Here is a 57,671-nt window from a genome sequence, read left to right on the forward strand (position 1 = left end):
ACAAAAAAATGTTAGAAAAAATTATTGCTTTTAGTTTAAAAAATAAACTCATCGTATTATTGTTTACTTTAGGTGTTTTAGGCTTTGGATTGTTTTCGGTTTTCCAAATTTCAATCGGAGCAGTTCCTGATATTACGAATAATCAGGTACAAGTTATTACTACTTCTCGTAATCTTTCAACTCAAGATATTGAACAATTTATAACTTATCCAGTTGAAATTGAAATGGCTAATTTACCTAGTGTAAAAGAAATTCGTTCGATTTCAAAATTTGGATTATCGGTTGTAACTATTGTGTTTGAAGATGAAATTGGGACTTATTTACCAAGACAATTAATCGCTGAAAAAATCAAAGCCGCTTCAGAGAAAATTCCAGAAGGATTTGGAACTCCAGAAATGGGACCAATTACAACAGGTTTAGGTGAAATTTACCAATATACTTTGGAGGTTAAACCAGAATACAAAAACCAATATTCGGTTACTGATTTACGTACGATTCAAGATTGGGTAGTAAAAAGACAGCTTTCAGGAATTAAAGGTGTCGTAGAAATCAATACTTGGGGTGGTTTCCTGAAACAATATGAAATTGCTATCAATTCAGCTAGTTTGAAAGCAATGAACATTAGCGCTTCTGATGTTTTTACGGCATTAGAAAAAAATAATAGCATTGCAGGTGGCGCTTATATCGAGAAAGTAAATCAAAGTTATTTCATTCGTGGAGAAGGAAAAGTAAGTTCTATTCAAGATATTGAAAATATTGTGGTTAAAAATGAATCAGGCTTACCTGTTTATGTGAAAAATGTGGCAGAGGTTCGCTTTGGTCATGCAAATCGTTTTGGAGCAATTACTGGAAATGGAGAAGGTGAAAAAGTATTGGGACAAGTAATGATGCTTAAAGGGGGAAACTCTAAACAAGTAATTGATGATGTTAAACATAGAGTAGTAGAAATTCAAAAAACATTACCAAAGGGCGTGTATATTAATGGGTTCTTGGAACGAAGCGAATTAGTTGGTAAAACAACATTCACGGTTGCCGAAAACTTAATTTTAGGATGCTTAATTGTAATTTTCGTAGTGGTTTTATTACTTGGAAATTGGCGATCTGGATTAGTTGTAGCTTCAGTAATTCCGCTATGTTTATTGTTTGCTATATCGTTTATGAATATTTTTGATATTGACGCAAACTTAATGAGTTTAGGCGCCATTGACTTTGGAATTATAATTGACGGAGCTGTAATTATTGTTGAGTTTATAGCTTTTCAAATTGCACACAAATCAAGGCATCTTGTAGGGTTATCAAAAGAACAACAACAAATAGAAATAGATCAAATTACGTATAAAAGCGCTTCTAAAATGATGAATTCGGCCATCTTTGGTCAGTTGATTATTTTAATTGTATTTATTCCTATTCTATCATTATCAGGAGTGGAAGGAAAAATGTTTAAACCAATGGCAATGACATTTAGTTTCGCACTTTTAGGAGCTATGTTGTTTTGTTTTACTTATGTTCCAGTAGTTTCTTCAATGTTTTTAAAACCAAAAGCAGAAAATCCTAACTCACTCTCTAACCGATTGATTAACAAGTTAAATGCTTTGTATTTGCCTGTAATTCAATGGGCTTTAAATAATACAAAGAAAGTACTTTATGGAGCGTTAGGTTTGTTAGTAATAGCGGGGACAATTTTTTCAACTATGGGTGGTGAATTTATCCCAACATTAGATGAAGGCGATTTTGTTATTCAACCCGTATTAAAAACAGGAACATCATTAAGTAAAACCATTGAAACGACTACAAAAATTGAAAAAATTATTTTAGATAATTTTCCAGAAGTATCACAAGTAGTTAGTAGAATTGGAGCGGCAGAAGTACCTACAGACCCAATGAGTATGGAAGAAAGCGATATCATTGTGAAATTAAAACCCAAATCAGAGTGGGTGTCGGCAGCAAGCAAAGATGAATTAGCCGATAAAATTAAAACGGCTATCGAGCAGAAAATTCCAAACATGGAAATTGAATTTACACAACCTATCGAAATGCGATTCAATGAATTAATTTCGGGTTCACGCTCTGATGTTGCTGTAAAAATATTTGGTGAAGATTTAGATGTATTAGCAAGAAAAGCCTCTGAAATAGAAAAAGCAATTAAAAATGTGGAAGGCGCTTCAGATATCATCATAGAAAAAACTGAAGGATTGCCTCAAATGTTTGTACAATATGACCGCAGTAAAATTGCACGTTATGGTTTGAATATTTCAGATTTGAATGAAGTGATTGCATTAGGTTTCGCAGGAAAAACTGTTGGTAATGTATTTGAAGGTGAGAAACGTTTTGACATGGTTATTCGCTTAAATAAAAATAACCGACAAGATATTGAAGATTTGCGAAATTTATATGTAGCCACACCTTCAGGTGAACAAATACCTTTAAGAGAATTGGCAACTATTGAATATACAGTTGGCCCCGCAAAAATATCAAGAGACAATACCAATCGAAGAATTGTGGTAGGAATCAATGTAAGAAATCGAGATTTACAAAGTGTTGTTGATGATGTAAGAACTAATATTGAATCAAAAGTTAAATTACCAAGTGGTTATAGAGTTACTTATGGCGGTCAATTTGAAAATTTAGAAAGTGCTAAAGCTCGTTTGTTAATTGCAGTACCCATAGCATTATTTTTAATATTTATTATGTTACATTTTGCTTTTGGTTCAATTAAAGAAGCTATTATGGTTTATTCAGCCATTCCATTGTCTGCCGTGGGTGGAATTTTATTCCTTTGGATGAGAGATTTACCTTTTAGTATTTCGGCGGGCGTTGGGTTTATTGCTCTTTTTGGTATTGCCGTTTTAAATGGAATTGTTCTCATTGAACATTTTAAAGAACTAAAACATCAAGGCATGAAAGATATGAACGAACTTATTTTAAAAGGAACAACAGACAGACTTCGTCCTGTTTTATTAACCGCAGCCGCAGCCGCACTGGGATTTTTACCTATGGCAATTTCTTCATCAGCGGGAGCAGAGGTGCAACGACCATTAGCTACTGTAGTAATTGGTGGTTTGTTTACCGCAACTCTTTTAACTATGATTGTATTGCCTATTTTATTCAAAGTGCTTGATAGCAAAGAATTTAAAAAACCAAAATTCAAAAAACACGTGAGTGGTACTTATATTATTTTATTCTTCATCGGCACCAGCTTTGGTTTTGCTCAAGATAGAAATGTTGAATTGGATACTATATTAGCAAATGCGATGCAGAATAATAAATCCTTAAAAGCTGGACAATTGCAAGTAGATAAAATGAAAGCAAATATTAAAACAGCTTATGATTTTGAAAAAACGAACGTGTATTATAGTTATGACCAAAATAATTTGGCATTAAATAATCAGCCTTTGAAAGTGTTTGGTGTGCAACAATCGTTTTTGTTTCCTACGGTTTATGGTGTGCAACGAAAAGTTAATCAAGCTGCTTATGAGCAAGAACAAGCACGTTTTGAATTGCAAAAAAATAAACTTTCATTAGAGATTTCTAAAACATATCACCACATTGTTTATTTACAACAGCAAGAAACAACTTATAAGTATTTAGATAGTTTATATCAAAACTTCTCTAAAGCAAGCGATAGACGTTTTGAATTGGGAGAAACAAATTATTTAGAAAAAATTACTGCCCAAGCCAAATATAGACAAATCCAAACTAAATTAAATCAACTGGATAAAGAGAAAAAAGGGCAATATGAATTGTTACAAGCATTGGTGCAATCGGAAGATAAAGTAAGGGTTAAATCGGTGATTATGGAGCCAATAAATAATTTAACTATTACTACAAATAAAGAATTGTATTTAACATATTTTGAGAGTGTTACAAAATCTTATGAAAACAATATAAAACTTCAAAATCAAAATTGGTTGCCTAATTTAAATTTGGAATATTTTCAAGGTAAAAACAATGGCATTTCAGAATCATTATATGGATTTCAAGTTGGAGTAGCTGTACCCTTGTTTTTTTCAGGAAATGTGGCCAAATCTAAAGTTGCGAAGCTAGCCTTGCAATCTTGGGAACAGGAGAAACAAAATGAAGAGCAAAGAATTGAGGCGTATATTTTACAGTCTAAAAACACTTTAGATCAGCATCAACAAGCTATTACTTATTATACTGAACATGGCAAAAAGTTAGCTGCTGAAATAATAAAAGTAGCTGATATGAGCTATAAACACGGTGAGATTGACTTTTTTCAATACATACAAAGTTTAGAAAATGCAACAATTATTCAAATGGAATATTTAGATGCTTTGCTACAATACAACAAAACACAACTTGATTTACAATACCTTAATTATTAATATTATGTTTAAAAAAAATATAATTTTAGCCGCACTTATCATTTCATTTTTCTCTTGTAAAGAAACCAAAACAGAGGAAGTTGCTGTTGTTGATGAAACCACAATAACAGTAACAAAAGAGCAATTTGAAGCTTCAAAAATGACAATTGGAAATCCAGTTGAACAAAGTTTTGATGTAACTATAAAAGCATCAGGAAAAGTAGATGTACCGCCACAATATAGAGCTAAAGTAACTACTTTTTTAGGTGGTTATGTCAAAGCCACTAAGCTATTGGTAGGTGATAAAGTTGCAAAAGGACAAGCTTTAATTACTTTAGAAAATACAGAATATTTAGACTTGCAAAAAGACTATTTAGAACTGGCCGAACAATTAACCTATTTGAAATCGGAATTTGAACGTCAAAAAACGTTATACCAAGAAAAAATAGCTTCACAAAAAAACTATCTGAAAGCAGAAAGTGATTATAAAAGTACAAAAGGAATGTACCAAGGTTTGCGCGAAAAATTGCTATTACTTAATATCAATCCAGCAAATGTTGAGCGTGGTAAATTTACTTCTCAAATTACATTAACGGCACCTATTTCTGGAGATGTAACAGTAATGAATGCTAATGTAGGGATGTTTATGTCGCCATCAGATGTAATTTTAGAAATTGTAGATACCAATTATTTGCATTTGAATTTAAGCATTTTTGAAAAAGATATTTTGAGTGTAAAAGAAGGACAAAAAATAAATTTTTCAATTCCTGAAGCAAGTAAAGAATTGTTTGTGTCACAAGTGCAAAAAGTGGGTAAATCTATTGAGAGTAAAGACCGAACTATCGCTGTTTTTGGTGTATTAAGCCCGCAAAATAAGACCAAATTATTGTCAGGTATGTTTGTTGAAGCTGGAATTGTTATCAATTCTAAAAAAGGGTTTGGAGTTCCAACAGAAGCTATTGTTACTGAGGATAATAAAACTTTTGTCTTGGTTTTAAATAATGATACAAAAGACTATATTTTCAAAAAAGTTCCCGTATCTTTAGGAGAGAAATCTGAAAATTTTGTAGAAATATTGCCAACTGCAACAGTTAATCAAACAACCAAGATATTGACTAAAGGAGTGTTTGATGTGGCTAACTAAAAATAGAATCACATGGATTTGAATAAACTAAAAGCGCAATTGCAAACAGAAGTCGACACGGCTTTTTTATACGACAGCATTGCAGCTATTCAAACAGACATCAACTTAAAAAGAGTTTTAGAGAGTTTGGCAAACATTGAAAAAAATCATGCACATCACATGCTTTTAAAAGTGCAAGAATTAGAGCCAACTACACAAATGCCTTTGCCATCAGCAAGAGCTAAGTTGCAACTCAAATTAGGAAAAGTGTTTGGTTATAATACAATCATTAGTAATTTATCTAATATCGAAAAGCAGTTTGCCGTAAATACAATAAAAAATAAATTAGAAAACGGCGAAAAAATTTCAGGCTTTGAGCACAATCATTTAAAAATAATTGAAGCTGTTAATCAAAATCAAGCCTTGAATATTTCGGGTGGTTTCTTATCAAAATTTGAAAGCCGTCATAAATCAGTAGGAGGGAATGCTTTGCGAGCTGCAGTATTAGGAGCAAACGACGGATTAGTTTCTAATATGAGTTTGGTCATGGGTGTGGCTGGAGCCGCCGTTTCAAACAGTACAATTTTACTAACAGGTTCGGCTGGATTATTAGCAGGTGCTATTTCAATGGCATTAGGCGAATGGCTTTCCGTACAAAGTTCAAAAGAACTTTACGAAAATCAAATAGCATTAGAAACCGAAGAATTAGAAGCTTCTCCAGAAGAAGAAAAAAAAGAATTAGCATTGTTGTATCAAGCCAAAGGAATGTCTGTTGCAGAAGCGCAAAAACTAGCCGACAAAGCTTTTGAAACACCAGAATCAGCAATAGAAACTTTGATTACAGAAGAGTTAAATATCAACAAGGAAGAATTAGAAGGTTCGGCCTGGGAAGCGGCAATAACTTCTTTCGTATTATTTGCCTTAGGCGCTATTATTCCATTGTATCCATTTATATTTTTAGAAGGTGTAACGGCCATCTATTTGAGTATTGGTAGTAGTGTTGTTGGGCTTTTTACTATTGGTTCGGCTATCACTTTGTTCACCGGAAAATCGATTCTTTTTTCAGGATGTAGACAAGTAATTTTTGGACTAGCAGCCGCGGCAGTGACTTATGGAATTGGAGCATTAATAGGTGTTTCCATAGCAGGATAAATTAGTATTAACTTAAATATAATAAAATTATGAACGATGCGCATTTACACATGGTGGTAAACCACTTTCCAATCATTGGAACCATTTTTGGATTAGGAATTTTGCTTGCAGGCATCTTTATGAAGCAAACGGTTGTTAAAAACGTAGCATACATTCTGTTTGTAGTAGCTGCAATATTTGGAGCGGTTAGTATGGCAACGGGTGAAGGAGCAGAAGAAATTGCAGAAAAATTACCTTCAGTTACGGATCAAATCATTCATGAGCATGAAGAAATGGCCGAAAAATTAGCTTTGGTATTATATGCTTTAGGCGTAATTTCCTTACTAGGATTGTATCTCAATTTTAAGAACCATGCTAAAGCTGCTGTGGTATCGTATATTGCTTTGGTAGTGGCTATTATTGGCGTGTTTTTTGGAAAACAGACAGGTACAACCGGAGGAGAAGTTCGCCACACTGAAATAAGAGCCAATGCTACTGCAACAACAGCCGTTGACTCTGATGGAGCAGAAGAAGGTGACGATGATTAATAGAAACCAAGATTAAAATAAAAACCACTTTAAAACAATAAAGTGGTTTTTTATTTTAAGATTATTCTTCATTTCCAAATTCATCTTGATGATAGGCTCCAATTTCTTTTTGTATCTGCTTATCATTTGGATGTTCTATTTATTTTAAATAAAGCTCCTGAATTTCTTTATCTTTAAAAGTGAATTTTATTATTGTTTTTTAAGAAATTAATAAACTGATTAGAGAAAAAATACCTAGAATAGAAGCTCTTAGCAATAGTTTTTTATAGTAGTTTTTTAATTCTTCAGATGCTTTTTCATACATCTTATATGCTATTATTGTTAATATTCCTGCCGTTAAACTTCCAATGATTAACATAGCATTAGCACCAGGCCAATGCATTAGTTTAAATTCAATACCAATTATTGCAATTGATAGAAACCAACCAAAAATTATCGAAACACCAATATTTTGGTTTTTAAAGTTTTTGTCGCTAAAAAAATAAAAACCAAATGGGAAATAACATAGCGCTAATAATGTCAATGATAATACCATTAATGCACTAGAGCCAGGCCAGCTTAATAACTTAAAAATTAGCGAAATAATGAATAAAATAGATAAAACTTTTTCTGTTTTCATGTTTGTAATAAATTTATGTTTTGGTTAATAACCAAATTCCTTGAATTGTATTTTCAAAAGTACCAAATTCATCTGTTATTGTTTCAATAATATACCAATTTCCGTAGATTGAATTATTTTGTTCATCAACAATGCCTTCATGTTCAATTTCTAAAAAACCTTCTTCATAATTAATAGTAGTTGAATGTTCTACGATGACGGGCTTTTTTGGATATTTTTTTACAAAAGAAATAAAACCATCTTCAATAAAACCTTTAATAATTGCCTCTAATTTTACAGAAAAAACAGAACCATCTTCTTTAATTTCTCCTGTAAAAGAACCATTTGAATCTATTATAGAAGCTTTAATTTGTACACGTTGCCCAAAGTAGGGTAGGTTATAACCGCTACCATATTCATAAAATCCTTGCCAGTTGCCAGTTAGATTCATTATACTAATGATTTTATTTAATTGATTCTTAAGTGATATTTTAAAATTTTTAATCTTTTTATTATGTAATGTAAAACTTATTTAGAACAATAAATAGGAATTACCAGATTATATTATATTAGAAATAAAATAGCAATCACAACAAAGGTTTTTTCGAAAGAAAAACCAAGTCCAAGCCATTGCTACAAGTGAGTGTTAGTATCAGTTTTTATTCTATTAAGATCTACTCTAAAATTACTGCTTATCATTTGAAAGCGGTTTAGTTTTGATATCAGAAAGATTTGATACAATTGTCTCAATATCGGGATGCCTACACCAAGCAGTTAATTCAATATTTAATCTATTAATAAGAATATTTTTTTCATAAAATTCGAATACTCTTTGCTTACCGAAAAGATTGTCTTGTTTGTTTTTCAACGAGATTTGAAGGTTATTGGTTTCGATTTCTTTGTATTTATGTGAACCATTAATTGTATTAAGTAACCCTAATTTTAGTTTGGTTTCATTAAATTCTATTGATGTGATTAGTCCCATACGATACTTCTTAAATGATCTTTGTCCAAAGAAGTATATTACTGCTAAAGAAATTGCAATACTTGTATATTCTGTGTTGTTAAAAAGTAAATCAGTAAGCTCTGATCTTTTTCCTCTTGATACAAACATTAAGAATATCCAACCTCCAATCCAACCAATTATGAAAAGTGTAATATATTTTAGTGCTAAAGTAAAGTAACCTTCTGTTAACTCTGATTCAGGTTTGTTAATTTCGTATTTCATTTTTTTTCTGTCAAAATTCGTTGGATAAGTCCGTCTTAAAATTTCCGCTAGCTTTCTACGACTTGCTCTCAGCAGCATTGCACCAACACCAAGCCATTACAAATATAACAAAACATTCCACTCAGCAGCAGATTTTCCGAAGTAAAATCCGGAAGTAGCCATTGAAGCAAAACGCGGTTAGCAAACGTTTATTTTACTTTGACCATTTTCGATTCCATTTTCAAGTTTTCATCTTTCGCTTCATAAGTAATTGTATCATTACTAATACCAATTATTTTAATCTCAACTTTTTTTCCAATCATTTTCTGCAATTTTGGGTGATTTGTTTTCACGTACGCAACCTCAAACTCACAATCAGATTTCCAAGTAATTTTTCCAGAAACTTCAAGTCCATTGGCAATATTAGTTTCTGTTTGAATTGAGTCATTCCTGGTTACTTTCCAATCTGAGAAATTTGGATTAACATATATAAAATTGCCAGTTTTAAAATCCGAGCATTTCTTTTCATTTGCGCAACTTAGCAGTAGAATGAATAATAGAAAACTATATATTTTTTTTGTCATGTTTTTCACGTGAAGTTGTGTAAATGTTTGCTAACGTTCTACGACTTGCTCTGAGCATTATTACACCAACATCAAGCCATTACAAATATAATAAAACATTCCATTCAGCAGCGGATTTTCCGTAGGAAAATCTGGAAGTAGCCATTGAAGTAAAGCGCTGTTATAAGCCGTTTTTATTCTTTAGATACTCTTCTGACTTGTCATAAAGTATTTTTCCATATTCACTCAACACTTTACAGTTTTCTATTAAAATATTTTTCTCTAATCCGGCTTTGATTTCTTTTTCAATGAATACTTCTAAAATATCAAGATTTAGAAAAATAGCTAAATCCATCATTTGAGGTTTTGATTTTTGCCAATCTAAATTTAGTTTGAAGTTTTCACCTGATTTAGTAAGATTGTTAGAAAGAATATCTTGCCAATTACCGTGAATAGAGTGACTACTTATTCCATAATAAACATTATAAAACATTTCTCCAGCAACAATATTTGCTCTGCTTTTTATTGATTTCCAATTTGAACTTTTATTAACATCTTCTAATTCAAAATCCGAATCGTCAAAACTATTCATAATAGATTTCTGCATTCTTTTTTCAATATTGAGTAAGTCTTCATTTCTCAAACTAGCGTTTTCTTTAATTATTCCCCAAAGTTCTTTTTCTGTTATGAGTGAATATTTAATGTAGTTTCGCTTTACTCTTTCCTCACTTTCAATTAGAAGATATTTTAAATTGATTGCAGTTTCAGCTATACAGCGATTTATGATTAAACAAATTTCTGACTTGTTTTCACAAACATTTTGAAGAAAAGAAGTGTTGAGTTTAATCAATCGTATTAGATTTCCACCAATAACAGCATCATCTTTACTTATTTCGACAGGTATCCCTTCTTCATCACAATACTTTAAGTGAACCAAGTACCAAAGACATTCAATAGAATTTTTTAAAAACTCAACATATGCATCCATAAAACTATCGATACTCTGAAATTCTGATATTTCTTTTTCTGTGTATTTAGGAAGTATTTTAGAAATTAATTTCATAGTTTATCTTTAAAGAAAATGGTCTCGTTTCGGCGAAAATGGCTTATAACGTTCTGCGGCTTGCTCTCAGTGGCATTGCACCAACACCAAGCTTTTACAAATATAATAAAACTCAATTCAGAGTAATGCTTTCCCAACTAAATAGCAAGAAGCTTACATTGGAGCATATTGTTTTTAGCTTTAGTGTTATAGACTTTCAAGATTGTCCCATTCATATTCAATTTTACTAATTTTCATATAATAGGGTATGAGAAACAATATTTCTAATCTAATTGAAAATATAGAATCTTCTATTATAAATGGCATCAAAAACATTGAGATAATACAAATAAATATTCCTGCTAGAGAATCAATTTTACTCAAAATGATTGCATTATCCTTTTCAAACCATAAAGAGTAGGCAGTAAATGCCTTAAATACCATTATTGCAACAATACAAATCCCAATTACAGAGATTGGTCTTGTTGTTTGTAAACCATAAAAAGACAAATCTGCCTGATTTCCAAATGCTCCATAAAGTAGGCTTAGAATTGCCATTACCCCCATAAACATAAAAATCCAACAAAAAATTTTCATCCAAATAGGTAATAATTTCCTTCTAATAATTTTTTTTTCAAATTGATCAAATTGACTTTCGTTATTTATTTCCATAAACTTTAATTGTTGATTACTTGTGTTAAAAACATTTCTTGAAAAAGCAGTTAACAAAAGTTATTTTTATCAAATACTTTGTTAATCTTTTTACTGTTTTATTGGTTCTCCATTTTTTATTTTAAATTCTCCAATAACTTTGTCTTTCCAATATATTTTGAAATGACCAGAGTCCTTTCTGGTTTTAAAAACAGGGAAATGAAAAGTAAAATTTAACCCTTTTTTACTTTTAAAACTTTCAGGTACAATACCATTCTTTATCTCCATAATAAAAACGATAAAGTGATACTCCAGTAGGTCTGTAACGTACTTTATTTTCTACATCAACTATAGAGATATTATTAAAATCAATTGTTTTTTTACTTGAAAAGTCTTCAAATATTGCTGAGAAATAGACTAAAAATTTTGTTTCATCCGGATCATTAATATTTTTTGAGCATTCGAATTTAGCTCCTCCAAACATATTTGGTTCTACGCCATAACTTTTCAATTTAATCTCTACATCTTCAATCAATGGATGCTTATATTGTGAGAAGCAAGAATTAATTAATAACAGATTGATTGTTAAAAAATAAAACAGATTTTTCATAATATTATTTTGGATTATTTAATGTTAGCTAGTATTTTGTGGTATTGCACCAACACCAAGCCATTACAAATATAACAAAACATTCCATTGAGCAGTGGATTTTCAACGAAATATCAAGAGGTAAGCATTGAGGTAAACTGTTGTTATGGGATGTTTTTAAAATAATTCTGTTAATATTTCTTTTACTTTTTTTGATTCATAATTAAATCCACTTATCATAAATAAATATCCAAATATAATAGGGACTGAACTCCAGAAGATTGATTCATAATTAATTTTTGGACTTTCTATTTGGTCATTTAAAACAATAAATAAAATAACACCAGTAATTAAAAACCATAAAATCATGAAAACATTTGTAAACATTGTCATACGGAGAGTTAATTTGATGACTATTGTATTTTTATCACCTTGCTCAATTTGTCCTAAAACAATTGGATAGAATGAATTTCTATAATTTAAAATTCGATTTATTTCAAAACTGTCATATTTTACAATTCCTTCCAATTTTTTATCAGTAGTTTTTGTTCTAAAATAAATGCGATTTTCAGTTTCATTAGACAATTTTTCAATAATAGTTTCTTTAGGTAAAAAACTGATGATATTAATTTTGTCAAAAGGAATTAGTCTCATTCGCAAAGTTTCTACAAGGTTATTTTAACGTTCTACGACTTGCTCTCAGTGGCGTTGAACCAACACCAAGCCATTACAAATATAACAAAACATTCCATTCAGCAGTGGATTTTCCGTAGGAAAATCCGGAAGTAGCCATTGAAGTAAAGTGCCATTAACAGTAGGCTTTATATTAAAATAAAAGGTTTATCCCTGATGATTATCTTTTTTCTGAGATATACATATTTTGGTTTAATACCATCAATTTCTAATAATGATTTGGATAAAACTCTTTCTTTTGAATCTTTTATTTGAATAAAATAATTCCCTTTGTGAAGTTCTAAATTTAGTGATTTAGTTTTGTAATGTTCATTGCTGTAATCCAAATTTTTTATTGCTTCAGAGTCAATTATTAAGGAATCATTAATTAAAATTTTATAATAAGAGCTTGATATATATTGAAATTCTAAAAACACATTTGGATTGCTTCTTGAATAATTTCGTTGAACAAAATAAAACAATAATATAATAGCAATAGATAAAACTGCTACTATAATTGTCATGTGATATGTCAGTTTACTATTTTTTTTCATACGAAATGTTTTGAAAGCTTATTCTCATTAGCATTGTACCAACACCAAGCCATTACAAATATAACAAAACATTCCATTCAGTTGTGGATTTTCTTACGGAAAATCTGGAAGTAGTCATTGAAGTAAAGCGCTGTTATAAACAGTTATTTTTTAATCATTGTTTTTCTAACATGGTCAATGTTGAAATAAAAATTCACCTGTTTGTCTTCAACGGTTGCTTCTAAGATATCAATAAAATATCCGTTTTCGTCATATCCTGAACCCATACTGCCAAGTTTGAATTTACAAAAATATTTAAGAAAATATTGCCCGTCTTTCGGACCTAAAGAAAAGAAAGGTTCTTTTATATTTACTCCAGTTTTTGAAGAACTTGAAAACATAGCATTGTAGATTTTACTAGTTCTTTCCATCAACTTATTGTCCATTTCGTGATTTCCAATTTTGCCATAAGCATATGCTAATTCTCTCAATACCTTAATCATAAATGGATTTTTTAAAAGCGCTTTATTTCCATAATCAATTGCTTCTTGGAATTTACCTTCTTCATTTAAATCATATATTTCTTTATCAGTGATAAGAATATCCATATAAGGATTAAAATTTTCATTATCAGAAAAACCAATTAATAATGTTAAGACCTCGAAATTAGTTTGGGTTTCATCATTAGTGAATTTTTTTAATTGTTTTGAATATGAATATTCACTTTTCTCATTTTTTGTTTCTTTAAGTATCAATTCATAATGTTTTTTATAATTGAACTGTTTGATTGTATCCAAAGGTGATTGTGAATACAAAAATGAACTAACTACTAAAAGTAAAACAGTGATTTTTAATTTCATTTTGTCATTTTTTATAATTGTTTATAACGTTCTGCGCCTTGCCCTCAGCAACATTGCACCAACACCAAGCCATTACAAATATAACAAAACATTCCATTCAGCAGCGGATTTTCCTACGGGAAATCCGGAAGTAGCCATTGAAGCAAACCGCTGTTGTAGCATGTTTTTTAAAATAATTTGAAATAGAAATTTAAACGAATTGAAGGTTTCCATTCTGAAGATTTCTTGTTTTCAATATTTTCAATTAAATTTTCATTAACATAAAGCAAATAATTCTCATTTTTAAATCTTCTCGAAATACCAATATTAAAATCAATTCCAATTTTATCATTATTTGGATTAAATGAAAAATGATAACCTAAGGCAGTACCAATATCGTCAAATTTATAGTTTCCTGAAATTCTTGTATTGTCGGAATATTCTAAATCAGCATCGTTTTTCAATTTTCGAGAAGTATGCTTATAATACAATGAAAGGTAAAATCTATCAAATTCCGATTTACTTTTGAAAGGTTGAAAATAAAACCTATAATCACCCAAATAAGTTAATGATTGTTCTGTACCATAAATGCCTGTGTTTTGATCATCTGGCGTGTCATATTCTTTCCATTCTTGAAAATATATATAATCTATTCCGAAAGAGTGATTTTTAATAAATTCATATTCAATACCTAAAGTTCCGTTAAGAATCCAATTATCTTCTATTATAGGGGCGCCTAAAACTTTTCCCCTCAAGAATAAATTTTTCTTCTGTTGACAAAAGGCAAAAGATGATAATGTTAAGGCGAAAATTAAAAGAAATAATTTAATGTTTGTCATTTTTTTAAAATATGCTACAACGTTCTATGACTTGCTCTAAGCAACATTGCACCAACGCCAAGCCATTACAAATATAACAAAACATCCATTCAGTAGAGGATTTTTCACAGGAAAATCTGGTAGTGGCCATTGAAGTAAAGCGCTGTTAGCTACCGTTTTTCTATTCAACATAGTTTTTAGGTTCATAAGTTACTCTTGCAAAATTCTTTTTAAGCAATTCTGTTTTTATTATATTTCCTGTTTTCTTATCTATACAATTTCTCCAAATTTCATTTTGGCGAAAAAATTGATTTTCTATTTTAATAAATTTATGATTTTCCTCAAAAATATGGTACGATAATTCTAAATCTTTATTTACCCTAAGTTCTCCTTCAAGATATTTATCAGTTGTCCATAATTTAATTTGAAACGTATCTTTTGTATTGTTAGTGAATTGAAAATCAATATAATTGTAAAAGATTGCAGCTCCACTTCCAAAAGGTAATACTCTTCCTTCATCAGGAAATGGGTCAAAAGAGTGATTTGATTTTTGTATTATTGTTAATGGGCTATGCATTACCAACCAATGTATCATATTCGAAATTTGACAAATACCTCCACCAATTCCTGCTCTCGCTTCTCCAAATGATAGTTCCATTCCAAGTAAATATCCTTTTCTTTTTGTTGGAAGTCCAACAAGTTTACAAAATGAAAAAGTTTCGCCTGGTTTAATTAAAATTCCATCTAATTGATTTACTGCGATTTTAAGATTTGTTACTTTGTTGAGTTGCAGTTGCTCATTACTTTCTCCAAGTTTTCTTAATAAAACGGACTGATGTTTTTTAACTCTAAACGATAATTTTTCAGATGTACGTTTGTCAGCATATTTTTTATTGTCAAAATACCAGTCGCAATAACGTCTTATTCGTCTTGTCCAAACGGCTAAAAAATATAAAATGGGATGTTGTTGACTTAATAATTTTCTTTGTTTCATGGTGTCGTTCTGAAATGGTAGCTAACGTTAGAAGGCTTCACGTCTGTTGCTGCTGCAAGCACGAACCAAACAAACCTACGAAATTTCTTTTGAAAACTAAAATTGTTGACGCCAGATTACTCTCCACGAAGACGAAAATAGCAAGCGCAAGCCCTGCAATAGCGTTAAACCATTGTTAGTGGCTGGCATTCATTCATAATCCTCAATGAATTTTATCAACTGTTGATAATCTGTAATCCTTATTAAATCAGTTCGGTGACTGTTAAATAGTAACTTGTCATACATAATTGCTTTTATTCCTAATTCTTTAGCTGCTTGTATTTCTGAATTTTGGTCATCACCAACTACTATCAAATCATTGGGTTGATATTGATGACTTTCCATTATATCAGCAAAAACTTCCTTTTTCGTTTTATTGTTTTTCTGTGGGTCTATGATGTAAATTTCATTGAAATCATCTTTTATTCCCAAATTTTTGATTTTACCTTCTTGCATTTTTGTAAATCCAACTGTCACCAAAAATTTATCACAGTCTATTTTTTTTGTAGAAATATAATCTTCAAATGTGGTCATTCTCATATCAACAGTCAATTCTTTAAGTATTTCTAATCCTTTTTTAATCAATGTTTCTGAAAGTTGATATTCAGCAGCAACCTTCTGAAATGGTTTTCTCATAATATCCTTTTTTATACTTTCAAGCTTATCAACTAAGTCAGGCTCGTTCTGTAAAAGATTAAATAAAGGTTCAAACAATTTATCACCAATTGAATAAACTGAATAAATCGTGTTGTCTAAATCAAAGATTATTGCTTTAAATTTCATTTGTTAATTTTTATATATTTGCCATGCTTGCCACTAACGTTCTGCGGCTTGCTCTCAGTGGCGTTGCACCAACACCAATCCATTACAAATATAAAAAAACATTCCATTCAGCAGCGGATTTTCCGTAGGAAAATCCGGAAGTAGCCATTGAAGTAAAGCGCTGTTGCCAGTAGTATTTATTTCAGCGTTAATATTCTATTCAGTTCCTTTTTTATTCCGTTTTCTTGATATTGGACAATTTTAATTTTAGAATTCTTAATTTCAATTTTGTCAATGATATCATAGATTTGACCAATTCCACGATTCCAGTCTTTTGGCAAATTTACTTTGTCTTTTTTTTGGCTGTCAGTTTCTATAATTATTAAGTTTAAAGAATTATAATTGTTTTGCTCAACTGAAATATATAAATTCCGATTGTCTGTTTTATAATCTGCATGTTTTATTTCAGGATAATATTCGATTGGCATTACGATTGGTTTTTCCGATTCCGTATTAAAAATCAACACATACCTACAATTAGTTCCGCAACCGTTTATTAAAGCAAAACTTTTTTCTGTTATCCACTCAATTTGATTTGTGAACGGAATTCCGAGCATTTGATATTCCTCTGTTCTTAAATCAATTTTATGTTTTTTGTTTTCGTTTCCATATTCAGCTGTCAGATTTTGCCAATCATTTTCGGGTTTTGAATAGATTTTTAAGAATTTACCATTTGAAATTGTATCAATCCAAAAAATTGTTTCACTTTTCTCCGTCAGTTGAGTTTTAGTTTCCGTTTTTGCTAAATTCAGATTTTTCTCTTTTTGATTACAACCAAAAAAAGTCAGAATTATCAATATTAACGGTATTTTTTTCATATTACTGGCAACTAGTAAATACCATCAAATATATACAACTTTTTTAAGAATTAATAAATTCTCTTAAACTTTAGTTGTTTCAGGTTTTTTTTGAGTGTTTTTGAAGGTTTGTAGTTTATTTTTGCTCCTGTTATGTTGCTTTTGCCAATGGTTTCAGCGTTTGTGGCGCCTTTACCGGTTAAGGCAACAGAAAAGGTGCCTAAACTCTCTATTTTAACAAGCTTCCCATTTGACAACGCTTCACCAATCACTTCACTCATGGCAATCATAACGCCATAACAATCCGCTTTGCTTATCGTACTTCGGCTTGCTATTGTTTTTGCCAAATCATCTAAATCAATTTCTCCTTGACTCACGGCACAAGGATAATATTTTACTTCAGGTGGGGTTGCAATATTGTTTTGTTTAGCAACCATTTTAAATGCTACAGCCATATTTTTTTGCTTTATACTGACAAATATACAAAATCCCCTAGGGAAATTATATAAATCCCCTAGGGAAAATGGTCAATTCCCCTAGGGGATTTATTCAAAAGCTGTACAGCAATTGATTTTTGTATACGGACTAAAAGAAAAATTAGCCTTTTTTTTAATTAAAAACGTACAGGTATTTAAATTTCTCAAATAATTCTTACCTTTAAAATAAAAATTCAAGATGCGATTTCATACCAGAAAATGGGTAAAACCCGAAGATTTGAATGCCAACGGAACGTTATTCGGTGGTAAATTATTGGCTTGGATAGATGAAGAAGCCGCTTTGTATTCGATTGTGCAATTGGAAAACCCTAAAGTAGTAACCAAATACATGAGTGAAATTAACTTTATGAGCGCCGCAAAACAAGGCGATATAGTGGAAATTGGTTTAGATGTAGTCCATTTTGGGAAATCATCATTAGTACTTAAATCTGAAGTTCGGAACATGATGACCCGTGAAAAAATTATTACTATTGATAATATTACCATGGTAAATTTAGGCGAAGACGGAAAACCAAAACCACATGGCAAAACCCAAATCGAATTTATTGAAGACCGTTTAAAAAAATAATATCTTTTGCTACAGATTAAAGGATTAAATGGATTTTTAAAGTATATAATCCGTGCTAATCTGTGGCTAAATAAATAAAAGAATATGCTACAAAAATCAACCTTAGAATTTCTAAAAAAACTAAAAGAAAACAACAACCGCGATTGGTTTGCCACGAATAAAAAAGCTTTTGAAACCGAACAAAAGTTAGCCAAATTATTTTTTACATCAGTAGGTGAGCAGTTGGGAAAAATAGATAGTATTGAGCGCATTCAAATTTTTAGAATATACCGCGATGTGCGTTTTTCTAAAGACAAAGCGCCTTATAAAAATCATTTTAGTGTTGGATTTACCCGAACCAAACCCATGCTTCGTGGGGGATATTATTTGCATATTGAACCCGGAGGAAGTTTTGTAGGTGGTGGTTTTTGGGAACCCAATGCCGCTGATTTGCATCGCATTCGTAAAGAATTTGAAATGGATGATGCAGAAATTAGAACGATTGTTGCTAATGCTACTTTCAAGAAATTCTTTGGCGAACTAAAAGGGGAGGAGTTAAAAACAGCTCCAAAAGGTTTCGATAAAACACATCCAGCGATTGATTTGATTCGTAAAAAGCAATATTTATTAACGCGTAGTTTTTCTGATAAAGAAGTATTAGCACCTAATTTTCAAGAGGAAGTTATAGCTACTTTTCAGGCAATGCGTCCGTTTTTTGACTACATGAGTGAGGTATTGAGTACCGATCTAAACGGAGAATCGATTTATTAAACCAATAGTAAAATCAATAATTGAGCAACAAATATCCTAAATATGGTTACTAATGGGTAAACCGTAGCATAGGCTTGTGTAGGAATATCAGAATCTAAATATTTGGTACTAAATGCTAAAGCAGCAGGGTCGGTATAAGTACCACTCATCAAACCAACCAACTGATAAAAGTTCAGTTTTAGTACCAATCGTCCAATTAGTACCATAGCAATAAGCGGAATAAAAGTAATGTAACAGCCATAATAAATCCATAACCACCCGTTGTAGTGTATGAAATTATCATAAAAACCTTCACCGGCATGTACACCCACAGCAGCAAAGAATAAACAAATTCCCAAATCTTTCATGAAATAAACAGCACCATTATTGATATAGGAGTGAATAACGCCCACACCACCATATCTACTGATAAATAATGCGGTTAACAGTGGTCCGGCAGCAAAGCCTAGTTTAATAGGTACAGGTAAAGAAGGAATAAAGAAAGGAATTGAACCAATAATCATCCCGATGATTAAACCACCAAATAGAGATAAAAAATCGGGTTCTAATAGTTTTTTTTCAGAGTTTCCTATAATTTTTTCTGCTTCAACAATGGCTTCTTTATTTCCTACAATTCTGATTTTATCACCATAAAATAATTCTAATGTAGGTTGGGCTAATAATTCCATTCCCGAACGAAATACACGGGTTACTTTCAGATCAAATTTGTTGTATAAATCTAGTTCAGCCAAAGTTTTATGAGTAGCCGCCGATTTGGTCACAAACAGATTTTTAGTCACTATATCTTGTTCTGATTCTATAAATAAATCACTAGAAACTTTTCCAACTGCCTCAATAAATTGTGATACAGCTGCTGGACTTCCTACAACCATTAGGACATCTTTATTGTGGATTTTAGTATCTAAAGAAGGCGCATAAACCACTTGAGAACCGCTATTTTTTAAACGAGAAATAATGATGTCTTGAATGTTGACTTCTTTTAAAACTTGATAAATGCTTTTTCCAAAAAAGGCTTCGTTAGTAACTCTACATTTTTGATGGATTATTAGCGTAGTAGCTGGAGTAGTTGTAGCATCACAAGTAAAACTTTCTTTGCCTAAATTAATTTTGAGTAAGGTTTTAGCCAAAATGATAGTAATAATTATTCCAAAAACACCTAACGGATAGGTAATCGCATAGGCAATAGTAGGATCGCTAAATGATTTAGAAGGAAATTGTTTCTGAATCTCGGTAAGCGTTTCTTTAGCCGCGCCCAGTCCAGGAGTATTAGTAACCGATCCTGACATTAATCCAACGGCATTTTCAATAGAAATAGTAGAAAATTTGAATAGGAGGAAAGTGATGAATCCTCCAAACAAAACGGTAGCAACCGCTAAAATATTAAAACGAATTCCTTCCTTTTTAAAAGAGGAAAAGAAAGATGGTCCAACTTGAATTCCAATTCCATATACAAAAAGGATTAAACCAAAGTTGCGCACAAATTCTAAAATAGCAGCATTGATTCGATAACCATAATGGCCTAAACCTAATCCCACAAACATAACTGCCGAAACGCCCAGTGTAATTCCTTTAACTTTTATTCTGCCTACAAAAAATCCGATACTTATTGCTAATAACAATACCACTAACGATTGTGTAACATCTGGTGTTTCGCTGGGGAAAATTAGTCTATACATCCAATCTAACATGACCTTTTTCTTTAAGAAATTTTACAGTATAAAGGTAATCATAAAAAATGATAAAATCTTTGTTAAGCCTTATAAATAAAGAAAACGTTTGCGTAACTTTTTATTTTTTATGATAAATATCAGTTTATTTGGTTTTGCTATTTCGGAACTTTGATAAGCATTAAAAGAGTAATAAATCAGTAAACGAAAATCAGATGAAAAATATTAAAATTATTCAGGAGTTGCATGATTTAGGAATCACAGGATATCATGAGGTTTCTTATAATCCAAGTTATGAAGAATTGTATCAAGCAGAAGTTTCTCACCAACGCAAAGGATATGAGAAAGGTGCGCTAACTGATACAGGTGCCGTGGCAGTAAAAACAGGAATTTTTACGGGGCGTTCTCCAAAAGACAGATATATTGTTAAAGATGATGTTACTAAAGATACCATTTATTGGGATGATAAAGTAAATTTTGCCACTACACAAGAAGTATATCAAGATTTGAAACAATTGGTTTTAAAACAATTATCTGTATCTAAAAAATTATATGTTGTAGATGCGTTTTGTGGTACAAATCCAGATACACGTTTAAAAGTACGTTTTGTAATGGAAGTCGCTTGGCAAGCTCATTTTGTAACCAATATGTTTATCCGTCCATCAATTTATGAATTAGAAAACTTTGGAACACCAGATTTTATCGTAATGAATGGTTCAAAAACAACTAATCCTAATTGGGCTGAACAAGGTTTAAATTCTGAAAATTTTGTGGTTTTTAATTTAACAGAGCGCATTCAGTTGATTGGAGGTACTTGGTATGGTGGTGAAATGAAAAAAGGGATGTTTGCTATGATGAATTATTACCTACCATTAAAAGGAATGGCTTCAATGCACTGCTCAGCTAATGTAGGAGAGAAAGGTGATGTGGCTGTCTTTTTTGGACTTTCTGGAACTGGAAAAACAACACTTTCTGCTGATCCAAAACGTTTTTTAATTGGCGATGATGAGCATGGCTGGGATGATAATGGAGTATTTAATTATGAAGGTGGTTGCTATGCAAAAGTTATTGATTTATCAGAAGAAAATGAACCCGATATTTGGCGAGCTATTAAACGAGATGCGCTTTTAGAAAATGTAGTGGTTAATGAATACGGAGAGGTTGATTATTATGATCATACCATTACGGAAAATTCTAGAGTTTCTTATCCAATTTATCATATTAATAAAATTGTATTACCTTCTAAAGCAGGACATGCTAAGAAAATTATCTACTTATCTGCTGATGCCTTTGGCGTATTGCCTCCGGTTTCTATTTTAGATGATGAACAAGCACAATACCACTTTTTATGTGGATATACTTCTAAATTAGCCGGAACAGAAAGAGGAATTACTGAACCACAACCCTCATTTTCACCAGCATTTGGAGAAGCATTCTTAACATTGCACCCAACTATGTATTCTAAAACATTAATTGGAAAAATGAAAGAACACGGAGCCAAAGCATATTTAGTCAATACGGGATGGAATGGAACAGGAAAACGCATTTCATTAAAAGATACCCGTGCCATTATAGATGCAATTATCAATAGTGATATTGATGCAATGCCAACCCAACATATTCCTTATTTGAATCTAACAATTCCAACCACATTACCTAATGTGACTGAAGGCATATTAGATCCAAGAAATACTTATAAAACTGAGGAAGAATGGGCTGTAAAAGCAAAAGATTTAACTGCAAGATATATCAAATATTTTGAACAATATACCACTACAGAAGAAGGAAAACGCTTAGTGTCAGCAGGCCCTACACTAGAACAGGTTTTAGTTTAAATTTGTATAAGTTTGTTATGAAAAACCATCTATTCAACAAGGAATAGATGGTTTTTTTATGCTATTTCTAGTAATTGCACTTGACTTTTTAAACGTTCAATTAATAAATTCATCATTCGTTTGTTGATATTAGATGAATTTTGAATGTATTCTTTGTACTCTGTGATGGTAAAAAGGCCAATAATGATGCCTTTCAATGAGTTTCTAAATTTAATATCGCGTTGAATGGCGGTTTCAATATAGCTCATTTTCTTTTCAGGAGTATAGGTAAAGAAGATTCCCTTTTGTTTGACGGCATAGTTTTTAAAAACTTCTAAAAACAAATCATTTTGAAATTTTAAAATAGGGCGAAGGGTTTGATTTTGAAACCTTTCTTCAAAACTAGATTGTTCGGTTATAATACCAATAGATTCCCCTCTGATTTCTAAAATTGCTTCTTCTTTAGTTTTCATGGTTCTTTTTTTATAGTTATTTAAAATTAAGTAAAAAATGTACGTCGTGTAATTGTTTAATATATAAGTTATTAAGAATCAGTTGTTAATTACTTGCCGTTAAAACGCTTTACTTGTTGGCTTGCAATTGTTTTAAAAAAGCTATTTTTGAATGGAATAACCACTATATTGTTATGGCATATATATCAAAAATATTTGTTACAGTTGATGTTTTAATTGTAAGACCATTTGAAATGGAACAACAAATTCTGTTGATAAAACGGAAAAATGACCCGTTTAAAGATTGTTGGGCTTTGCCTGGAGGATTTGTAGATGAAAACGAAGATTTAGAACAAGCTGCTATTAGAGAATTAGTTGAGGAAACGCAAGTTAAAGTATCTCATTTAGAACAAATTGGCGCTTTTGGAAAACCATATAGAGATCCGAGAGGCCATATGGTTTCGATTGCTTATTTGGGAAAAGTGGCTACAAATACAATTGCAATTGCCGCTGATGATGCTAAAGAAATTGGTTGGTTTTCTGTAACAAATTTACCATCACTAGCCTTTGATCATTCAGCTATTATCGAAGCGGGATTACAAAAGTTATTATAAATTTTCTGTATCAATTTTAGCGGGTGTACTTACTATTTCAAATACTTCAAGACCAAAATAAGGTACAGATGCAATCACATGGTCAAAAATATCAGCCATAATATGCTCATAATTTAGCCATTCTTTGTCTTTTGAAAAGCAGTAAATTTCTAATGGAATTCCTTTATCTGTAACTTGCAGATAACGCACCATTATTAGCATATCTTTATTAATACCAGGGTGACTAATAATGTATTGATTGATGTATTTTCTAAACAATCCTAAATTTGTAAGATTTCTGCCGTTTACGATAGTGCTTTTATCTACAGCATTTGCTAGATTGTATTTATCAATGTCAGACTGTCTGTGAGCAATATAGGATGAAATGTGTTGTATTTTTTTATATTTTTCAATTTCTTCCGGTTGAATAAATTTAACCGAATTAGATTTAATTAATATGTGTCTTTTAATCCTTCTTCCATCAGAATTTAGCATACCTCTCCAGTTTCTAAAACTGTCAGAAATTAGGCTATAAGTAGGAATAGTTGTAGTTGTATTGTCAAAATTTCGAACTTTTACTGTAGCTAAATTAATTTCAATAACATCACCATCAGCTCCAAATTTATCCATAGTTATCCAATCGCCAATGCGCACCATATCATTCACCGAAACCGAAATACTGGCTACAAAACCAAGAATAGTGTCTCTAAAAACTAAAATGATTAAAGCAGAAATAGACCCAAAAGTGGTTAATAATGTGGTTTTGCTAGTATCAAATATGATTAAGATAAATGAAGTAATTCCAAAAATCCACAAAAAAAGCATAATTACCTGAATGTAGCTGTCGATAGGTTTATCGCTAAATCTAGGTTGTTGTTTTAAAAAATCTTTTAATGCATTAAAAATACTTCTAGTTATCCATAACGAAAGTAGAATGATATAAATTTTTACTCCTTTTTCAAAAAAATCTTCCCAATAAGTAAACTTACTCAAAATAACGGGAACCGTTTTATAAATAAAGAGTAGGGGCACAAGGTGCGCTATATATTTAGCGGTTTTGTTTGCAACTAAAAAATCATCAAATGACGATTTAGTTTTAGCGGCTACAATGGCTAAGAAAATTATAAATACTTTCTTGAAAATATAATCTAAAATATAAGCAACAACAATTAGAACAATAATGTTCACGAATAAGTTTAAATATAATGCCAGTTCGTCATTAAAATCTAAACTTTTAAATAAAGTATAGGCCCAATTAAATATTTTCACTAGTTATTTGATAAGTATTTTTTTTCTATATAGAATGTTCCAAATGGCAATACCGAAGCGATTAAAATTACAAAAAATGTTTTAATATTCCATTTTTGTGACTCTTTTAATAAAAAGGCTAAACAAATGTAGCCAATGAATAAAACACCATGCGCCATGCCTAAAGGAAATAATATTTGCTTATACAGGTCGATAAAATTAGGTTTAATTAATAACATGTTGGCAAATAATAAGATATAGGAAATTCCTTCTAAAATAGCTGTAATTTTAAATATTCGTAGCATAAAATGTCAATTTTGAGCCAAAAGTAATAGTTTTTGGTAAGATTATTCGTTAATAATTTTATAAAAAAAAGCTACTTGTAAATAAGTAGCTTTTAATATTATGTAAAATAGAATAGTTTAAAATGCTAAAAACGCTTTATTATATTCTTTTAAATCTAACACATTGTTTTTCTTACTTAAGTCTGTAAATAACGATAAGAAGTAGTTGAAGCTTTCTAAGTTATTTTCTTCAGAAATATTTGCTTCAATTTCAGTTTCTTTGCTGTCTACAGGTTCGTCATCAGGAATTCCAATTAAAAACGCTTTATTAGCTTCTAAATGTTCGTAAGCTAAACGTAGCGCTTTTGTAACAACTGGGTTATTTAATTCTAAAGTAATTTCTCTTATTTTTTTTAAATCGGCAACACTGTCTGCTACAGAAAATTTATTTTGTAATAATTCTTTCTGTATTTTTTCGATTAATTTTAAGGCTTGTTTGTTTTCCATGACTAAGTTTAATAAGGTTTGCAAAACTAAACTTTATAATAGTATTACACAAACGTTTTTCTTCATTTTTACATTTAATTGTTTTGATATATAATATACATTATGTAAAATAGAATATTTAGAGTAATGTTGATATATCATAAAAATTACTAAATTTGTTAAGTAAATAAACACTCTCACTCCATGCAGAATTCTATAGCCGAAAATATTGCCACATTTCTCAAACAATATGAGCCATTCAATTACATTGAGTATGCTGATTTAAAAGCTATTGCAACTAATTGTAGTATTTTAACATTGCAGAAATCAAAATCGCTTTTTAAAATTAATGATGAATTACATGAGTCATTTTATATTGTATATTCTGGTGTGGTTCATTTAACTAAAGTGCTTGATGCTGAAGAAGTTTTACATTCTAAATGTTATACTGGTAATTTATTTGGATTACGTCCGTTTTTTGCCAAAAATAATTATGTTTTAAATGCTGTAGCAAATGAAGATGCGGTTTTATACGCTATTCCAATTGCAATATTCAAACCTTATTTGACAAAATATAGTTCTGTTTTGGATTATTTTCTTGAAAATTTTGCTACCCAAGCAAAGCCTAAAATGGAAAATTACCAACAATTCAAATCTATTTCTGAAATAGATACAAGTTCATCGGATACTAATCTATCTTATTTTCAAGATTTGCAATACACAACAAATCCTACATTAGTTGAAATAAATACTTCGATTAAAAATGTAGCTTTAAAAATGATTGCAAATAAATCTAATCATGCCATAATTACTTATAATAATAAAATTGCCGGCTTGGTTACAGATGCCGATTTTACTAAAAAAATTGGTGCTGGCCTATTCCAAATTGAAAATGATGTCAATAAGATTATGAGTACTAATTTTATTGTAGTTGATAAAAGTATTTCGGTAGCTGAAGCTCAATTGTTGTTGTTAAAAAATGACACAACACATTTATGCGTAACTGAAGATGGTACAGAAAATTCTACAATTTTAGGGATTATTTCTGAACGTGATGTCATTAATTCGCAATCAAATAACCCTGGAATTTTAATCAAAGAAATTAAATCTGCTCATACATTTGATGAAATTAAATACATTCATACCAAGTATTTAGACATTATTCAAAATTCATTTACTAAAAACATACCTATTTTTCATATCAATGCAGTTGCAAGTGAAATTTTGTTCTCTATTATCCACAAAAATATAGAGATGGCAATTGATCATTTAGGCTCTCCTCCTGCTCGTTTTGTATGGTTAGCAATTGGAAGTCAAGGTAGAAAAGAGCAACTTTTTTTGAGCGACCAAGACAGTATGTTAGTATTTGAGGATGTTGCCCCAGAAAAACACCGTGATGTAAAATATTATTTTGTACAATTAGCAAAGTTAGTTGTAGGAAATATGGAAAAACTAGGTTATAAATTATGTCCATATGATAACATGGCGAGCTCAATTAAATGGTGTAAATCTTTGACAGATTATATTAATTTGTTTCAAAATTGGATGGTTACACCAGGAGAAAATAGTACTGATTTTAGCACTATTCTATTTGATTTTGAGTTTATTTATGGCGAAATAAAAATTAAAGATGCTTTAGAATCAGCAATTTATCAGAAAAGTAAAAACAATACTTTATTCTATGATTTTCTTGGAAATAAAGTATTAAAACTTCCAGAAGGATTAACTTTTTTCAAAAAAATAGCAATTGAAGAAAGCGGTGATAAAAAAGATTTTTTTGATTTGAAACAAAAAGGATTACAAGTATATATTGATGCTGCTCGATTATTTGCTTTAAGTCATAATTTAAAAGGAGTTAATAATACTTATTTACGTTATAAGCAGTTGGCAATAACAGACGCTAAAAATGCAGAGAAATATTTAGATTTCGCAGAGAATTATTTACAATTACAGCATTTTAGAGTTGAAGAAAGTATCGTAAATGATACTGATGGCGCTTATATAAATGTAAATGCATTAAATAAAGTTGATAAAGAAAAATTAAAAAAATGCTTATCACAAACGGATGATGTTATCGAATTGATTAAAGACAAATACCAACTAACACAATTTTCATAAAGAATGCTACAGTGGCTAAACAATAAATATCCAGAGTTTTGGAAAAAATATATTTCAAGCTTTAAAGAAAAATCAGATCGATATGTTGTTTTAAGTATTGAATCTACTGGGCTTAATACTTCAAAAGATGTTATTTTAGCAATATCGGCTGTTACTATTATGAATAATAGAATGATAGTTAAAGACGCTTTAGAACTATATATATCCCACACAAAATCTGAAATAGAAATCAATCAAAATGAGTTTTTACTAGTTAGTAAAGTAGCCAAAAAAGCTGAAAGTGAAGCTATTGAATTGTTAATAAACTTCATTGGAAATGCAACAATTATTGGGCACAGAGTATATCAAGATATCGAATTATTAAATGCTAGTTTATCAAAATTAGGCTGTGGAAAGCTTAAAAATGAAGCACTTGATATTGAAATCATGTTCAATAAAGTAAAAGATACAATTGATAAAAAATATGCTTTAGAAGAAATGAGTACTTATTTTTCAGTTCCAGTTAATGATAGAATTTCGGTTGCAGATGATACCTTTTCGATTGCCATTCTTTTTTTAAAATTGAAAACTATTCTAAAAATAAAATAGTCTAGAACAACATATATAATGAATCGGTTATTAAATATAGGTTTATTAATTGCTTTTCAGTTTTGTTATTTGGAATGGCCTAACCATTCTATGTTTGTATATCAGGTTGAATATGAAATATTTGCAAAAGCAGAAAATCTATTAACTAACATAACACATCCCATTATTTTACTGGGTTTAATTAACCAAATTTTACTTTTATTGGGTGCTTTTTTAAGTAATTTCAGTAAAAAAATAAACAATATGGCCGTTTTATTATTATCAATATTGGTCTTATTTTTCTTTTTTATTGGAATACTAGGTTTGAATTATAAAATAATGGCTTCCACTACACCATTTTTAATTTTAGCAGGGATTTATTTTACTAAATTCAGAAAATAAAAAACTGCTCCATTGCTGAAGCAGTTTTTAACCAATAAAACTAAAAAACTAGAGTTTGCCTTCTTTGATTTCGTCCACTATTTCAGGATTTAATAAAGTTGAGATGTCTCCAAAGTTAGAGAAGTCTCCTTCAGCAATCTTTCTTAATATTCTACGCATGATTTTACCAGAACGTGTTTTTGGTAAACCACTCACAAATTGAATTTTATCTAATTTAGCAATAGGACCTATTTGGTCAGAAATCAATTGATTAATCTCTTTTGCTAAGTTATTTCTATCACGGCTTTCACCTGTTTCTTTCAAGATAATAAATCCGTATAACGCATTTCCTTTGATATCGTGAGGGAAACCTACAATTGCACTTTCTGCAACTGCTGGGTGTTCGTTGATAGCATCCTCTATAGGTGCTGTTCCTAAATTATGTCCAGAAACAATAATAACGTCATCTACTCTACCAGTAATTCTGTAGTATCCAACTTCATCACGTAAAGCACCATCTCCTGTGAAATATTTTCCGGGGAAAGCAGTAAAATAAGTTTCTTTATAACGCTGATGATCTCCCCAAATAGTTCTTGCCATTGACGGCCAAGGGAATTTAATACACAATGCTCCAGTAACTTGATTTCCTTCAATTTCATTACGCAATTCATCCATTAATACGGGTTGAATTCCAGGTAATGGTAATGAAGCATAGGTTGGTTTTGTTGGTGTTACAAACGGAATAGGTGAAATCATAATTCCTCCAGTTTCAGTTTGCCACCATGTATCTACTAATGGACAACGCTTCCCTCCTACATGGTCGTTATACCAGTGCCAAGCTTCTTCATTGATTGGCTCTCCTACAGAACCAATAACTTTTAATGTACTTAATGGAAATTTTTGTACATAATCTAAACTCTCTTTAGCTAATGCACGAATAGCTGTTGGTGCTGTATAGAATTGGGTAACTTTATGTTTTTCAATCACTTCCCAGAAACGACTAAAATCTGGATATGATGGAACTCCTTCAAAAATCACAGTTGTTGCACCATTTAAAAGTGGTCCATATAATATATAAGAATGTCCAGTAATCCAACCTATATCTGCAGTACACCAATATACATCATTCTCTTCGTAATTGAAAACGTTTTTGAAAGTGTATGCTGTGTAAACCATATAACCAGCTGTTGTATGCACCATTCCTTTTGGTTTTCCTGTAGAGCCCGAAGTATATAAAATAAACAAAGGATCTTCAGCATCCATAATTTCGGCAACATTGTTTCCAACTGCTGCGTCCATTAAGGGTTGTAACCAAATATCTCTACCTTCTTTCATGTTTACTTCTGTATTCGTTCTTTTAACAACTAATACGGTTTCAACACAAGGTGATTTTTCTAATGCTTCATCTACAATTCCTTTTAAATCAATAGCTTTGTTTCCACGATAACTACCATCAGATGTGATTACCATTTTACATTCACTATCATTAATACGAGCAGAAACAGCTGAAGATGAAAAACCAGCAAAAACAACAGAATGTATAGCGCCAATTCTTGCACAAGCTAAAATAGCAACAGCTAATTCAGGAATCATTGGTAAATAAATGCAAACTCTATCTCCTTTTTTTATTCCTTGGTCACGCAGAACATTTGCCATTTTTGATACTCTAATGTATAAATCATTATATGTAATGTGCTGAGCTGCTTCACTCGGATCATTAGGTTCAAAAATAATAGCTGTTTTATCTCCTCTTTTTGCTAAATGTCTGTCAATACAGTTTTTGGTAATATTAACTTTTGCATTTAAAAACCATTTAAAGTTGGCTTCTTGCATATCTACTTCAAATACTTTGTCCCATTTTTGGTACCAAGTAAAATTTTCATCAGCTACACGGTCCCAAAATTTTCTAGGTTCGCGTACCGATTTTTTATACATTTTAAAGTAGTTTTCTAAATCGTGTATTTTGTAATAACTCATTGTTAGTTTTTTGTTATCAGTTTGTTAATGTAAATATAGCTATTAAATAGAATCTAAAAAGATTTTTATTGCTAAATAGATATAGTTAATAATTCAAGTTCTAGTTCAAAAATCAACTTCAAACTTAAAATATAAAGCTTTAGTGTACTTCGTGTTTCTTAGTTTTTTCGTAGTTAAAACCTAAATGTAAAAATACCCTATTTAAAACAACCAATCTTATCATGTTGCAAAACAGTTCTTATTTCATCAATGATTGCTTCATCATCTATCGTAGAAGGAACTTGAAAACTTTCTCCATCAGCAATGCTACGCATCATTTTGCGTAATATTTTTCCTGAACGTGTCTTAGGTAAACGCTGTACTAAAACAACGTCTCTTAAAGATGCAACCGCACCAATTTGTTCTCTTACTAATTGTACAACTTCATGTTGTAATTGAAAATGTTCGATATCTTCACCAGATTTTGCAACAACTAAAGCTAATGGAATTTGTCCTTTCAATTCATCATTAATACCAATGACAGCACACTCAGCCACAGAATGATGTGAAGCGACAATTTCTTCCATTTCGGCAGTTGAAAGACGGTGTCCAGCAACATTGATTACATCATCTACTCTACCCGTAATATATATATAATCCTCACTATCTTTAAATCCTCCATCACCTGAAAAATAATAACCTGGGAATTTATTCAGATAACCAGCTTTGAATCGTTCGTTATCTTTCCATAAGTCTAATAAAGTTCCAGGAGGCAATGGTAATTTGATAACAACATAACCTTCTTCATTTGGACCTAACTCTTGTCCATTTTCACCAAATATTCTGATATCATACCCTGTAACAGCTTTCCCTGCTGACCCAGGTTTTATTGGCAAATACTCCACTCCCATCATGTTAGCAATCATTGGCCACCCCGATTCTGTTTGCCACCAATGGTCAATGGCTGGAATTGGAATATGCTCACGATACCATTCTAATGTAGCGACATCACAGCGTTCTCCTGCTAAAAATTGGATACGCAATGATGATAAATCATACTGCTTAATAAAATCTCCATTTGGATCCTCTTTTTTGATAGCACGAATGGCTGTTGGCGCTGTAAACATAACATTTACTTTATGCTCATTAATTACACGCCAAAAAGTACTCGCATCTGGTGTGCGAATTGGTTTTCCTTCGAATAAAACAGTAGTATTTCGATTAATTAATGGACCATATACTATGTAACTATGTCCTACAACCCAACCCACATCAGAAGCAGCCCAAAATACCTCTCCTTCTTTAGTATCATAAATATGTTGCATTGAAAATTTAAGTGCGGTTGTATAACCTCCTGTATCTCTGACAATTCCTTTTGGTTTTCCTGTTGTTCCAGAAGTATATAAAATGTATAATGGGTGTGTGGAATTTACAGGAATACAATTCGCTTCTTCCGAGCCATAAACAAGGGCGTCATAATCTACATCATATTTTTTAAATGGAACTCTTGCTCCTAATTTTCGATTGAAAACAACAACTTTTTCAGGTTTGTGATTGGCTAATTCAATAGCTTCATCAACTAAAGGTTTGTAGGCTATTAATCTATCGATTTCAATTCCTGATGACGCTGTAATGATAGCTTTTGGTTCGCAATCGTCAATTCGTATAGCTAATTCATGAGGCGCAAATCCTCCAAAAACTACGGAATGAGTGACACCAATTCTAGCGCAAGCCAGCATTGCAAATGCAGCTTGAGGAATCATAGGCATATAGATCACAGCAGTATCTCCTTTTTCTAACCCTAAAGAAAGTAATCCTCCTGCTAATTTAGCCACTTCCGTTTTAACTTCACTAAATGTATATTTTTTTACAGTTTGTGTAACAGGTGAATCATAAATGATTGCTACTTGATCACCAAAACCATCTTGAATATGCTTGTCCAATGCCAAGTAACAAGCGTTTAGTTCACCATCTGCAAACCATAAAGGATAATCGTTTTTATCTTTGGATAAGATAGTTGAAGGTTGATTATACCATTCTAATTTTTTAGCTTGCTCTGCCCAGAATTCTTCAGAAGAATTTATACTTTTATTATAAATATCGCAATAATTCATTTGTATTATTCAATTTATGTGATTTATTTTCTAGAGTAAATGTAGAAAATAAAATAATGCTAAATGAATTAATTTTGCTAAATAGATATAGTTTAAAAAAGAAACCTAAATACAGCTCCTTTTTTACATTTATTTAAGTTTATCTGTTACGAAAGCAATTCTTCAACCTGTTCTACAACTTTTTTTATAGAAAATGGTTTTGTCATATAAACATCTGCTCCAAGAGACATCCCTTTTTCAATATCACTTTCTTTATTTTTTGCAGATAAAAACATGACTTTAGTATGTTGCAAATTAGGATCTTTTCTAATTTGCTCTAATGTAGCATAACCATCAACCATAGGCATCATAACATCTAAAATGATGACATCTGGGTAATTTGTTTTTAAAATATCTAATGCTTCTTGTCCATCTCGAGCTATAAACACTTCATAATTATTCTTCTTAAATGTATATTCAAGCGACATTACTATGTTTGGTTCATCGTCTACTATTAAAATCTTTTTCATAATTAACTATTTTCTGTATTCTTGTTTTTAGGTAGCGTAAAAACGATACAAGCTCCTTTTATACTTGGTTCTACCCAAATTTTACCTTTGTGATGTTCAATAATTTGCTTACAAATGGCTAATCCTAATCCACTTCCAACAGGTTTTTTAATATTTTGATTCGTTGATTGATAAAATTTGTCAAATATAGCTTCAAAATCATTTGAATTTATACCTTTTCCGTTGTCTATTACACTTGTTTGTATAAAGTTTTCTTTATCAACTATTTGAATTGTAATTAAACCTTCATTCTCTGGGCAAAATTTAATTGCGTTTGAAACTAAATTTGTAATTACTTGAAAAATTCTATCTTCATCATAATAGGCATTTACTTTACTCTTACTTTCTATGTAGATGCTAATATTTTTATTTTTAATCAATTGCTGTAACGGTTCTATTGATTTTTCTATGGTTTCTACTAAATTATTTTTTGCGGGATGAATAGTTTGCTTTCCAGTTTCAAATTTTTCTAAATCTAATATTTTATCAATTAATCGATTTAATCGATCTGATTCTGAAATAATATTTTGTAAAAATTGTTTTTTTAGTTCGTCTGGAATTTCGTCATCATCATGCAAAATCTCACTAGCAGCACGAATTGCTGTGATTGGAGTTCTAAGTTCGTGAGTTACCGTATCTAAAAATTCGTCTTTTTGTTTGTCTTTGGCCATCAACGAAATATTTGCATTTTGCAATTTTGCAGTAATCTCTTTTAATTCGTTTGATGTTTCGGTTAATTTTTTATTGATAATAATGTTTTCTTTGGACTCTTCTAATATTTTTAAAACTTCTGGTAATGTGATTTTTTCTTCTTTTACAACGCTTGAAATTAATATTCGAGCTGAAGCAGTTCCAATGTGTCCTGTAAGAAGATTTTCAGAAAATTTAATCAATCGGGCATCGGCTAATTCCTGATTAATATCTACATTATATTTCACGTTAAATATATTCATGGCACGTTTTGTACGCTCAATACCTAAAAAACGAATCAGTACTTTTTCAATATCATTTCGATAAGCGGTTCCTTTCCAAATAAAAGCATTTTCGTGATTTGTGATGTATTTATTGATATCAACAAACATTTCAGCATAATTACGTTCGCGATAATTCCCTTTAAAGCTTACAGAAACAGCAAAATAAGTTACACAATTAAATAGCATACTCCAAAATAAGGCATGTGGAACTGGTTGTAAATAATCTAATCCAAATAATTGAAAAGGTTTTAACAGCTCGTACCCCATGAAACCATCCGAAATAAAAGTGCTTTCGCTATTAGTAATTCCAATAGCATAAGGAACTAATAATGTATATATACAAACAATAAAACCAACAATGATACTATAAATTGCTCCTAATCTTGACCCTCTTCTCCAAAATAGCGCTCCAAAAAATGCAGGTGCAAGTTGTGAAATGATAACAAACGCAACCATTCCGATAGAAACCAAATTGTAATCTAATCCAAAAAATCTATAAATAAAATAGGAAAGGATAATTAATGAAAAGATACCTATTTTTCTGCTATTTAAGATAGATTTACTGCTAATTGATTCATCACTTTTTAATTTTCCTAATAAATTATAAGGAATTAAAATATTATTTGTTACCATGGTCGATAAACCAATAGATGAAACAACAATCATAGATATAGCGGCTGAAAATCCGCCAAGAAATACTAATACGGTTAAAGTTTTATTATTGAATAATTGTGGAATTAATAATGAATAGGCATCAGAATTTACTTCTTGTCCTTCAAATAAAATATTTCCACCCCAAGCAATTGGATAGACAAAAATATTAAACAATAAAAGGTATAGAGGAAATAACCAAACCGCTGTATTGATATGATTTTCACGATTATTTTCAATTACTCCCACTTGAAATTGTCTAGGTAATAAAAATATAGCAAACATGGATAATACACAAAGTAAGAACCAATTGATTGCTTGCGGTAAGCCACCTATTGAATTTTTTTCTTTAAAATGTTCTAAAAGAGAAGCTTTTTGATAAATATCATCAAATCCATCAAAGACAAAGAAAGTTACATAAACACCAATGATGACAAAAAATACTAATTTCAAAACGCTTTCCAAAGCAACAGCAGTCACGATTCCTTTTCTTTTTTCAGAAGCATCTACATAACGTGTTCCGTAATAGGATGCAAATAAAGCTAGTGCAATTGCCACATAAGTTGTGGTGTCATCAAAAATAAAAGAACGAATTTCGGTTTTAGTAACTACGTGGAAAGTCTCAGCAATAGCTTTTAATTGTAAGGCAATATATGGAATAATTCCTGTAAGACAAATGATGGTTACAATAGCCCCTAAAAACCTACTATTTCCATAGCGTAAAGAAATAAAATCGGCAATACTAGAAATTTTATTGACTCTGGAAATTCTAATAATTTTCTTTAAAATTAAAATCCAAGATGGAGCAATAATGATTGGTCCTAAATAAATTGGTAAATAACTCAAGCCACTATCTGCAGCCACCCCAATACTTCCATAGTATGTCCAAGCGGTGCAATATACAGCTAACGAAAAAGTATAGATATATGGATTATTGGTCCATTTACTGTTCCCTTTTTTTTCTGCCCAATAAGCAATATAAAAAAGAACAGCCAAATAGCCAGATAATATTACCAAAAGCGAAATACTATTCATTATATCGTTTTACTATTAATAAAGAAACCAAAATTGAAAATAACCAAATTGAAAAAAAGTAAATATAAATAACTGGAAAACCCAACATATTTTGGCTTGAATCGAATAGTAATACAATAGGAAGATTGAGTCCTATGAGTAAAATCATAGACACGATGACCAATTTTTGTTGATGTCTTTTTTTCATATGTATTACAACAAATGTGTTACTTATATTTTTGAGGATTATTTCACTAATTTACACAAAGTTTTTAATCTCTAATACTAATTCATAAACTTTTAAAACCTTATGTAATAAAAACCCAAAAGCCCTTATAGAAATAAGAGCTTTCAGGTTAATTAAATAATATTCTTAATCTTCCTCGTATTCATCAGTGACTGCATACCATCCGAATATTGTTAATCCGGTTACAACCATTGGTAAAAGTATGAAGAAAATAATGATTCCAAAAACTAAATCATCTTGTTTTCCAGAAGTTAATTTACCTCCAAAAATTCCAATCGAAAAATAAGCTATTGCAATTGCTAATGCTATCCAAACGATTCCTAAATATTTTTTTACTGCGTTCATATCTTATTTTTTTAGTCGTGAAGTGTATTAATTTTTCTATCAATGTATATCATACCAATAATGAAACATACTGCTGCAATTCCAATAGGATACCAAAGTCCTTCTAAATAAAACTCTGCATCGCCAGCATCTTTAGCCGTTGTAACGAAATAGGTTGAAATAGCTGGTAATAATCCACCAAATATACCATTTCCTACGTGATATGGCAACGACATGGATGTATATCTAATCTTAACTGGGAACATTTCTACAAGGAAAGCTGCAATTGGTCCGTAAACCATTGTTACAAAAATTACTTGAATGAAAACCATTAATACCAAGAACCATTTGTCGCTACTGTTAATTTTTTTAGTAACCTTAGTCTCAATTTTGTCTTTTCCTTTATCATCAAGCATTACTTTTCCTGCTTCAAAATGAATTGTTTTAATTTCTTCTACAGTAGTACCATCAGTATAAGCTTTTGTTGTAGTGTAGATAGAATCCATTTTAGTTGCATCAATTTCTTTGATTGAAGGAACAACTTTTGTTTGATCAACAACTTCAGTTTTTGTAGTTAAATCTGTAGAAGCATACATCATACGGTAAATTGGACGATAGCATAAGATAGCTAATAGCATCCCTCCCATCATGATTACTTTTCTTCCTACTTTATCACTCAACCAACCAAATACTACAAAGAAAGGAGTTCCTAATAATAATGCAATTCCTAATAATGTATCTACTTGTGATGAATCTATGCTTTGTACCGTTTTTAAGAAGTTCATCGCGTAGAATTGTCCAGTATACCAAACAACACCTTGTCCCATTGTTGCTCCAAATAAAGCTAAAAGAACAAATTTTAAGTTGTATTTGTGACCAAAACTTTCTTTTAATGGATTAGTAGAAGTTTTTCCTTCCGATTTAGCTTTAGCAAATACTGGAGATTCATGCATGTTTTTACGAATCATATAAGAAATAAATACCATTAAAATTGAAACCCAAAACGGTACTCTCCATCCCCAATCTTCAAACGCTTCTTTAGACATTAATCCTTTAGTAATTAAAATTACCATTAATGAAATGAATAAACCTACAGTTGCAGTAGTTTGAATCCAAGAAGTCCAATATCCTTTTTCGTTTTTAGGAGCGTGTTCTGCAACATAAGTAGCTGCACCACCATATTCTCCTCCAAGTGCTAAACCTTGTAATAAACGTAAAATTAAAACTAAGATTGGAGCTGCATAACCAATAGTTTCATAACTAGGAATACAACCAATTACAAATGTAGCACCACCCATTAACATCAAAGTTACCATGAATGTATATTTTCTACCAATTAAGTCTCCTAATCTTCCAAAGAATAAAGCTCCAAACGGACGAACTACGAAACCAGCAGCAAATGTTGCTAATGTAGATAAGAATGCTGCTGTAGGATTATCTGATGGAAAAAATTTAGTTGATAATACTACTGCTAAACTTCCGAAGATGTAGAAGTCATACCACTCAATCATTGTTCCCATTGAAGAAGCTGAAATTACCTTCCAGATTCCCGTTGTTTTTTTATCACTCATATTTATAATTATTTAGTTTTTGTTTTTAATTAGAAAGCATATACACAAGAAATCATCGCTCTAAAGTTTCCAACATCTTTAGTATTTCCACTTATTGAAGCATCAGATTTTAAGTCACCCCAAGTAGCAGCTGTGTACTCTAATTCAGGTGTGATTCTAAATTTGTTTTGTTTGAAATCTACTCTTGCAGATGTTCTCCATACATTATCAACCCCTCTTGTTCCAGAAACACCTCTCATATATAATGCAGTTGCTCCATCTTTACCAGTACCGTCATTTTTAGTATATCCAAAGAAGAAACCAGGAGCTACTTTTGCGCCGTTACTTGCTACGTCTAACCAAAATGAAGTTGTTTTAGTAGCTTCATATTTTTCAACTTCACCAGGAACAGTATATCCTGCAAAACCACCAAGCATTACTAGATTATACATGTTTTCACCTGTAATTCCGTATGCTTTAATATGAAATTTATCGTTATTGTATTTGAAATATCCAACAAATGAAGTGCTATTTACTTTTTCATCAGATACTAATCCATTAGAAACTGTTAATGGTTGTAATGATTTGAATTCAGCTCCTAAACCAGCAATCCAATTTTTATTTTTAAATTGAAATTGTCCATGAAAAGTAGGAATTGAAGAATTAATTGATGCAGAGTTTTGAGTTCCTCCTGTTGCTGTTGCTGTTGTAAACTCTCTTTCTTTGTATGCTGTTAAAGCAAATGAGATACTTTTTGATAAATTATGTTTTACTCTAACTTGAGAAGCCCAACCAAATGGGTTAAACATAATTCCTGTGCTAAAATTAGCTACACCAGGAAAAACTTCTGGAATAAACGTTGGATACCAAGTTTGTCCCATTGTAACAGTTGTTTTTGACCATTCTAAACTTGCAAAAGCATGTCTTAATCTAAATTGACCAACAGTTCCTTCAGTATTTCCAAAGAAATCACCTTCTAATGTTCCTGAAGTCTTTGCTCCCCAAACATTTGGTCCTTTAGCTTTAACTCCTAATCTAGAAACAACAGATAAAAAGTTTGATGCACCAGCATCATTAATGTCATCTCCATTTGCATCTAAAGATTCATCTAAAGGATACAGGTTTAAATTGTATTCTCTAACTTGTACTGATTTTCTAGTGTCCCAAATATAATCGGTTCTAACAAAACCATAAAGACTTACGTCCCATTCTTTTTCTGCAGGGGCAGCTGTTGGTGCTGTTTGTGAATATCCAGAGAAGGATAAAGCAGCAAACGATGCAATTAATACTCTTTTCATAAATTTAAAATTTGGTTAGTAATTCTATTTTTGTTTGACCAAATTCTAAAATTTTGTTAATGAAAAAAATTATAATATATATTAATGTAAAATACTATAGCTAATCTTTAAAACGTTCCCATTTTATAAGCATAAATTTATCGCCAAGTTCTGTAATAATCATACCTGCTCCAGATAATTTTTCTTTGTGTTTGAGAAATTCAACTAACTCTAAGTGGTTGAAAATTTTATAAGTAGGATGATAATTTGGATGCGGTGGTTTTTTTATCTTAAATTCTTTTACCCAATTACTAATGGATACGTGTGAAACCCCTAAAATACGCTCTATTTCTCTAAAACTAAGTCCTTCTAAATATAATTGTAATGCTTTTGTAACATAGTAATCATCTATCTTTTTCCCCAGTTTGTTTACTGTGAAATAATAATTGCATGATTTGCACAAATACCTTTGTTTGTCTTTGATTACACCACTTTTTACGATTGTATCGCTTTGGCATTTTGGACAGGCTAAAATCTCCATATATATAAATTTTGCATAAATATACTAATTTAGCAATTATATAAAAACATTTTTGATATTTTTTTTAAATAAAAAATAAACAAATCATAATTTTTAGTGCAAATAATTATGTTTTGTGTAGTTTTTACTGAATTATTCAAAATAACAACACTCAAATAAACTAATTAATTGAATATATGTATTAATAATTCTTTTAATAAATCGTGTTGACTCATCGATGAAGCTCCTACTCCTTTACTTTTAACATCAATATCTCTTAGAGCAGCAACAATTGCACTTACTTTTTTCATAGGATAATTTTTAAAGGCTATTTCATAATCTTTAATAAAATAGGGACTTACCTTAAGTACTTTAGCGGCATTAAACTGTGATTTGTCTTTTAATCCGTGATATTGCAGTAGTTGAGAGAAGAAACCAAAAACCAAACCAGTAGTTACAACTAATGGATTGTCTTTAGGGTTTTGAGCGAAATAATCTATGATTTGGTAGGCTTTAACTTGATTTTTTTCACCAATTGCCTTTCTTAATTCGAAATTATTATAATCTTTACTAAAACCTATGTTTTCTTCAATATCTTTAGGAGTAAACGTATGTCCTTTTGGTAAAATTATTTTAAGTTTATCCAATTCATTACTAATTTTTGATAAATCAGTGCCTAAAAACTCAACTAATATAGCAGCAGCTTTTGGTTCAATACTATAACCTTGCCCTGATAAAACTCTTTTAATCCAATCCCCTACTTGATTTTCATATAACTTCTTACTTTCATATACAACACCAACTTTATCTAATAGTTTTGTGATCTTTTTTCGTTTATCAAGTGTTTTATATTTGTATGCAAAAACTAATATTGTTGTTGGTTGCGGATTTTCAGCATAAGCTTCTAATTTATCAATATTTCTTGATAATTCTTGTGCTTCTTTAACAATAACCACTTGTCTATCAGCCATCATTGGATAACGTTTGGCATGAGAAACAACTTCTTCAATTGTGGTATCTCTCCCATAAATTGTCATCTGATTAAAACCTTTCTCGTCTTCAGAAAGCACATTATCATCAATAAAATCTGTTAATTTATCAATATAATAAGGCTCTTCCCCCATGAAAAAATAAATAGGTTTAAAATTCCCGGCTTTGATATCTTTTGTAATTTGAATTACTTCATCCATTCTTTATATGTATTCAGTGGCAGTTGGCAGTTAGTATAAAATAACTATTTTTGCTTCATGCAAAAGTTAAACTTTCCAGTTTATTCGTTTCGGTTCAAAAATAGCGAAAATAAAGTAGCTATCTTCGATGAAATTAGAAAAAAATTTATTCTTCTTACACCTGAGGAATGGGTACGTCAACACGTGGTTCAGTTTTTATTGCAAGATAAAAAATATCCTAAATCATACATTAATGTAGAAAAAGTAATTAAAATAAATAATTTAAGTAAACGATATGATGGTGTTGTATTTCAACCAAATGGAGAAATATTTTTATTGATTGAATGCAAAGCACCCGAAGTTCCTATTACACAAAATACGTTTGACCAAATTGCGCGTTATAATTTAGTTTTAAAAGCTAAATATTTAATGGTAACTAATGGTTTGAATCATTATTTTTGCCAAATGGATTTTGAAAATGAGAAATATGTTTTCTTGAAAGAATTGCCAGAATATTCAAATCAATGAAAAAAATAGCAGTAGTCATATTAAATTGGAACGGAGTTAAATTATTAGAACAATTTTTACCTTCGGTAATAGCATATTCTGATCAAGCCTCTATTTATGTAGCTGATAACGCTTCAACTGATGCTTCTATTGAAGTGATTCAAAACCAATTTCCATCAGTTAAAATTATTCAAAATACAGGTAATTTTGGTTTTGCAAAAGGTTATAACGAAGCCTTGAAATATGTTGAAGAAGAATATTATGCTCTAGTAAATTCCGATATTGAAGTTACTAAAAATTGGCTTGCTCCTATTTTAGAAATTTTTGAAACCCAACCTGAAACAGCAATCATTCAACCTAAACTTTTAGATTTTAAAAGTAAAACACATTTTGAATATGCTGGAGCTGCAGGTGGATTTGTTGATAAATTTGGTTACCCTTTTTGTCGTGGACGAATTTTTGACACAATTGAAGAAGATAAAAACCAATATGATGATGAAATAGAAATTTTTTGGGCAACCGGAGCTTGTTTCTTTATTCGAAAAGAAGTGTATCGTAAATTAAATGGTTTTGACGATACTTTTTTTGCGCATCAGGAAGAAATTGATTTGTGTTGGCGAGCATTTAACTTTGGTTATAAAGCAAAATACACTTCAAAATCAATTGTTTATCATGTGGGTGGAGCCACTTTAAATGAAGGTAATCCAAAGAAAACATTTTTGAATTTTAGAAACTCTTTGCTAATGTTGACAAAGAATTTACCAAAAAAACAATTAATCCCTATTATTTTTATACGTTTGTGTTTAGATGGTTTAGCAGGTATTCAATTTATTTTGAAAGGAAAATTCAAACATTGCTGGGCAATTGTTAAAGCCCATTTTGCATTTTATTTACTTGTGAATCAATTTTATAAAAAAAGAACACCCCTACAGAGAAATAATTATTTTAAAATAAACAGTATCGTTTATCGCTATTTTGTCAAGAATGGCAAGGTGTTTGCTGATTTGTTTTAACAATAGTTTATGTATAAAAATTTCGTGTACTTAAACTTCCTTTTTAAATTTGTAAAAAATTATTATCTCATGAAAAAAGTAATGTTAATCATCACTTTAGTTTCTATGTCGTTTACATCGTGTGTTTCAAAAAAGAAATTCACAGAATTAGAAGCTAAAAACAAGGAAATTCAAGATTTATTAAACACAGCAACCATCAAATTAAACACTTGTTTAACTGAAAAAGATGCCTTAAGTAGTCAAGTTGAATATTTAAAGAAAAATAACTCTGATTTAATCAATAGTTCGAAAGAGTTAACTGTTTTAACTACTAAAGGAGCAGAAAATCTTGAAAAATCGTTAGAAAGTTTAAAAGAGAAAGATTTAAAAATCAACCGCTTGCAAGATGCTTTAACTAAAAAAGATAGTGTAACTTTAGCTTTAGTAACAAGTTTAAAACGCGAAGTAGGAATTGACGACCCAGACATTAATATCAATGTTGAAAAAGGAGTTGTTATGATTTCAATTGCTGATAATTTATTATTCAAATCTGGAAGTTATGAAGTAAGCGACAGAGCTAAAGGTGTTTTAGCTAAAGTTGCTAAAGTAATCAATAGCAAACCAGATTTTGAATGTATGGTTGAAGGACATACCGATGATGTGCCTATCAAAAATGCAGTATTATTAGACAACTGGGATTTATCGGTAAAAAGAGCTACTTCTATTGTAAGGGTTTTACAAAAAGATTTAGGTGTTAATCCTAAACAATTAATTCCTGCTGGTAGAAGTTCATATATTCCATTAGTTGAAAATAATACACCAACAAATAGAGCAAAAAATAGAAGAACACGTATCATAATCATGCCAAAAATTGATCAGTTTTATGATATGTTAGAGAAAGAGATGAAAAATTTAGAAGGAAAATAATCCAACATTTTTTTTTGAGAATTAACCCATAAATGAGACTAAATAATTGCAGTTTCGTTTATGGGTTTTTTCGTTTTAATTGATTAAATTTGTAAGAGATAGCGTTAAGCTTTTAACAAGAATTATAAACTTGATTATTGTTCCTATAATTTCGATAAAAATAACCTAATGAACTCCATTTTAAGAAAATTATTAGTTGGAAAAGTTTCTAGAAGTTATGTCCCTAAATACAATCCTATTCAGAAACGAATTTTAAATATCAAATCCATATGGAATAACGACCATCAAGATGATAATGGAATTGAAAAAATTGTTCGTTTATTGCTTTCTGGTTCTCAATTGTTGTTTCCTGGTATTTATATTAAATATTTTGCCTGTAAAAAAGGGTATGAATATCAAGATTTGGCGTTAGATTTTTATGTGCTAGCTAAAGTTTTATTTCCTATTTTAATCTTAATAAATGAATGGCAAAGTAATACCTATATTGTTTGGATATTAGTCTATTTATTACTTGAAACGGTTTTGTATATTCCAACACTAATTTTTGCTTCAGATTTGTTTTCACGACCTCGCTCATACAAACGTTCTATGCTACTTCTCTTTTTTAATTATATAGAAATTGTAGTTTCGTTCGGTGTTTTATATACCATTGGAGATAATATGAATAAACCTTTTGAACATTGGTTTGATTCTATATATTTTAGCGTCGTTAGTTCAAACTCTATTGGTTTTGGTGATTATTATCCAATAACAACATTTGGAAAAGTTCTAGTGAGTTTACAAGCAATGTTCTTTTTATCTTTTGTAATTTTATTTTTGAATTTTTTCTCTACAAAAGTAAAAAGCAAAGGATATTTTGAAGATGCAGAAAATTAAGCTAATAATTTTCGAGCTTTTTCTAAATCTTCAACAGTATCAATTCCAATACTTCCATGAGTGGTTTCGATCATTTTAATACGTTTTCCGTATTCTAAATAGCGAAGTTGTTCTAGTTTTTCGGATGCTTCTAAAGATAACATGGGTAAGCTGTAGAAATCCATTAATGCTTGTTTTCTAAAGGCGTAAATTCCTATATGTTTCATATAACGAACACCCACATTTTCTTCTCGTGGAAAAGGAATTACCGAACGTGAAAAGTATAATGCAAAACCTTTCTGATCTGTAATTACTTTTACATTATTTGGGTTACTAATTTCCTTTTTATCTTTTATTTGAAACATTAACGAACCTAAATCTACTTTTTTATCAGTATCATTTTTGAAAACCTCGATCAGTTGTTCTAATGGTTTTTTATCTATAAAAGGCTCGTCTCCTTGTACATTGATTACGACATCAACAGCCATATTTTCAACGGCTTCTGCAATTCTGTCGCTTCCACTTTCGTGTTCTTTTATTGACATAATTGCTTTACCTCCATTCAAATTAATTTCGTTAAAAATCAAATCCGAATCGGTAACTACGAATACATCATCAAATAATTGAGTATTTACTGCCGCTTCATACGTTCGTAATATTACAGTTTTACCACACAAATCTTGCATCAATTTTGCAGGAAAACGTGTAGAGGCATAACGAGCAGGTATAACAGCGATGATTTTCATAGTTTAGATTTTATAGTGCAAAAGTATTAATTTTTAAAATATTCGTCCTTAAATCCAATTAAATATAGTTTTTCTTCAGCTCTAGTTATCGCGGTATACAGCCAACGCACATAATCAACATCGATTCCGTCAGGCAAATATGGTTGTTCTACAAAAACTGTTTTCCATTGTCCTCCTTGCGATTTATGACAGGTAATGGCATAAGAAAATTTAACTTGTAAAGCGTTAAAGTACTCGTTTTCCTTTACCCTTTGTAATTTTTTATATTGCAATCGTTCGTCTTCATAATCCAATAGAACTTCTTGATACAATTTATTTGATTCTTCATAAGTTAGTGATGGTGATTCGCTCATAATGGTATCTAACATCAAAATGGTATCAAATGGTGCCTGATTTGGATAATCGACCATTCTGATTTTTACTGTTGCAAATTTGAATCCATAGAGTTCTTGAATTTTTCTAATTTCTAAAATTTCTATAATGTCTCCATTAGCAATAAAACCAGCTTCCGATTCTTCTTTTAACCAGAAATAATTGTTTTTTACCACCATTAAATAATCACCCGTAGCTATTTCGCTTTCTTTTGACAAAATTGAAGCCCTAATTTGCTGATTATATTGGTTAGCTCTTTTATTTGAACGAACAATAAAAACCGTATCTTCTAAGCCATAATTATCATACGCACCATGAATTGCATCTTGAATATCATAACCATCTTGCAAACGAACAATATCTTTAAATCCTTTCAAATCAAACTGAAATGTATCAATAAAATGTGAATGTAATAATTCACGTAATTGTGTAGCATTATATAAAATTCCAGACGTTTCTGCTTGGCGCATTACTTCATCTAATTCAATATGTTGCACGTTTTTTTGGTAATGCAACGATAATGTATCGATATCCAAAGCTGGACTTATTGTCATATTCACTGGTGGTAATTGAGCAGTATCACCTATGAGCAATAATTTACAATTTTTACCAGCTTCTACATAGAAAAATAAATCATCTAAAAGCGATCCATTCTCATATAATTTTGAATCTTGAGAAGTATCCGAAATCATGGAAGATTCATCAACAATGAAAATTGTATTTTTGAATTTATTTTGTTGTAACGTAAAGCTTACACCTCCTGTTTTATTTTTTTTAGGAAAATAAATTCGCTTGTGAATTGTAAAAGCAGGCTTTCCAGAATAATTACTGATAACTTTTGCGGCGCGTCCAGTTGGGGCTAATAGAACACATTTCATTTCTACTTCTTGCAATTGATTAATTACATTAGAAATTATGGTAGTTTTACCTGTCCCAGCATAACCTTTTAAAACAAAAATTTCATCGTTTGATTTGTTTAAAAGAAAATCTGCAATTTTTTGAAAAAAAATATCCTGTTTTGCAGTAGGCTGAAACAGAAAATTTTTGTGCAGAATCTTATAAAACAAAGAAGAAGTTATCATTAATAAGGAATGTCTTTAATAATTATCAAATATAGTGTTGATTTTTGAAAGAAAAGAGATATCATTCGAAAAAAATTGTAGCTTTGCCTATATATTTTATTGATTAAGGTAAGGCATTTATGGTAATTTCATCTAGTGATATCACTCAAAAAACATATAAAAAATTAGTCATTCAAGTTGCTTTGAATACTTTTTCTTTTTGTGTATTTGATTTAATTACAAATAAAGTATTGCACACACAAGTACTTAATTTAGAGAAGAATAAAGTAATTGAAGAGCAACTTTGGCGTGCTTTTGTGGATTATCCAATACTAACCAAAAATTATGATGAAGTAGTTGTTTTACATAACAATAATTTGAATGCTTTTGTGCCTTCATCTCTTTTTGACCCGCACTTTTTAGCAAGTTATTTACAATACAATACAAAGGTTTTTGAGACCGATTTTTTTGCATATGATGTTATTGCTCCTTATGAAATTAATAATGTTTATGTGCCTTTCATGAATATTAATAATTTTTTATTAGATCAATTTGAAAGTTTTGATTACAAGAATAGTAATTCAATATTGGTAAAAAAATGTATTGATTTTTCAAAAAACAAAGAAGAAAAGCAAGTATTTGTTCATATTCAAAAAGAACATTTTGAAATTGTAGTTGTTAGAAATCAAGAACTTATTTTGTTTAATTCATTTCATTATTCAACTGCCGAAGATTTTATTTATTATTTACTATTTACTTGCGAACAATTGCAATTGAACCCAGAAACTATAAATGTTCAACTCTTTGGAGACTGTGTAGCAGATGATGCAAATTTCAAAATTGCTTATACATATATCCGTAATTGTTCATTGTTAGATGTTTCGCACTTAACTAATGGTTTTGATGCAACAGAAAATGCAATTAGAAATCACTTTACACTCTATCATTCATGAGAATTATATCCGGAAAACATAAAGGTCGTCGATTAGTAGCTCCAAAAAATTTACCAGTTCGTCCTACAACTGATATGTGTAAGGAATCATTATTTAATATTTTAAATAATTACTTCAATTTTCATGGATTAAAAGTATTGGATTTATTTTCTGGTACTGGTAATATCAGTTACGAGTTTGGTTCTAGAGGAGCAGGTCCTATTACTAGTGTTGATGGTGATTTTGGTTGTGTAAATTTCATTAAAAAAACAGCAACCGAATTAGATTTAGACATTACTGCCATTAAAAGTGATGTTTTCAAATTTTTAGAAAAAAATAAATCGAGTTACGATATTATTTTTGCTGATCCTCCTTACGATTTAAGTCAGCAAGATTTTGAAAAAATTATCCAACTTATTTTTGAAAATGAACTTTTAGACGAAGAAGGAATGTTAATTGTAGAACATTCAAAACACACCAAATTAGAACATATGACTAATTTTTCTTTTTCAAAAAATTATGGTGGTTCTGTATTCTCCTTTTATGAATTTGAAAGCGACAAAGAAGAAGATTTTGAGGACGAAGATGAAGGTTAATAGCCTTACAAAATAAAAAAAGCAGACCTATAAGCCGGATTCTGTCTCCGATAAATCGGATCCTTATCATTTATCTAGACTATACATTACTATATAGTTCAAGCTGCCTACCCTTCAGCATCGGACGAGTAGCCCTTATTTTGATTGCTCAAAAACTGCTGATATACTTGACATTTCACCGCATAGAGTTTACCTGGTTTCACTACAGCATTATCTGTACATACTTTCTGTTGCACTTGTCCTCGTTTTTCAACGGACGGGCGTTACCCGCTATGCTACTCTTTGGTGTCCGGACTTTCCTCCCATGCATACACACGGACGATAAGGCGGTCTGCGGTGCAAATGTATCAATTACGAATTAAAAATTACGAATTAATACCAATTTTTAAACATTTAAGCTTTTAAACATTTAAACTTTTACTTACATTTGTGATTCAATACAAGCTATGGAACAATTTATAGTATCAGCTCGAAAATATCGTCCGCAAACATTTAAAGATGTTGTCGGTCAACAAGCCATTACTAATACATTGTTAAATGCTATAGAAACCAATCACTTAGCTCAAGCTTTATTGTTTACTGGACCTCGTGGTGTGGGAAAAACAACTTGTGCTCGTATTTTAGCACGAAAAATCAATCAAGAAGGTTATGATGATCCTTATGAAGATTTTTCATTCAATGTTTTTGAATTAGATGCTGCTTCTAATAATGGTGTAGATGATATTCGTAGTATTATCGATCAAGTTAGAATACCGCCACAAACAGGAAAATATAAAGTTTATATTATTGACGAGGTGCACATGCTTTCGCAAGCTGCTTTTAACGCTTTCTTAAAAACATTAGAAGAACCACCTAAGCATGCCATTTTTATTTTGGCAACTACGGAAAAACACAAAATTATTCCAACGATTTTATCACGTTGTCAAATATTTGATTTCAAAAGAATTACCGTTAAAGACGCCAAAGAACATTTAGCCGAAATTGCTAAAGAACAGGGTGTTGCTTTTGAAGATGATGCATTACACATTATTGCTCAAAAAGCAGATGGTGCAATGCGTGATGCTTTGTCAATTTTTGATAGAGTTGTTTCTTATTGCGGTAAAAATCTTACTAGACAAGCCGTTACCGAAAATTTAAATGTATTAGATTTTGAATATTACATCAAAATCACCGATTTAATTTTAGAAAATAAAATTCCAGATTTATTAGTTGCTTACAATGATATTTTAGCAAAAGGCTTTGATGGACATCATTTTATTGCTGGTTTGGCTTCACATTTTAGAGATTTATTAGTGTGTAAAAATCCAGCTACTTTACCTTTGTTAGAAGCTGGTGAACAAGCACAAGCTTTATATGCTGCACAATCGCACAAAGCAATGCACGATTTCCTGATAAAAGGAATTGAATTGGCAAACGAATGTGATTTGAAATTTAAAGTCAGTCAAAATCAACGACTTTTAGTTGAACTTTGTTTGATGCAATTAGCCTCTATCACTTTTGATGGAGAAAAAAAAAAGTAGCTAAATTTATCATTCCGGCTACTTATTTTAAAAACAACTCCTACTCTATTGTTGAAGTTCAAAACACGATTCCTCAAATTCAGAATGAAAAGCCTATTGTAGTAAATGAACCTGTTGCAACAACTGAAGTTACAGTTGAAGAGCCAGTAATTGAAAATGTAGTAATTCCTGATGTTCCCAAACCTGTACTTACTAATTTGAATGTAACGGGCACTAAGGTTTCGGCGCTTTCATTAGCTAGTATTAAGGCTAAAAAAGAATTAGAAGCACAACAGCAACACCATCAAAAACATAGAGAAGAATTGCCTTCTGAAGCGTTTAACGAAACCGATATGTTATTGCAATGGAATAAGTTTGCCCAAAAAATGACGGATACTGGCAAACGTTTATTAGCAACATACATGCAAATGAACGATCCAACTTTAAACGGAACCATAATTACTTTAGAACTTCCTAATCAAAGTACTAAAGAAGAATTTTTAACCGGTTGTCATGAATTATTAGGTTATTTGAGAGGAAAACTACACAACCACGATATTACCATAGAAGTTGTTGTAAATGAAACAGTTGAAAACAAATATGCTTTTACACCACAAGAAAAATTTGAACGATTAAAACAAATTAATCCAACTATTGAATTGTTGAGAAAGGCGTTTGATTTGGATGTTTAAGGAAAATAATTTTTAATTATCTGAAGTTTTTCCAATTGAGCCAATTACAGTTGCATAATTATTGTCCGCTAGGTAATCATAATCTTTATCTCGTGCAACTTTATTAATTTTCTTCAATTGAATGCTTTCTGTTTCACTTACATTTTTGCCACTTAAAGAATTAATATCGACTTTGTTGTGAGTAATAATGGTTATAATGTTTTTATCGTCATAAAAATTAAAAACTTCATTTATAGAATCTTCATTAAAACCATTTTGAGAGGCTGTGAGAACGTTTATTGTATCTCCTGTTTTTTGTGAAATTACAATTAAATGATAATAATATTTTCTTGCCTGATTTTCATCAGGTCCATTTGAAGTGTATAAAAGCTTTACTTCTTCGTTATCTGAAAGGGCACTTTTTTCAATTTTAAATTTATTAATGTTCCAAAAATCATATTTTTCTTTACAACTTATTAAAATAAATGAAAAGATTAATATGGTGAAATAAATTTTTCTCATTTTATTAATTTTAAATCCCGTTAGGGATGAAATATTGGTAACTAATAACTAACCGTTTCTAAAATCCCGTAGGGATGACATCAAATAAGCTCTTTAAAAATGTAACGTTCATCATAATCCACTTCAAAAGCTTCTAAAAACTCTAAATATTCTTCTTGAAATGATTTTGTTTTATGACGTTCTTCTTGATTCTGAATATAATTGATTACATTTTGAACATGTGATTTGGAATACGAAAATGCTCCGTAACCTTCTTGCCATTCAAATTTAACCTTCAAAAACTTTTTTTCGTTAATCCATTTAGATGAATTGGCTTTAATGATTTGCATTAATTCGGAAATGGATTGTGTTGGACGCATTCCGATTAAAATATGAATGTGATCCGACATTCCGTTTATAGCTAATAACTTATGATTATTTGCTTTAATAATTCCTGTAATATATTGGTATAATTCATCTTTGAATGACGAATGAATTAATCCGTTTCGATATTTTACCGCAAAAACAAATTGGATGTGAATTTGTGTGTATGTGTTTGCCATAAATAAATATTATTTTCGATTGTTGATACCGATATGTCGCCCTTAAATCTACCAATATATCGTCCCTACGGGACTCGATTAACCAATTATTTTTTTATCTACCGAGATGACGTCCCTACGGGACTTGTGCTGATTTCTAATTTTTTTATCTACCGAGATGTCGTCCCTTCGGGACTAATTATTATATCTTCCCATAATACATCGCTTTCACGATACCATCGGATAACCCAATTTTTGGTACATAAATATGTCTTGCTCCACTCCATTTCATGGCATTAAGATAAATTCTTGTTGCTGGAATAATTACGTCAGCTCGGTCTGGATTTAAACCTAAGTCGGCAATGCGCTGTTCATATGTCATGCTATTCAATTTTTGATATTGCGATTGCACATACATATATGATAAAGGCTTATCTTGGTTTTTTTCAGACAATTTGAATAATTTATTAATATTTCCACCTGAACCAATTAGAGTAATATTTTCAAACGGTTCTGTGTTAGTCTTTATCCATTTTTCAATTTCTTGCCAAACGATATCAGAAACCATATTGTTCAACAAGCGAACTGTTCCGTTTTTGAAGGATTTTGAAGCAATAATTTTTCCTTCAAAAAACAAAGAAAATTCAGTACTTCCACCACCTACGTCTACATACAAATAGGCTTTATCAGAATTAATAAACTGAGTTAAATCGGAAGCCGCAATAATAGCAGCTTCTTTTTTACCATCTATAATATCAATTTTTATATCTGCTTTTTTTCTAATGATCTCAACTACTTCTTTGCCATTATATGCTTCTCTCATTGCAGAAGTTGCACACGCTTGGTATTTTTCAACTTTGTGTACTTTCATTAATAATTTAAAGGCTTTCATGGCATCAACCATTCTATCAATGTTTTCTTCTGTAATTTCGCCTACAGTAAATGCATCTTGTCCTAAACGAATAGGTACACGTACCAAGGAACTTTTATTAAATTGTGGTGCACAATCATCTTGCTCTACGATATTTGTAACTAATAATCTCATGGCATTAGAACCAATATCAATAGCAGCATATTTTTTTATTGTAATCATTTGATAATTATAGGGTTATTCAACTTTTTCAGCAATTACATCCAACTTTTTTTGGTAATAATTGTACATTTCTAATTGTGCTCTAAATGGTTTTTCATCGCCTCGTTTTCTATACTTATTTAGTAAATCATCAGAATGAATTCGGGCTTTCACATTTGCTTTCCAGCCAATTTCAAATGTTTCTATCAGTTCTTTTTTGATATCTTCATCATAAATTGGGCAAGTAACTTCTACCCTAGCATCTAGATTTCGAGTCATAAAATCAGCAGAAGAGATAAAAACATCTGGATCACCACCATTGGCAAAAATATAAATACGTGAATGCTCAAGATAATTATCCACAATACTAATTGCTTCAATATTTTCGCTCAATCCTTTTACACCAGGAATTAAACAACAAATACCTCTAACAATTAATTGAATTTTAACTCCAGCATTACTTGCTTCATATAATTTATCAGTCATTTTAAAGTCTGAAATGCTATTCATCTTTAATTTAATAAAAGCTTCTTTGCCTAAAAGAGCATTAGATATTTCTCTTTCAATTAACTTATTAAATTTTCCTCTTGTATAATGTGGCGAAACGATTAAGTGTTTATAACGATGTACTCGATAATTTACATCAAAGAAATCAAAGATTTTAGCGGCATCTTTTAGAATTTCTGTGTTACTGGTAAATAAGGTAACATCGGTATATACTTTTGCTGAATTTTCATTAAAATTACCAGTAGATATTAAGCCATAACGTTTCACTTTTCCTTCTTCAATACGTTCGATAACACATATTTTACTGTGTACTTTTAATCCTTTTACTCCAAAAATCAATTCAATTCCTTCCGTTTGCATTTGTTCAGAATATGAAATATTGCTTTCTTCATCAAAACGGGCTTGTAGCTCAATTTGAACTGTTACTTTTTTACCATTTTTAGCAGCATTTATCAATGAACTTACAATTTGAGAATTTTTAGCTAATCGATATAGCGTGATTTTAATTGAAGCAACTTTTGGATCCAAAGCAGCTTCTCTTAAGAACTTGATGATGTATGAAAAAGATTGATATGGAGCGTAAAGTAGATAATCTTTCTTTTTGATTTTCTCTAAAATACTACCTTCTAGCGACAAGCCAGTAATTGGCAATGGAACATTAGAACGATAAAGTAAATCATAACGTCCTAAATTTGGAAAACTCATATAATCTCTACGATTATGATATCTTCCTCCAGGAATAATACTATCAGAACTATCGATTTTCATACCTTTTAAGAAAAATTCTAAGGTGTCTTTTCCAATAGCTTGATCATATACAAAGCGCACAGGTTCGCCTACACGTCTGTCTTTAACGGAAGAAGATATTTTTTCAATTAGAGATTTACTCAAATCACTATCAAATTCTAACTGAGCATCTCGAGTAATTTTAATCATGTGAGCTGAAATGCTTTCATAATTAAAAATATTGAATATATTGTTTAGATTATAGCGTATAACATCGTCTAATAGAATAATATACTGTTTTTCTGAATTTGAAGGAAGTACTACAAAACGATTAATAGTATTAGGAATTTCAACAACGGCATATCGAATTTCTTTGTTTGCAAATACTTTATCAACTATAGAATTTGACTCCGATTTCATGATTAATTTAACTGCCAAATATCCAGATGTATCTTTCAATAAAGGAAATTCATCTAAATCATTTAACATGATAGTTACTACTGCAGGACTTACCTTTTGTATAAAATAATCGTGAATAAAATCTTCTTGTTCTTTAGAAATATCTTTTTCATTAATGATGAAAATATTTTCTTTTTCAAGTTTTTTTTCAATTTCACTAAGAATGCGTAGACTTTCAGATTGCTGTTCAATTACGATTTCTGTAATTTCTTTTAATAATTGCTCTGCAGAAACACCTAATATTTTTTCAGTTTCTGCATTTTCATGACTCATGCGTCGAATAGCTGCATATCTTACTCTAAAAAATTCATCTAAGTTATTGGAAAAAATCCCTAAAAACCTAAATCTATCTAATAAAGGAACATTCTCATCATTAGCTTCTTGAAGTACTCTCGCATTAAATGTTAACCAGCTTTTTTCTCGGTCTATATAACTATTATGTGTATTATTCATCTTTAAAATGGCTTGGAAATAAAGTTCTAATTGTTTTTCCTTTGCCTAAATTTGACCAATCGTTGCTATCAAATTCAATAGCAACGACTCCACTTGTAGGAACATTATCAATTTTTAGGTCTCCAAATTTATTAACAAAATTTGTAATAGCTTCATTATGTCCAAAAAGAATTAGATTATTGTGCTCATTTTTACACTTTTTTATCGCTAAATGCAATTTTTTCTGATCAAAAGTGTATAACTCATCTGAAAAATGAATCGTTTCAATAGGAATTGATAAATATTGCGAAAAAATATAAGCGGTTTCTCTTGTACGTTTAGCAATACTAGACCAAACTATATATGATTTAGGCAAAATAGAAACTGTTTTAGCTGCAATAAGATGCGCGTTTTTAACTCCTTTGGCTGAAATAGAACGATCAATATCTTGAACTGGTGCATCCCAACTTGACTTTGCATGTCTGATTAAAATTAAGTTTTTCATTGTATCTACTTTAGAAAAGTAAATTACTCAATTTAATTGATGTACACAAAACTGATTTGTTCAAATTTGAGTTAGTTAATAGATTTTTTTATACACTTTGTCGAAAAACTTCTACAAGACGATTGTAGTTTGCTGTTTTTAAGTAATTTAGCATAGTGATTTTATTTATAATTTAAAATTTTAACGTAATTATTTAAAATAAATCATAAAAAAGATTTAGCCCCTAAAAATCTTCTAAAATTTTAACTTTATAATTTTCTGTCCCCTTAACTAACCTTTAGAACACTTGCTATAATTCTAAATTTAAAAAATTAGTATTATGGAAAGTTTTTCAAAATTCAAATGTCATTTAGTAATGGCATTATTTTTCTTCATAAGTTTTGCTCCATGCAATGCACAACAGATTCATAAATACAATGACTCTAATAGCATTGATTCGCAAAGTAAAATGGCAGATTTAGATAAAAAAATTAATTCACTTTTAAATTCTAAAGACGTTTTATTTTTTAAAAACCAACAAAGTGCATCTAAATTTGAAATTTTAGATATTGATTATATAGATTTATCAAGCATAAATCAAGTTTCTAAAAACAAATTATTTTCTGTCAAATATTGCATCGTACGAATTGCAGAAAGTACTACAATTGATTTAAATTATCTAAATCAACTTTCAAATTTAGAATTAGTGCATTTAATCATAGAGGCAGATACAGCTTCTATGAATATCCCATCAATAATAACAATGTCAAATCCAAACATAGTTATTTCTTATCAAATAAGTATTCCACAATAAAATAGTGCAAAATGAAGATGAAAAATTACTTTTTAAAAGTTTTATACAGCAAAGAATCACTACTTTATAGTTTATTCTTTTTGTTTCTTGGAATTGGCGGAATTGCTCAAGTTAGGGTAAATTTTACACCAAGAGAACCAGAGGCTAGTCCTACAACATCAATTTATCATGTAAAAGGAGATTTTTCTTTAATAGGAAATACGAATTTGACATTGAATAATTATGATAACAATGAACCCAATAGCAACAACAATATGATTTATGTTGATGTTGATAGCGATGCAAATACATTCAATTCATCAAGCTCAAACTTGACTTTTTCAACAGAGAATGGAGCAATTCCAGAGTGTTCTAAAATTGTTTTTGCAGGATTATATTGGACAGGTAGAGCTTCAAACGGTTCAAACAGCCCTGATACATTTAGTGTTACAAAAAATTCTATTACCAAAACATTTAATAAAAGAAAAGTTCAATTAAAAGGGCCTTTATCAACATCATATACAGAAGTTACTGCTAATACCAATGATATTTATTATCCTCAAAATAATGATGGATTTATGTATTCAGCATTTGCCGAAATTACGGACTATGTAAAAACAAATGGTTTAGGACAATATACTGTTGCAGATATAGCTTTAATAGAAGGAAATGGTGGTGGAACTGGTTATTATGGAGGTTGGGGAATCATTGTCGTATATGAAAATTCAAAAATGAAATGGAGAGATATTACAGTTTTTGATGGTCATGCTTACGTTCAAGGAAGTACAACAATTAGTCATCAAATTCCTATATCTGGATTTAATGCTGTTCAAACTGGTCAAGTAAATGTAAAATTAGGACTAATGGCAGGTGAAGGTGATCGCAGCATTAGTGGTGATTATTTTAATATTCTTCGATCAAGTGATAATAATTGGCAAGCATTAAGCCATGGTGGAAATTCCACTGGTAATTTTTTCAATTCATCAATTCAAACGGGTGGAAATACTAGAAATCCTAATTTATTGAACAATACAGGATTAGATATTTCTATGTTTAATATTCCAAATCCAAGTAATAGTGTTATTGCTAATAACCAAACATCTACCACTTTACGATATGGCTCCACTCAAGATACCTATGTTATTTTTATGGCTGCTATGGCTGTTGACGCATATATTCCTGATGCAGAAGGATTAATGTCTTTAATAACCATTAATGGTCAACCACCATCTAGTTCTCTAACTGTATTACCAGGTGAAGAAATAGAATATTCTATAAAAATACTAAATGAAGGTACTGAAGCAATCAATAATGCTCAAATAAAAATTGCAATTCCTTATATTGCCAACTTTGTCAACGGAAGTCAAGTCGGAACAATAAATTTTTCACCTTTACCTACACCAAATAATTTATATTTTAATCCAACTTTAGGCGGTAATGGAACTCTAATATGGGATATTGGTACACTACCTGTTCCTGCAAACTCATCGGATATTTTAGGCGAATTAAAATATAAAATTAAAATTACCGAAGATTGTTTCTTATTAAAAAATCCAAACTGTATTCCTGTTGCATCATTGCATGGATTTATTAATGGTATTGGAGCAATTACAGGAATTCCAATTATTGATAAACCATTTATTCAAGGATATCAAACTTCTGGACTATGTTTAGGAGATCCAATTACCGATCCTATTAAAGTAACAATTGATGCTACAGATTTTATCAATCAAAATTGTCAAAATACGGTAACAGAACTTAGTTTCAATTATTGTGGCAGTTCTGTTGTTATTCCATTTAATTTAATTGCATCCTATTATCCTAACGGCACTCGATTTTATAACAGTTATCCTATAACAATTGCATCTACAGAATACACTAGTTCAAATCCTTTTCCAAATACACCAGGCGGCGTAAATTATTATGCGGTTCCACCCAAT

General features: G+C 30.5%; 58 protein-coding genes and 1 other RNA gene (1 of these 59 only partly in view). 21 read left to right on the forward strand and 38 right to left on the reverse strand.

The features are described 5' to 3' along the window. Nucleotides 1-8 precede the first annotated feature (8 nt). Genes G4L40_RS10850 through G4L40_RS10865 form a run of 4 tightly spaced genes read left to right on the forward strand, consistent with a single transcriptional unit; the run spans nt 9 to nt 7,124 of the window. Nucleotides 9-4,343 carry a CusA/CzcA family heavy metal efflux RND transporter gene (locus G4L40_RS10850; protein ID WP_166237220.1) on the forward strand — a complete coding sequence of 1,445 codons (4,335 nt, stop codon included), beginning with the start codon at nt 9-11 and terminating at the stop codon, nt 4,341-4,343. A gap of 4 nt (nt 4,344-4,347) precedes the next feature. Further along, on the forward strand, nt 4,348-5,466 hold the full coding sequence (locus G4L40_RS10855) for an efflux RND transporter periplasmic adaptor subunit (protein ID WP_166237221.1): 1,119 nt from the start codon (nt 4,348-4,350) through the stop codon (nt 5,464-5,466). Nucleotides 5,467-5,478: 12 nt separating this feature from the next. Then, on the forward strand, nt 5,479-6,597 hold the full coding sequence (locus G4L40_RS10860) for a VIT1/CCC1 transporter family protein (RefSeq protein WP_166237222.1): 1,119 nt from the start codon (nt 5,479-5,481) through the stop codon (nt 6,595-6,597). A 29-nt stretch (nt 6,598-6,626) separates the two neighbouring features. After that, complete coding sequence (locus tag G4L40_RS10865; protein ID WP_166237223.1) at nt 6,627-7,124, forward strand: hypothetical protein; 498 nt, start codon at nt 6,627-6,629, stop codon at nt 7,122-7,124. A 199-nt stretch (nt 7,125-7,323) separates the two neighbouring features. Here G4L40_RS10865 and G4L40_RS10870 read toward each other — a convergent pair whose 3' ends face one another. The 15 genes from G4L40_RS10870 to G4L40_RS10940 form a co-directional block, all read right to left on the reverse strand. Then, complete coding sequence (locus G4L40_RS10870; RefSeq protein WP_166237224.1) at nt 7,324-7,743, reverse strand: GldL-related protein; 420 nt, start codon at nt 7,741-7,743, stop codon at nt 7,324-7,326. 13 nt (nt 7,744-7,756) lie between these two features. Beyond that, on the reverse strand, nt 7,757-8,173 hold the full coding sequence (locus G4L40_RS10875; protein WP_166237225.1) for a hypothetical protein: 417 nt from the start codon (nt 8,171-8,173) through the stop codon (nt 7,757-7,759). Nucleotides 8,174-8,407: 234 nt separating this feature from the next. Continuing rightward, a complete protein-coding gene (locus G4L40_RS10880; RefSeq protein WP_166237226.1) occupies nt 8,408-8,950 on the reverse strand; it encodes a hypothetical protein in 543 nt (180 codons plus the stop codon). A gap of 188 nt (nt 8,951-9,138) precedes the next feature. Beyond that, entirely contained in the window at nt 9,139-9,513 is a 375-nt protein-coding gene (locus G4L40_RS10885) for a hypothetical protein (RefSeq protein ID WP_166237227.1), read from the reverse strand. A 160-nt stretch (nt 9,514-9,673) separates the two neighbouring features. Then, nucleotides 9,674-10,555: a DUF5677 domain-containing protein gene (locus tag G4L40_RS10890; protein WP_166237228.1), complete on the reverse strand. Its 882-nt coding sequence runs from the start codon at nt 10,553-10,555 to the stop codon at nt 9,674-9,676. Nucleotides 10,556-10,741: 186 nt separating this feature from the next. Further along, nucleotides 10,742-11,206 carry a hypothetical protein gene (locus G4L40_RS10895; protein ID WP_166237229.1) on the reverse strand — a complete coding sequence of 155 codons (465 nt, stop codon included), beginning with the start codon at nt 11,204-11,206 and terminating at the stop codon, nt 10,742-10,744. Between the two features lie 238 nt (nt 11,207-11,444). Further along, nucleotides 11,445-11,795, reverse strand: coding sequence for a hypothetical protein (locus G4L40_RS10900; protein WP_166237230.1), 351 nt, complete (start codon nt 11,793-11,795; stop codon nt 11,445-11,447). Between the two features lie 156 nt (nt 11,796-11,951). Next, on the reverse strand, nt 11,952-12,428 hold the full coding sequence (locus tag G4L40_RS10905; protein WP_166237231.1) for a hypothetical protein: 477 nt from the start codon (nt 12,426-12,428) through the stop codon (nt 11,952-11,954). A 167-nt stretch (nt 12,429-12,595) separates the two neighbouring features. Continuing rightward, entirely contained in the window at nt 12,596-13,000 is a 405-nt protein-coding gene (locus tag G4L40_RS10910; RefSeq protein ID WP_166237232.1) for a hypothetical protein, read from the reverse strand. Between the two features lie 143 nt (nt 13,001-13,143). After that, a complete protein-coding gene (locus tag G4L40_RS10915; RefSeq protein ID WP_166237233.1) occupies nt 13,144-13,839 on the reverse strand; it encodes a DUF4919 domain-containing protein in 696 nt (231 codons plus the stop codon). 167 nt (nt 13,840-14,006) lie between these two features. Next, on the reverse strand, nt 14,007-14,657 hold the full coding sequence (locus G4L40_RS10920; protein ID WP_166237234.1) for a hypothetical protein: 651 nt from the start codon (nt 14,655-14,657) through the stop codon (nt 14,007-14,009). A 160-nt stretch (nt 14,658-14,817) separates the two neighbouring features. Then, nucleotides 14,818-15,630, reverse strand: a complete 813-nt coding sequence (locus G4L40_RS10925) for a VanW family protein (protein WP_166237235.1) — start codon at nt 15,628-15,630, stop codon at nt 14,818-14,820. Between the two features lie 189 nt (nt 15,631-15,819). Then, nucleotides 15,820-16,452, reverse strand: coding sequence for an HAD family hydrolase (locus tag G4L40_RS10930; RefSeq protein WP_166237236.1), 633 nt, complete (start codon nt 16,450-16,452; stop codon nt 15,820-15,822). Between the two features lie 176 nt (nt 16,453-16,628). After that, nucleotides 16,629-17,309 (reverse strand): hypothetical protein, encoded by a 681-nt coding sequence (locus tag G4L40_RS10935; protein WP_166237237.1) that lies wholly within the window; start codon nt 17,307-17,309, stop codon nt 16,629-16,631. A 50-nt stretch (nt 17,310-17,359) separates the two neighbouring features. Next, nucleotides 17,360-17,743, reverse strand: coding sequence for an HU family DNA-binding protein (locus tag G4L40_RS10940; RefSeq protein ID WP_166237238.1), 384 nt, complete (start codon nt 17,741-17,743; stop codon nt 17,360-17,362). 220 nt (nt 17,744-17,963) lie between these two features. On the opposite strand from G4L40_RS10940, the gene G4L40_RS10945 reads away from it, so the two are divergent. Further along, the gene (locus G4L40_RS10945) at nt 17,964-18,353 is read left to right on the forward strand and encodes an acyl-CoA thioesterase (RefSeq protein WP_166237239.1); all 390 of its coding nucleotides are present in this window, start codon (nt 17,964-17,966) and stop codon (nt 18,351-18,353) included. A gap of 84 nt (nt 18,354-18,437) precedes the next feature. Beyond that, entirely contained in the window at nt 18,438-19,103 is a 666-nt protein-coding gene (locus G4L40_RS10950; protein WP_166237240.1) for a DUF2461 domain-containing protein, read from the forward strand. Here the strand turns inward: G4L40_RS10950 and G4L40_RS10955 are convergent. Beyond that, complete coding sequence (locus G4L40_RS10955; protein ID WP_166237241.1) at nt 19,100-20,791, reverse strand: putative transporter; 1,692 nt, start codon at nt 20,789-20,791, stop codon at nt 19,100-19,102. The two genes, G4L40_RS10950 and G4L40_RS10955, sit on opposite strands and share 4 nt — an antisense overlap. Nucleotides 20,792-20,985: 194 nt before the next feature. On the opposite strand from G4L40_RS10955, the gene pckA reads away from it, so the two are divergent. Continuing rightward, a complete protein-coding gene (gene pckA, locus G4L40_RS10960) occupies nt 20,986-22,605 on the forward strand; it encodes a phosphoenolpyruvate carboxykinase (ATP) (RefSeq protein WP_166237242.1) in 1,620 nt (539 codons plus the stop codon). A gap of 56 nt (nt 22,606-22,661) precedes the next feature. Here the strand turns inward: pckA and G4L40_RS10965 are convergent, their stop codons facing one another. Then, entirely contained in the window at nt 22,662-23,057 is a 396-nt protein-coding gene (locus tag G4L40_RS10965; RefSeq protein ID WP_166237243.1) for a glyoxalase, read from the reverse strand. Between the two features lie 173 nt (nt 23,058-23,230). On the opposite strand from G4L40_RS10965, the gene G4L40_RS10970 reads away from it, so the two are divergent. Further along, a complete protein-coding gene (locus tag G4L40_RS10970) occupies nt 23,231-23,650 on the forward strand; it encodes an NUDIX domain-containing protein (protein ID WP_166237244.1) in 420 nt (139 codons plus the stop codon). Here G4L40_RS10970 and G4L40_RS10975 read toward each other — a convergent pair. The 3 genes from G4L40_RS10975 to G4L40_RS10985 form a co-directional block, all read right to left on the reverse strand. After that, nucleotides 23,645-24,898: a mechanosensitive ion channel family protein gene (locus tag G4L40_RS10975; RefSeq protein ID WP_166237245.1), complete on the reverse strand. Its 1,254-nt coding sequence runs from the start codon at nt 24,896-24,898 to the stop codon at nt 23,645-23,647. The genes G4L40_RS10970 and G4L40_RS10975 overlap by 6 nt on opposite strands. Next, nucleotides 24,898-25,182, reverse strand: coding sequence for a DUF3817 domain-containing protein (locus G4L40_RS10980; protein ID WP_166237246.1), 285 nt, complete (start codon nt 25,180-25,182; stop codon nt 24,898-24,900). Before G4L40_RS10980 ends, G4L40_RS10975 begins: the two co-directional genes overlap by 1 nt. Nucleotides 25,183-25,299: 117 nt before the next feature. Continuing rightward, on the reverse strand, nt 25,300-25,668 hold the full coding sequence (locus G4L40_RS10985) for a hypothetical protein (RefSeq protein WP_166237247.1): 369 nt from the start codon (nt 25,666-25,668) through the stop codon (nt 25,300-25,302). 183 nt (nt 25,669-25,851) lie between these two features. Between G4L40_RS10985 and G4L40_RS10990 the strand changes: the two genes are divergently transcribed. The 3 genes from G4L40_RS10990 to G4L40_RS11000 are packed head-to-tail and all read left to right on the forward strand — an operon-like array spanning nt 25,852 to nt 28,734. Further along, nucleotides 25,852-27,765 (forward strand): DUF294 nucleotidyltransferase-like domain-containing protein, encoded by a 1,914-nt coding sequence (locus tag G4L40_RS10990; protein WP_166237248.1) that lies wholly within the window; start codon nt 25,852-25,854, stop codon nt 27,763-27,765. A 3-nt stretch (nt 27,766-27,768) separates the two neighbouring features. Further along, on the forward strand, nt 27,769-28,353 hold the full coding sequence (locus G4L40_RS10995; RefSeq protein WP_166237249.1) for an exonuclease domain-containing protein: 585 nt from the start codon (nt 27,769-27,771) through the stop codon (nt 28,351-28,353). A gap of 18 nt (nt 28,354-28,371) precedes the next feature. Continuing rightward, nucleotides 28,372-28,734 carry a hypothetical protein gene (locus G4L40_RS11000; RefSeq protein ID WP_166237250.1) on the forward strand — a complete coding sequence of 121 codons (363 nt, stop codon included), beginning with the start codon at nt 28,372-28,374 and terminating at the stop codon, nt 28,732-28,734. 48 nt (nt 28,735-28,782) lie between these two features. On the opposite strand, the gene acs is transcribed toward G4L40_RS11000, so the two are convergent. From acs to holA, 9 genes are all read right to left on the reverse strand, one after another. Beyond that, the gene (gene acs / locus G4L40_RS11005) at nt 28,783-30,690 is read right to left on the reverse strand and encodes an acetate--CoA ligase (protein ID WP_166237251.1); all 1,908 of its coding nucleotides are present in this window, start codon (nt 30,688-30,690) and stop codon (nt 28,783-28,785) included. Between the two features lie 197 nt (nt 30,691-30,887). Continuing rightward, nucleotides 30,888-32,783: an acetate--CoA ligase gene (locus G4L40_RS11010; protein ID WP_166237252.1), complete on the reverse strand. Its 1,896-nt coding sequence runs from the start codon at nt 32,781-32,783 to the stop codon at nt 30,888-30,890. 146 nt (nt 32,784-32,929) lie between these two features. Further along, a complete protein-coding gene (locus tag G4L40_RS11015; RefSeq protein ID WP_166237253.1) occupies nt 32,930-33,292 on the reverse strand; it encodes a response regulator transcription factor in 363 nt (120 codons plus the stop codon). 2 nt (nt 33,293-33,294) lie between these two features. Beyond that, on the reverse strand, nt 33,295-35,991 hold the full coding sequence (locus G4L40_RS11020) for an ATP-binding protein (RefSeq protein WP_166237254.1): 2,697 nt from the start codon (nt 35,989-35,991) through the stop codon (nt 33,295-33,297). Nucleotides 35,992-36,343: 352 nt separating this feature from the next. Continuing rightward, a complete protein-coding gene (locus tag G4L40_RS11025) occupies nt 36,344-36,562 on the reverse strand; it encodes a DUF6814 family protein (RefSeq protein WP_166237255.1) in 219 nt (72 codons plus the stop codon). Nucleotides 36,563-36,573: 11 nt separating this feature from the next. Continuing rightward, complete coding sequence (locus tag G4L40_RS11030; RefSeq protein ID WP_166237256.1) at nt 36,574-38,112, reverse strand: MFS transporter; 1,539 nt, start codon at nt 38,110-38,112, stop codon at nt 36,574-36,576. A 29-nt stretch (nt 38,113-38,141) separates the two neighbouring features. Next, nucleotides 38,142-39,389: a hypothetical protein gene (locus G4L40_RS11035; protein ID WP_166237257.1), complete on the reverse strand. Its 1,248-nt coding sequence runs from the start codon at nt 39,387-39,389 to the stop codon at nt 38,142-38,144. Between the two features lie 100 nt (nt 39,390-39,489). Beyond that, entirely contained in the window at nt 39,490-39,909 is a 420-nt protein-coding gene (locus G4L40_RS11040) for an IS1 family transposase (RefSeq protein WP_166237258.1), read from the reverse strand. A 164-nt stretch (nt 39,910-40,073) separates the two neighbouring features. Next, the gene (gene holA / locus G4L40_RS11045) at nt 40,074-41,078 is read right to left on the reverse strand and encodes a DNA polymerase III subunit delta (RefSeq protein WP_166237259.1); all 1,005 of its coding nucleotides are present in this window, start codon (nt 41,076-41,078) and stop codon (nt 40,074-40,076) included. Nucleotides 41,079-41,135: 57 nt separating this feature from the next. Between holA and G4L40_RS11050 the strand changes: the two genes are divergently transcribed. The 4 genes from G4L40_RS11050 to G4L40_RS11065 all read left to right on the forward strand — a co-directional run bounded on the left by G4L40_RS11050 (nt 41,136) and on the right by G4L40_RS11065 (nt 44,359). Then, nucleotides 41,136-41,585 (forward strand): type I restriction enzyme HsdR N-terminal domain-containing protein, encoded by a 450-nt coding sequence (locus G4L40_RS11050; protein WP_166237260.1) that lies wholly within the window; start codon nt 41,136-41,138, stop codon nt 41,583-41,585. Next, complete coding sequence (locus tag G4L40_RS11055; RefSeq protein ID WP_166237261.1) at nt 41,582-42,577, forward strand: glycosyltransferase family 2 protein; 996 nt, start codon at nt 41,582-41,584, stop codon at nt 42,575-42,577. The genes G4L40_RS11050 and G4L40_RS11055 overlap by 4 nt, the downstream gene beginning before the upstream one ends. Nucleotides 42,578-42,646: 69 nt before the next feature. Further along, nucleotides 42,647-43,483, forward strand: a complete 837-nt coding sequence (locus G4L40_RS11060) for an OmpA/MotB family protein (RefSeq protein ID WP_166237262.1) — start codon at nt 42,647-42,649, stop codon at nt 43,481-43,483. A 168-nt stretch (nt 43,484-43,651) separates the two neighbouring features. After that, the gene (locus G4L40_RS11065; protein ID WP_166237263.1) at nt 43,652-44,359 is read left to right on the forward strand and encodes a potassium channel family protein; all 708 of its coding nucleotides are present in this window, start codon (nt 43,652-43,654) and stop codon (nt 44,357-44,359) included. On the opposite strand, the gene kdsB is transcribed toward G4L40_RS11065, so the two are convergent. Together kdsB and G4L40_RS11075 are read right to left on the reverse strand one after the other, a co-directional pair. Further along, nucleotides 44,356-45,084: a 3-deoxy-manno-octulosonate cytidylyltransferase gene (gene kdsB / locus G4L40_RS11070; protein ID WP_166237264.1), complete on the reverse strand. Its 729-nt coding sequence runs from the start codon at nt 45,082-45,084 to the stop codon at nt 44,356-44,358. The genes G4L40_RS11065 and kdsB overlap by 4 nt on opposite strands. A gap of 26 nt (nt 45,085-45,110) precedes the next feature. Beyond that, the gene (locus G4L40_RS11075; RefSeq protein WP_166237275.1) at nt 45,111-46,535 is read right to left on the reverse strand and encodes an ATP-dependent DNA helicase; all 1,425 of its coding nucleotides are present in this window, start codon (nt 46,533-46,535) and stop codon (nt 45,111-45,113) included. 122 nt (nt 46,536-46,657) lie between these two features. On the opposite strand from G4L40_RS11075, the gene G4L40_RS11080 reads away from it, so the two are divergent. After that, a complete protein-coding gene (locus G4L40_RS11080; RefSeq protein WP_166237265.1) occupies nt 46,658-47,470 on the forward strand; it encodes a DUF3822 family protein in 813 nt (270 codons plus the stop codon). Continuing rightward, nucleotides 47,467-48,045, forward strand: a complete 579-nt coding sequence (rsmD, locus tag G4L40_RS11085; RefSeq protein WP_166237266.1) for a 16S rRNA (guanine(966)-N(2))-methyltransferase RsmD — start codon at nt 47,467-47,469, stop codon at nt 48,043-48,045. The genes G4L40_RS11080 and rsmD overlap by 4 nt, the downstream gene beginning before the upstream one ends. Before the next feature lie 14 nt (nt 48,046-48,059). Here the strand turns inward: rsmD and rnpB are convergent. Next, an RNA gene (gene rnpB, locus G4L40_RS11090) (RNase P RNA component class A) lies at nt 48,060-48,383 on the reverse strand. A 108-nt stretch (nt 48,384-48,491) separates the two neighbouring features. Between rnpB and dnaX the strand changes: the two genes are divergently transcribed. Further along, a complete protein-coding gene (dnaX, locus tag G4L40_RS11095; RefSeq protein ID WP_166237267.1) occupies nt 48,492-49,565 on the forward strand; it encodes a DNA polymerase III subunit gamma/tau in 1,074 nt (357 codons plus the stop codon). 79 nt (nt 49,566-49,644) lie between these two features. On the opposite strand, the gene G4L40_RS13100 is transcribed toward dnaX, so the two are convergent. Continuing rightward, the gene (locus G4L40_RS13100; RefSeq protein ID WP_262886069.1) at nt 49,645-49,779 is read right to left on the reverse strand and encodes a hypothetical protein; all 135 of its coding nucleotides are present in this window, start codon (nt 49,777-49,779) and stop codon (nt 49,645-49,647) included. Between G4L40_RS13100 and G4L40_RS11100 the strand changes: the two genes are divergently transcribed. Then, on the forward strand, nt 49,763-50,236 hold the full coding sequence (locus tag G4L40_RS11100) for a DNA polymerase III subunit gamma/tau (RefSeq protein ID WP_207785378.1): 474 nt from the start codon (nt 49,763-49,765) through the stop codon (nt 50,234-50,236). The genes G4L40_RS13100 and G4L40_RS11100 overlap by 17 nt on opposite strands. 12 nt (nt 50,237-50,248) lie before the next feature. On the opposite strand, the gene G4L40_RS11105 is transcribed toward G4L40_RS11100, so the two are convergent. From G4L40_RS11105 to G4L40_RS11125, 5 genes are all read right to left on the reverse strand, one after another. Next, nucleotides 50,249-50,737, reverse strand: a complete 489-nt coding sequence (locus tag G4L40_RS11105; RefSeq protein ID WP_166237268.1) for a hypothetical protein — start codon at nt 50,735-50,737, stop codon at nt 50,249-50,251. Between the two features lie 80 nt (nt 50,738-50,817). Beyond that, the gene (gene tnpA, locus G4L40_RS11110) at nt 50,818-51,279 is read right to left on the reverse strand and encodes an IS200/IS605 family transposase (protein WP_166237269.1); all 462 of its coding nucleotides are present in this window, start codon (nt 51,277-51,279) and stop codon (nt 50,818-50,820) included. Between the two features lie 181 nt (nt 51,280-51,460). Then, nucleotides 51,461-52,351 (reverse strand): Ppx/GppA phosphatase family protein, encoded by an 891-nt coding sequence (locus G4L40_RS11115; protein WP_166237270.1) that lies wholly within the window; start codon nt 52,349-52,351, stop codon nt 51,461-51,463. Nucleotides 52,352-52,366: 15 nt separating this feature from the next. Further along, entirely contained in the window at nt 52,367-54,475 is a 2,109-nt protein-coding gene (ppk1, locus tag G4L40_RS11120) for a polyphosphate kinase 1 (RefSeq protein WP_166237271.1), read from the reverse strand. Further along, nucleotides 54,468-54,959, reverse strand: a complete 492-nt coding sequence (locus G4L40_RS11125; protein WP_166237272.1) for a SixA phosphatase family protein — start codon at nt 54,957-54,959, stop codon at nt 54,468-54,470. Before G4L40_RS11125 ends, ppk1 begins: the two co-directional genes overlap by 8 nt. A 319-nt stretch (nt 54,960-55,278) precedes the next feature. On the opposite strand from G4L40_RS11125, the gene G4L40_RS11130 reads away from it, so the two are divergent. Both G4L40_RS11130 and G4L40_RS11135 read left to right on the forward strand, forming a co-directional pair. Continuing rightward, on the forward strand, nt 55,279-55,752 hold the full coding sequence (locus G4L40_RS11130) for a hypothetical protein (RefSeq protein WP_166237273.1): 474 nt from the start codon (nt 55,279-55,281) through the stop codon (nt 55,750-55,752). Nucleotides 55,753-55,763: 11 nt separating this feature from the next. After that, the coding region annotated (locus tag G4L40_RS11135) for a hypothetical protein (protein ID WP_166237274.1) crosses the window boundary (this coding region is incomplete at its 3' end): on the forward strand, nt 55,764-57,671 show 1,908 of its 2,860 nt. 952 nt of the annotated region lie beyond the right edge of the window.

Origin of the sequence: Flavobacterium celericrescens, assembly GCF_011392075.1 — a bacterium.
Classification (GTDB): domain Bacteria; phylum Bacteroidota; class Bacteroidia; order Flavobacteriales; family Flavobacteriaceae; genus Flavobacterium; species Flavobacterium celericrescens.

Coding starts and splice junctions, on each gene's coding strand:
- G4L40_RS11055 (WP_166237261.1), top strand. CDS start 41,582: ATGAAAAAAATAGCAGTAGTCATATTAAATTGGAACGGAGTTAAATTA.
- G4L40_RS10980 (WP_166237246.1), bottom strand. CDS start 25,182: ATGCTACGAATATTTAAAATTACAGCTATTTTAGAAGGAATTTCCTAT.
- kdsB (WP_166237264.1), bottom strand. CDS start 45,084: ATGAAAATCATCGCTGTTATACCTGCTCGTTATGCCTCTACACGTTTT.
- G4L40_RS11025 (WP_166237255.1), bottom strand. CDS start 36,562: ATGAACGCAGTAAAAAAATATTTAGGAATCGTTTGGATAGCATTAGCA.
- G4L40_RS11035 (WP_166237257.1), bottom strand. CDS start 39,389: ATGAAAAGAGTATTAATTGCATCGTTTGCTGCTTTATCCTTCTCTGGA.
- rsmD (WP_166237266.1), top strand. CDS start 47,467: ATGAGAATTATATCCGGAAAACATAAAGGTCGTCGATTAGTAGCTCCA.
- G4L40_RS10855 (WP_166237221.1), top strand. CDS start 4,348: ATGTTTAAAAAAAATATAATTTTAGCCGCACTTATCATTTCATTTTTC.
- G4L40_RS10860 (WP_166237222.1), top strand. CDS start 5,479: ATGGATTTGAATAAACTAAAAGCGCAATTGCAAACAGAAGTCGACACG.
- G4L40_RS10900 (WP_166237230.1), bottom strand. CDS start 11,795: ATGAAAAATCTGTTTTATTTTTTAACAATCAATCTGTTATTAATTAAT.
- G4L40_RS10915 (WP_166237233.1), bottom strand. CDS start 13,839: ATGAAATTAAAAATCACTGTTTTACTTTTAGTAGTTAGTTCATTTTTG.
- G4L40_RS11040 (WP_166237258.1), bottom strand. CDS start 39,909: ATGGAGATTTTAGCCTGTCCAAAATGCCAAAGCGATACAATCGTAAAA.
- G4L40_RS10865 (WP_166237223.1), top strand. CDS start 6,627: ATGAACGATGCGCATTTACACATGGTGGTAAACCACTTTCCAATCATT.
- G4L40_RS11010 (WP_166237252.1), bottom strand. CDS start 32,783: ATGAATTATTGCGATATTTATAATAAAAGTATAAATTCTTCTGAAGAA.
- G4L40_RS10905 (WP_166237231.1), bottom strand. CDS start 12,428: ATGAGACTAATTCCTTTTGACAAAATTAATATCATCAGTTTTTTACCT.
- G4L40_RS10985 (WP_166237247.1), bottom strand. CDS start 25,668: ATGGAAAACAAACAAGCCTTAAAATTAATCGAAAAAATACAGAAAGAA.
- dnaX (WP_166237267.1), top strand. CDS start 48,492: ATGGAACAATTTATAGTATCAGCTCGAAAATATCGTCCGCAAACATTT.
- G4L40_RS10995 (WP_166237249.1), top strand. CDS start 27,769: ATGCTACAGTGGCTAAACAATAAATATCCAGAGTTTTGGAAAAAATAT.
- G4L40_RS11080 (WP_166237265.1), top strand. CDS start 46,658: ATGGTAATTTCATCTAGTGATATCACTCAAAAAACATATAAAAAATTA.
- G4L40_RS11125 (WP_166237272.1), bottom strand. CDS start 54,959: ATGAAAAACTTAATTTTAATCAGACATGCAAAGTCAAGTTGGGATGCA.
- G4L40_RS11060 (WP_166237262.1), top strand. CDS start 42,647: ATGAAAAAAGTAATGTTAATCATCACTTTAGTTTCTATGTCGTTTACA.
- G4L40_RS11115 (WP_166237270.1), bottom strand. CDS start 52,351: ATGATTACAATAAAAAAATATGCTGCTATTGATATTGGTTCTAATGCC.
- G4L40_RS10970 (WP_166237244.1), top strand. CDS start 23,231: ATGGCATATATATCAAAAATATTTGTTACAGTTGATGTTTTAATTGTA.
- G4L40_RS10885 (WP_166237227.1), bottom strand. CDS start 9,513: ATGACAAAAAAAATATATAGTTTTCTATTATTCATTCTACTGCTAAGT.
- G4L40_RS10940 (WP_166237238.1), bottom strand. CDS start 17,743: ATGGCTGTAGCATTTAAAATGGTTGCTAAACAAAACAATATTGCAACC.
- G4L40_RS11065 (WP_166237263.1), top strand. CDS start 43,652: ATGAACTCCATTTTAAGAAAATTATTAGTTGGAAAAGTTTCTAGAAGT.
- G4L40_RS11015 (WP_166237253.1), bottom strand. CDS start 33,292: ATGAAAAAGATTTTAATAGTAGACGATGAACCAAACATAGTAATGTCG.
- G4L40_RS11000 (WP_166237250.1), top strand. CDS start 28,372: ATGAATCGGTTATTAAATATAGGTTTATTAATTGCTTTTCAGTTTTGT.
- G4L40_RS10895 (WP_166237229.1), bottom strand. CDS start 11,206: ATGGAAATAAATAACGAAAGTCAATTTGATCAATTTGAAAAAAAAATT.
- G4L40_RS11050 (WP_166237260.1), top strand. CDS start 41,136: ATGCAAAAGTTAAACTTTCCAGTTTATTCGTTTCGGTTCAAAAATAGC.
- holA (WP_166237259.1), bottom strand. CDS start 41,078: ATGGATGAAGTAATTCAAATTACAAAAGATATCAAAGCCGGGAATTTT.
- G4L40_RS10875 (WP_166237225.1), bottom strand. CDS start 8,173: ATGAATCTAACTGGCAACTGGCAAGGATTTTATGAATATGGTAGCGGT.
- pckA (WP_166237242.1), top strand. CDS start 20,986: ATGAAAAATATTAAAATTATTCAGGAGTTGCATGATTTAGGAATCACA.
- G4L40_RS10930 (WP_166237236.1), bottom strand. CDS start 16,452: ATGAAATTTAAAGCAATAATCTTTGATTTAGACAACACGATTTATTCA.
- G4L40_RS10950 (WP_166237240.1), top strand. CDS start 18,438: ATGCTACAAAAATCAACCTTAGAATTTCTAAAAAAACTAAAAGAAAAC.
- acs (WP_166237251.1), bottom strand. CDS start 30,690: ATGAGTTATTACAAAATACACGATTTAGAAAACTACTTTAAAATGTAT.
- G4L40_RS10945 (WP_166237239.1), top strand. CDS start 17,964: ATGCGATTTCATACCAGAAAATGGGTAAAACCCGAAGATTTGAATGCC.
- G4L40_RS10990 (WP_166237248.1), top strand. CDS start 25,852: ATGCAGAATTCTATAGCCGAAAATATTGCCACATTTCTCAAACAATAT.
- G4L40_RS10870 (WP_166237224.1), bottom strand. CDS start 7,743: ATGAAAACAGAAAAAGTTTTATCTATTTTATTCATTATTTCGCTAATT.
- G4L40_RS11020 (WP_166237254.1), bottom strand. CDS start 35,991: ATGAATAGTATTTCGCTTTTGGTAATATTATCTGGCTATTTGGCTGTT.
- tnpA (WP_166237269.1), bottom strand. CDS start 51,279: ATGGCAAACACATACACACAAATTCACATCCAATTTGTTTTTGCGGTA.
- G4L40_RS11105 (WP_166237268.1), bottom strand. CDS start 50,737: ATGAGAAAAATTTATTTCACCATATTAATCTTTTCATTTATTTTAATA.
- G4L40_RS11030 (WP_166237256.1), bottom strand. CDS start 38,112: ATGAGTGATAAAAAAACAACGGGAATCTGGAAGGTAATTTCAGCTTCT.
- G4L40_RS10880 (WP_166237226.1), bottom strand. CDS start 8,950: ATGAAATACGAAATTAACAAACCTGAATCAGAGTTAACAGAAGGTTAC.
- G4L40_RS10890 (WP_166237228.1), bottom strand. CDS start 10,555: ATGAAATTAATTTCTAAAATACTTCCTAAATACACAGAAAAAGAAATA.
- G4L40_RS11130 (WP_166237273.1), top strand. CDS start 55,279: ATGGAAAGTTTTTCAAAATTCAAATGTCATTTAGTAATGGCATTATTT.
- G4L40_RS10925 (WP_166237235.1), bottom strand. CDS start 15,630: ATGAAACAAAGAAAATTATTAAGTCAACAACATCCCATTTTATATTTT.
- G4L40_RS10850 (WP_166237220.1), top strand. CDS start 9: ATGTTAGAAAAAATTATTGCTTTTAGTTTAAAAAATAAACTCATCGTA.
- G4L40_RS10935 (WP_166237237.1), bottom strand. CDS start 17,309: ATGAAAAAAATACCGTTAATATTGATAATTCTGACTTTTTTTGGTTGT.
- G4L40_RS10955 (WP_166237241.1), bottom strand. CDS start 20,791: ATGTTAGATTGGATGTATAGACTAATTTTCCCCAGCGAAACACCAGAT.
- G4L40_RS10965 (WP_166237243.1), bottom strand. CDS start 23,057: ATGAAAACTAAAGAAGAAGCAATTTTAGAAATCAGAGGGGAATCTATT.
- ppk1 (WP_166237271.1), bottom strand. CDS start 54,475: ATGAATAATACACATAATAGTTATATAGACCGAGAAAAAAGCTGGTTA.
- G4L40_RS10910 (WP_166237232.1), bottom strand. CDS start 13,000: ATGAAAAAAAATAGTAAACTGACATATCACATGACAATTATAGTAGCA.
- G4L40_RS10920 (WP_166237234.1), bottom strand. CDS start 14,657: ATGACAAACATTAAATTATTTCTTTTAATTTTCGCCTTAACATTATCA.